The following is a 56,160-nucleotide window of genomic DNA, read 5'->3' as shown; positions in this document are numbered from 1 at the left end:
CTGTTGAGCCAATGCCATTGCTGCATCAAGACGCCCGCCGGCGCCGATCGGCCCGATCGGACTCCCGACTTTCGGTACGACCGGCTCTTTTGCCTCCGCCGGCACGAACATATGGTTCGTCTGGCCGCTGCGCCTCGGCGCGCTACGGCTACGCGTCTTTAGCGGTATATTTGCTTGAAGCTCCCGGCAAATATTGAGGGCTTCACTCAACCGCTTGTTCTCGACGATCGGCCCTTGATCAATCCTCGCAACACGATCAAACGTCGTATAGGGCAGGGACTTGCCGTTGTGGCGAACCTCAACACGCCCATCCGGGAAGTCATAGATCCAGACACGCTTGCGCGCGAGCCCTCGCGTAACCTCGTTTGGCTCCAGAAGAAACATCACACGATCATATTGAACCGTCAGATTGAAAGTGACCGTTCGTTCCTCACGCCAGGCAAAGCTGCCGTCCAGGTCATCCGCGGGACCCAACGGCCGATGAAGGTTTTTGTCGTTGCGTGGCAGCTTGCCAAAGCGGGCATTATAGTCAGCTGTAAACCAGTCCAGGAAGGCGTTGGCAGCGTCAATATCGCTGATGCGGGCCAATCGAAGCTCTTTCACCAGGCGGTCCTGCAGCGTCTGATGAGCCCGCTCGACTCGGCCCTTTGCCTGCGACGAGTTCGCGCAAAGAATATCGATGTTCAACTCGTGCAAAGCCCGGCCGAACTGCGTCATGCCATCGCCGCCGGCGGCGTGCGTCTTCGACACCCGAAACACGGAATGCTTATCGCTGTAGAACGCGGTCGGCTTCCCATGGCGCTCAAGATACTCACGAGTCGCCTGGAAATAGGCAAACGCGCTCTCGCTCGCCACAAACTTCAGTTGCATGATCCGGCTCGTGGCATCGTCCACAAAGACGAGCAGGGTGCATTGCGGCCCGCGTTCTTCGAACCACCAATGCTCGCACCCATCGATCTGAACCAGCTCGCCGAGGCAATCACGCCGGTGCCGCGGCTGGTGAACAATCTTCCGCCGATCCTTGCGGCGAAGCCACAGACCGTCTTCGATCATCCATTTACGCAGGGTCTCACGAGACACCCTGTAGCCGTGCTGCTCTGAGAGCTTCTCGGCCGCCAAAGTCGGCCCAAAGTCGGCATAGCGCTCCGTGACGACCGCCATGACGAGATCACGGACCTCTGTAGGCAAGCGATTATTGCTCGGCTTCCCGCGGCGCTTCGAGACCAGACTCCTTGCGCCATCCTTCCGAAACCCCGCCAGAATGCGGAAAACCTGGCGCCGCCGCAGCCCCATCATGGCGCCGGCATCCTCAGCCGAGATCCGGCCCGCTCTCAAATCCAGCAAAACATCGAGACGAGAAAACTCTCGACCGGTCATCGACACCACCGCCATCCGGCACAACCTCCGCCAACCCTGATGGACGGCCTAGTGCCATTTGAACCTTGCACAGGGGTGTCATCTCTATATTGCGCCTACAGCTGTGATTCGCATAATCAATATTATGGAACTAGAAATTGTGGCCGCCACGAGTGCGGTGCGGTCAAAATTAGACATCACAAGAGCTCTATCCGCATCCCGTCGAAGGCTGGCTCGACATGCGGCGGCAGTTTGGCCTGCAATTGCTCGAAGTCGAGATCGGTATGCAGGTTCGTGAGGATTGCGCGCTGCGGCTTTAGCTTCTCGATCCAACCAAGTGCCTCGGCCACCGAGAAATGGCTCGGATGCGGCTTGTAACGCAAGGCATCGACGAGCCAGATCTTCAGGCCATGTAGGTGGTCTTCGCTTTCGGCCGGTATGGCGTTCAAATCCGGCGAATAGGCAAAATCGCCGATTCGAAAGCCGAGCGCATCGATCTCGCCATGATGTAGCCGGAACGGCAAAAACGTGATGTCGCCGCCCGGACCGGCGATCGTCACACTTTCACCGGGCGTCAGCCGCAGGTCATTTAGCAGCGGCGGATAATAACTGCCGGTCGGCGTCTCGAAAATATAGCCAAAATGGCGGCGCACGACGGCGGACGTCTCGGCATCCATGTGAAGATCGATGCGTTGCTTGTGCATGATGACAAGCGGGCGGATTTCATCGATCCCGTGCGTATGGTCGGCGTGCGAATGAGTGAGCAGAATGGCGTCCAATCGATCAACGCCGAGGTCGAGCAATTGGGCGCGCAAATCCGGTCCCATGTCGATCAGGACCTGCGTTTTGGCGCCTTCGGCGTTTGTCTGCTCGACAAAAAGTGCGCAGCGGCGCCGGCGATTTTTCGGATTGTTCGGATCGCAGGCGCCCCAGCCTTGCCCAACGCGCGGAACGCCGGCGGACGAGCCGCAGCCGAGGATCGTCACCGTCAGGCTCATGCGGCAGATGCGGCGGCGAGCGCCGGCATTTTTGAAAACAGCCGCAGAACATTGGCGCTGGTCAGAGCACCGAGCTCCGCCGGCGTAACGCCTCTAACCCCGGCTATGACTTTCGCGGTTTCCGCGACATACGCCGGCTCGTTACGCTTGCCGCGATAAGGGACGGGCGCAAGGAATGGTGCGTCGGTTTCGACGAGCAGACGATCGTCCGGCACGTCACCGGCGATGGCGCGCAATTCGTCCGAATTCTTGAACGTCACGATGCCGGAAAAGGACACGTAGAGCCCAAGCGCGAGACCGGTTTCGGCGAGTGTGCGGGTCGACGTGAAGCAGTGCAGGACCGCCTTGAACGGCCCCTTCCCCATTTCGTCTTCTAGGATCGCGGCCATGTCCGCGTCGGCATCGCGCGCGTGGATGATGAGCGGCAGTCCGGTCTCGCGCGCGGCGGTGATATGCGTGCGAAAAACTTGCGCGGCGAGGTCGCGCGGCGTGTCGTCGTAATGATAATCGAGCCCGGCTTCGCCGATGCCAACGCATTTTTCATATTGCGCCAGCGCGACGAGGTCTTCGACCGAAACCTGTTCGGCATTGGCATTCATCGGATGCGTGCCGACCGTGCAATAGACGTCGTCATAGGTTTCGGCCAGCGCACGGATTTCGGCGAACTTCGAAACCAGCGTCGAAATGGTGATCATGCGCTTGACGCCCGCGGCCCGCGCGCGTGCGACGACATTGTCGCGCTCGGCGGCAAAGTCAGGAAAATCGAGATGACAATGCGAGTCGATCAACATCATGGCTGGGCTGGTTCTTCGACATAACGCGGGAAGACCGGCGAAGGTTCAGGCAGCGTGCGGCCAGGCGGATCCTTGTCGGCTTGTTGCGCAAAGACGAAACCGCGGTGCTCCGGCGCCACGGCGAGCAGATCGAGCAGCCGCTCGGCTCCCTGCGGCGTGAAAGGCTGCGCGAGGATGGCAACGATCCTCAGCACCTGTGCTGTGACGTAAAGGATCGTGCCCATCCGTTCGGGATCGGTCTTCTTTTTCGTCCAGGGCTCTTCCGAGGCAAAATAGCGATTGGCATCGCCGACGACGCGCCAGATATCGGCAAGAATCGTATGCAGCGCAAAGCCTTTCATCGCCTCGCGGGCCTTCCCCAAAAGCGCGTCGGCCGAATCGAGGATCGCTTTGTCTGCCTCAGTGAAAGCGCCCAGCACCGGCAGCTTGCCACCGAAATTCTTGCCGATCATCGACAGTGAGCGCTGCGCCAGATTGCCGAGATCGTTTGCGAGGTCGGCGTTGATGCGGTTGACGATCGATTCATGCGAATAATTGCCGTCCTGGCCGAACGGCACTTCGCGCAGGAAGAAATAGCGCAACGGATCGACGCCATAGGTCGCGATAAGATCGGCCGGGCTGATGACATTGCCGACAGACTTCGACATTTTCTCGCCGCGGTTGAACAGAAAGCCGTGCACGACGATCTGCTTCGGCACGTCGATCCCGGCCGACATCAGGAAAGCCGGCCAATAAATCGCGTGAAAGCGGGTGATGTCCTTGCCGATGACATGTGCGTCAGCCGGCCAGAACTTTTTCCGCGACGTGTCCTGTTGCCAGGGATAGCCGGTGCCCGTGATGTAATTTGTCAACGCATCGACCCAGACATACATCACATGCTTCGGATCGCCGGGCACGGGAATGCCCCAGTTGAAGGTCGAACGGCTGATCGAGAGATCGGTCAGGCCGCGTTCGACAAAGGCGACGATTTCGTTGCGATAGGTCTCCGGCACGATGAAGTTCGGATTGTCGCGATAATGCGCGAGCAGCCGCTTCTGGTAGGCGGAAAGCTTGAAGTAATAGCTCTCTTCCTCAACCCATTCGACCGGCGCGCCGCTCGGCGCCAAATATTTGCCGCCCTCCCCTTTGGTGAGTTCGGATTCGTCGAAAAAGGCTTCGTCGCGGACCGAATACCAGCCGGGATATTTTGAGATGTAGATATCGCCATTGGCGGCCATGCGGCGCCAGATGTCCTGCGCAGCCTCACGATGCGCCGCGCTGGTCGTCCGCACGATGACATCGGCCTCGGCATTGAGCGCTGCGCCCATTGCCGCGAATTGCGCCGCCGTGCGGTCGGCAAGCTGAAGCGGTGTGATGCCTTCGCGCGCCGCCGTCTGCTGCATCTTCTGCCCGTGTTCGTCCATGCCGGTGCAGAACAGGACGTCCTCACCATCGAGACGCTTGAAGCGCTGGATGGCGTCGGTCGCGATACGCTCGTAGGCGTGGCCGATGTGCGGCGCGCCATTGGCGTAAGGGATCGCAGTCGTGATGTAGAAGGTTGGGCGCTCAGCCATGCTCACTCATTAGATCACGATGATTTCGGATCGACGCGATCCGAAATAATAAACGTGATCGATTTTAATAATTTGGAGTGGGATTCTCGCGAAAAACCGGTATCCACTTTCTCGCATCCCACTCTCGCCATGCTTCGACGGGGCCTAGGCGGAAAGCGCCCTGGCCGCCGCGAGTTCGGCAAAAATCGACAGGATGACGGGCCGCTTGTCGAGATTGAGAGCCTCGGCTTCCCGCGCCGCGTCGGCGGCTTTTTCCCACACCTCTGCCAAGGGTGCAAGGCGAGCCGCCCCGGACGACGCCTCAGCACGCAGCCTCTCGTCGATCCAATCGACGACGGCGGTCATGACCCGGTCGCAATCAGCCGTCTGATCGCGGCCTGTGATCCGGTCGGCCAGCGCGTGAACCGCGCGCCAATCGAGCGCCGGCAACGCGCCGAGTAATGCCCGAACTTGATTATCGAGCGCGATCCCTTCATCGGCGAGAAGGCTCAGCGCCGTCCCGACGGAGCCATGCGCGCGTTCGGCCGCAGTCCGGCGTTCGGTGTCGTCGGCGTCCGTCCAGGGTTCACCGAGCGATTCGATGACGCGCAAAATCTCTTCGGTTTCGAGCGGCCGCAGCATCAGCATCTGCGAGCGCGAGCGTAAGGTCGGCAGCAGCAGCGCTGGACGATGCGACACGATGAGAAAGAGCGAGCGCGGCGGCGGTTCCTCGACGAGCTTCAGAAGCGCATTGGCGGCCGAATTATTCAGATCGTCGGCAGAATCGACAATGCAGATGCGATAGCCCCCCGCCGCAGAGGCGGAGCGAAACAGATGCGACGCCTGGCGGACATCATCGACGCGGATCTCGGTGTAATGGCGTTTCGATTTTTCGTTCCACTCTCGCCGCAGCAGGACGACATCGCCGTGCGAAAGCGCGGCGATCTTATGCATAACCGGATCATCCGCGTTGATGCTCAGATCATCGGCCTGCTGAACCTCTCGGGCCGTTGGGTCCGGATGGGCAAGCAGGAAGCGGGCAAGGCGCCAGGCGAGCGTCGCCTTGCCGATGCCCGGCTGGCCGCCAATGGCATAGGCCTGCGCCAGACGGCCGGCGCGGTAGGCGTTAAGCAGGCCCTGCTCCGCGTCGTGGTGGCCGAAAAAATCCAGAGTTTCGCGCGGGTGTGGTGTCGCCTCGATGCGGTCGGCTTCAGGCGCAGCTTCGAGCAGCGGCTTACGCGCCATTCAGAGCCTCGGATTCGGGCTCGGGCTGGGATTCGAACAGCCTGTAGCTGACCGTATCCCAGATCGCCTGCGCAACTTCCTCTTCACTGTGGTCCGCATCCACGAGGACGCATCGCTCGGGTTCCGCGGCGGCGATTGCGAGATAGGCCTTGCGCAAAGCTTCGTGGAAGGCGAGCCCTTCGCCTTCAAACCGGTCGGACGCCTGCCCCGTGCCACGCCGCGCGGCGGCCCGTGCCAATCCGATCTCGGGCGGCAGATCGAAGATCAGCGTCAGATCGGGGCGCGTGTCGCCGACGGTCACGCGCTCGAGCGCGCGCAGAAAGCCCAGATCGAGGCCACCGAGCGCGCCTTGATAGGCGCGCGTCGAATCGGCGAAGCGGTCGCAGACGACCCATTTGTTGGCCGCAAGCGCCGGCGCGATCGTATGGTCGATATGGTCGATCCGCGCGGCCGCGAAGATGATCGCCTCGGCCTTCGGACCAAGGTCCTTGATCATGCCTGATAGCAAAAGATCGCGCAGAATCTCGGCGCCCGGTGAACCGCCTGGCTCACGCGTCGAAATTGCCTCAATGCCGCGCGACTGCAGCCGCGCGATCAGGTGGCGCATTTGCGTCGACTTGCCGACGCCCTCGCCGCCTTCCAACGTGATGAACGTGCCGCGTTTGCGCACGGCCGGGTGCAGAATGTCCAGGGTCATTTTTTCAAAACGTATTTGCGGAATATCTCTTCGGTATATTCAATTCCCGCATCCATCGCGCGCCGCTGCAACGAGCCAACGCCGACATTTGCCGCCGTCTTCAAAGGCGTATCCAAAATCTCGCTGGCACCGCGGAAAACCCGCAATTGCGCGATTTCGCGGCCGCTCGCAACGGGCGCAACAAGCGGCCCTGTATATACGATCTGGCCGCGCAGCTTTTCGTCCGACTCGCGCGGGATGAGGAGCCGCACCGGCTTCTCGGAAACGAGTGGCACATAACCGGTGCTGCCGCCATAGACATCGGCATAGCCGATGACCTCTCCTGCCTTGAACAGCGTCTTCGCTGCAAAAGACCGAAAGCCCCATTGGAAAATCCGTGCGGCTTCGGTCTCGCGCTCCTTCGCGGTCTTGGCGCCGTAGATCGCGAGGATAAGCCGCTGTCCATTCTGGACCGCCGAGGCAATGATGCCATAGCCGCTATCGCCGATATTTCCGGTCTTCAAGCCGTCCGCGCCAAGGTCCATTTCCAGCAGCGGATTGCGATTTGGTTGCTTGATCTTGTTCCAGGTGAAATCCTTCTCCGCGAAGTAATGATAATATTGCGGGTAGGTGCCGATCATGTAAGCCGCGAGCGTCGCCATATCTCGCGCCGTTGTCCGTTGATCAGGATCGTCCTGTCCCCAGGGATTTGTGAAGGTCGAGTGCGCCAAGCCGAGCTCATGCGCGCGCTCGGTCATCCGCGTTGCGAACGCGCCTTCCGAGCCAGCGGTGCCTTCAGCAAGCACGATCGACGCATCGTTGGCGGACACGACGGCAATGCCGCGGATCAGATCTTCGATGCTGACATTGCTGTGGAGAGCCGCGAACATGGTCGAGCCTCGCGCCATCGCGCCGCCCGTCCGCCAGGCATTTTCGCTGACATTCAATGTATCCGTCAGCTTCAGATGGCCGTTGCCCAGAGCCTCGAATATCAGCTCCAACGTCATGATTTTGGCGGTCGAGGCCGGGATCTGTGGGCTGTCAGCGTTCTTCTCGAACAGGACGGCCCCAGAATCAGCATCGATCAGGATTGCGGAGGGGACACTTGTGCTGAACGGCTGCTCTGTTCGCCCCGGCGTGACAGCCAGCAGAGTCAGCGCGAACGCGGCAAGGACCAGTGCCGGCAATCTCGCGAGCCGGATGCGCAAAGCTCCGTCGCCACCCATGCTAATCTCTGAGGAATTCCGCGCCGCAGCATGCATGGATGCAAGATGCGTCCGCCGTCGCCAGAAATCAACGCGACGGCCGCCTGCTTTAGACGATTACTGTGAGGCGATCGGAACGTCCGCACCCGGGATCGTATCGAGATCGTAGGGGCGCGAGGGCGGCAGTGGCGCCGTGCCGATGAAAACGTGGCTGGGCGATGCGTCTGCCGTTTCAGAACCGCCGTCGGGCGCTGCCGCGGAGGTCTGCGGCACGTCGTTGGGATCGGCGGAAGCGGTCTGGACGGGGGCGTCGGCATCTGCGTCAGCAAGCATGCTGGGCGGCGCGGCGGGCGCCGACTGGTCATCGATGCGCAACGTCGAGGCAAGCTTCTCGTCGTTCGAACCCTCAAGGCTTGCGCGGCCGACATATTCCACCTTCACCATCGTCGTACCGGTGCGGCGGAAATCGAGCAGATCAGCGACGCGGCGCGAAACGTCCATAATGCGGCCCGGCGCAAAGGGACCACGGTCGTTGACGCGGACGATCATCGAATGATGATTGCGCAGATTGGTGACGCGCGCATAGCTCGGTAGCGGCATCGTCGGATGGGCAGCCGAAATCGAATTGCGATCGAAGATTTCGCCGTTCGCCGTACGGCGGCCGTGGAACGCGTCGCCGTACCAAGAGGCGTAACCGACAGCGGTATAGTGCTTGCGCTCGCTCGGATAATACATCCGACCCGCGACCATATAGGGATGGCCGACGAGATATTTGCCGCCGCCGCGCGGGACGTCTTGGCCGTCAGCCACGACGCGCGGGCTCGCTTCGCCATAAACGGACTGCGGAAAATATTCCGAGGAATGAGCAACCTGCTGCTGCTGCGCGCAGCCACCGAGGCCAAGAGCGGCAAATCCGGCCGCGGCCAGAGGCGCCAGCAACACCGGTTTGCAACCTGCCCGGCCTTGAACGTCGGACCGCACTTCGTCACAGACGAAGCGCGACCAGAACGATAAGCTTTTCAACCGCAAATCCCCCGTACTCCGCTGCCGATTTAGACCTCGCCGCCCAGAGACGAAGTTGCACCGCTCGCCTTGCTAAAACTTTAAATGTTTTGCCGGCGAAGCGTCCGAACGCGGTAAACAGTCTGACAAATGGGCCTAGAGATTCAGACAAAATTGCGGCAACGCCGACAATGTTGATCGCGCGTCGGACTTAAAATCATGGAAGTTCAGCGGGTTGCCACATTTCAAAGCGGCCGCAACCGCGCGGGATATCTTGGAAAATTCACATCCACGAATCTTCGTTAACGACAATCCGAATTTATTGCGCACCCATGCGGGCGGTCGTATGCGGGGCGAAATCCCCCGATCGTGTCTTGGGGGTGACAGGTTGGAGGACGCGGTTGCGGTAGGGTGGTTTCACGTTCAGTCGAATCGGTTGGTGTGGCGCTGCGGTGCGTCAAAGGGGGCAAAATGAGTAAGTCGGTATTTCCAATGGGCTTCGTTATCGCCCTGCTGACTTCGGCGTCCGCCTTTGCGGCCGATCTGCCCTCCTATAAGTCAGCGCCTGCTTTTGTGCCCCCGCCGCCGGCCTTTTCATGGACGGGCCTTTATCTCGATGCGCAGGGCGGCTACGGCGGATGGAACGCCAATACGTCGAGCCCCAGCGCCAGCGTCAATCAAGTCAACGGCGGCAGCGGCTTCCTTGGCCGGGTTGGCGGCGGCTTTGATTATCAGTTCAGCGATCGCTTCGTCGCTGGCGTGCTCGCGGATTACAGCATTGGCCGTCAGACCGGCATTGTTCAGACGACTCCCGGCGGCCTCGCCCTGTCAGGCAACACAGACCAGAGCTGGTCCTGGGCGGCCGGCGGCCGCCTCGGCTATCTCTTCACGCCGGATCTTCTCGCCTATGGCGAGGCGGGCTTCACGCAGGCGCATTTCACCGGCGCAACGCTGCTTGATTCGACAAGTGCCGCCTTCAGCGGTAACGGCACGCCGGGCTTGACCGCCAGCGGCTGGTTCGTCGGCGCTGGCTTTGAGACGATGTTTGCGCCGGGCTGGTTCTTCCGTACCGAATATCGCTACGCGGATTATGGCGCCCATACTCTTGCTGACACCGGCGCCCTCGGCGCGTTAGATTCGATCCGCTTCCATCCGGTGGAACAATCGATCACGTCGGGTATCGTCTACAAGTTTGGCTGGCCAACGTTCAGCGCGCCCGGCATTCCGTCGTTCGCTCTGTTGACGGACGGCTTCAGCCCGGCGCCGGCACAAACGAACTGGACCGGCTTCTACGCTAACGCCGGCATCGGTTATGGCCTGTGGAGCGCGAATGGCGCGACGGAAAACCCGGCGACCGGCAATTGCATTATCTGCAATACGCAACGCTTCGGCGGCCGCGGCGTCTTCGGGACCGTCGGCGCGGGCTACGATTATCAGCTTACCAACAAGTTCGTTGGCGGTGTCTTTGGCGATTACGATCCGTCCAATCTGCGCGGCACGATCCAAGATCAGGGCTTTGGCCTCGTCGGCTCGATCTCGCAACAATGGGCTTGGGGCGCCGGCGCCCGGCTTGGCTATCTCGTCTCTCCGGCGGTGTTGACCTACACCAAGGCCGGCTTCACCCAGGCGCGCTTCGGCGGCAGCAACCTCGATACTTTCGGCGGCGCCGGTACGGGCATCTTCACGCCCGGCTTTACGGCGAACGGCTGGTTCGTCGGCGGCGGTGTCGAATCGGAATTCGCGCCGGGCTGGTTCTGGCGGGCGGATTACCGCTACGCGCAATATGGTTCGCATGAAATTAGCGAGTTGGGAGCCGGCGCTCCTGCGAGCGAGATCCACTTCCGTCCGCAGGAACAGGCGGCGACGGTGGGCCTCGTCTATAAGTTCAACTGGGCGCCGTCGGTGCCCGCCCCGGTCGTGGCGAAATACTGAGCCAGAGGCTCTGCAGACCAAACTCGATCTTTGACGGCGCGGCGCTTGAGTGATCTCAGGCGCCGCGTTCGTATGAATTCTATGTCGTTTCGTCTGTCGTCAATCGACTTCAAGAATGGCGTCGGTCATCGCGTCCGCACCATCATCGAACGCGACGTCACGCGACATAGCTGGCAACGCCTGGGTATAGCCAAGGATATTGCCAACCCGCGCGATCGGATGCGAAAACTCTGGCGCTTCGAGCAGCGCGACGAGAGCCTTATGTTGCGGGTGCGCCGGATCGCCGATGAATTCCGCCTCGAATTCGGCTTTACCGAACGTTCCCCAGTTGCGGATCATTTGAAAAGATACGCGGTCTGCCGCGAATTCCTCGCCCAGCCGGACGAAGTCGGGCATCTCGGTGAAATTGCACGCTTGCACGACCATTGAAAAAGTCAGCGTACGGATTTCGCCGCTGCGCCGAAGGCCCGCAATGAAGGCAAGGTTTTTGCGCAATTGCGCGAAAGTGCCACCCCTGCGGACGATCGCGTAGGTCTTCGGATCGGCAGCATCGATCGAAATTTCGACGTCGCGAACACGGCCGGAGAGATCGAGGTCTTTCCAGGCGCGTGCATCGAACAATTGGCCGTTGCTGTGCAGATCGAAGCGAAGATGGCCAAAGTCTCGGCGGTTGAGACGCTTGATCACGCGCCGGAAATGATTGCTGCCGAACGGATCGCCGGAGCCGGTGATGTAAACAATCTTCGCGCTGCGCAGGAGTGGAAGCGCGCTTTGCTCAAAAACCCTGTCGAGCTTGTCCTGTTCGGCCTTGCCCGCCACGATCCGCCCTGTGCGGCATGACGGACAGGACAGGTTGCAGGAGCGATCGTGCGACAGCGCCACTCGCTTAGGCGCAGGAACGGCTTCGCCGGCAAAAGCCGCGAGGACTTTGCGGACCTCGGGATGATCCCGGTGCAGAAGCCGCCGATCGGTGATGTGCTCGCAATAGCGGCGGCTGCAGAGTTCGTACGTTCCATCAACGATCGACTTGCGAATGCGCTGCGCCATCGGGCCAGCCCATTGGCTTAAGAGATCGCCGTCCATATTGGCGATCGGTGTCGGCAGCCAATCCGGGCAACAGACGTGCGCGAGGCCGCGATTTGTCGTTTCGAGATTCTCGAACGGCTTAAGACAGACATGAGATTTGAGATAATGCTCGAGGCTCGTGTCGGTCGCGTTGCCAGCCAGCACTTTGCGCTGGCGCGCGCGGATTCCAAAGTGCCGATAAACGAATTCCCGGACAGCAATGGGAAAGGCATTTTTGCGCCGCATGATATTTTTAACCCGACCCGGCGTTATCGCAAGATGGGGATACTGCCATATCGCGGTAACGATCAGCGAGGTGAAAGCCGATCAATTCGGCGAAAAGCTTGAACATGCCAACGGCGCCCGGCGTGTTCACGCGCGCAGGCTTTGTATCGACGGCGCATAGGGTGCCGAAGAAGCTGCCGTCCGGCAGCAGCAACGGCACTGAAATATAACTCTGGAAGCCATAAAGTTTCGGCGTCGGGTGCTGCGAATAAATGCGATCGGTCGCAACCTCGTCGATCGCAACTGGCCGCCCACTCTGTCTTATATCGCGGCAAATGGTGGTCTCGATCACGAGTTCGTCGCCCGGCTCTATGCCGAAATTTATCCTGTCGCGGACTTGGCAGGCGACCCAACGGTCTTCGGTCACACGCGCGACGACAGCAAATCCCATTCCCGTGGTATCGCAAATAACGTCGAGTGCCGTAAGCACAACGGGAATATTTTGAACAACGCTGACGTCAAATCCGAGCGAATTGGGGATCTGCATCGCGAACTCCCCCCGAGCTCAAACCCATGCGACTTCCGGACCATATCAATCAGCGGCATCTTCGAAAAGGCTATTTTGTCTCGATCGGCTTGGCTAAAGCCAGACAAAAAGCCGCTATTTTGATCATCCGCTGCAAGTTAGTGGCGACGATTGTTTTGAAAATGGTAATTGAATGGTGAATAGTTTGCGGTGTGTGGCGACCCCGGCAGGGCTCGAACCTGCGACCTGCCGCTTAGAAGGCGGCTGCTCTATCCAGCTGAGCTACGGGGTCCTGCCCGGCGCCATTCGCTCGGCCGCGCCGGTTTAGTGCGTCCACTGGCCTAAGCGCGTCGGCTTAAAATTATCGGAATAGGATTGGATCTTCCGCGTCGCCGGCTTCGGCTCCTCAAGCAGGAAGACAATGCCGTTCTTCTCGGCGTAGGCGACCGCCTCCTCCTGCGTGCCGAACCAGAGCCGGACTTGCCGGCGCATATCCTGCGTTCCCGTCCAGCCCATGAGAGAATCGATCTGTGGCGCGAATTCCGGCGGAAATTCCAGAACCCAGCGTTTGCTTTTCGCCCGGCCCGATTGCGTCGCGGTTTTGCTGGGGCGGTAAATCCGTGCGGTCATCTCGAACATCCGATCTTCGAAATTAATGGTCGGGGCAGCAGGATTCGAACCTGCGACCTGAAGTACCCAAAACTTCCGCGCTACCAGGCTGCGCTATACCCCGAAGAGCGATAAGCCCGCCCCGTCCGCTCCGCGTTCAGCTACCATGCGGCTGGAGGGCCGACAAGGCGGGAGCTTGGACCCTTTCGGTTTCAAGGTTCCAGGTTTTTGTTTTAAGGCGTTTTCTCCGCGCGAACCGGTTTCCACTTCGCTCGAAAACGCTTTACGGCGCGAAAATCGGATCGCGCACCTGGTCGCCCACCTTGAGATCGATGCGTGCCGCCGTCCCGCCCCGGAGTTCGAGCACGGCGTCGGTCGGCTTGCCAACCGTCAAAATCTTTTCCGACATCGGCTCCGCATTGGCGACGATGCCGACGACCTTCCCGGTCTTGTCCATGAACAGCATATCGAGCGGGATGAAGGTGTTTTTCATCCACATCATCACAGTCTGCTCATGCTTGAAGTCGAACAGCATGCCGTAATCGGCCGGGATCGACTTGCGAAACATCAGGCCTTTTTCGAGGTCTGCTTCGGATTGCATCACGTCGACGTTGAAATTGTGCGTCCCGCTCGCGGTGGCAATTGAGAGCACGTTGCGGCCGGATTGCGCGAACGCCGCGAACCCGGTCATCAACGCGAACGAAAACGTGAGAAATCGGCAAAAAGAGGAAAACGTCATATCGCGATCCGGTTGCGCAGCTTGCGGCCGCGCTTCTCATGCCGGATCAGTGCGACGAAGGCAAGGCGGCTTCCAGCGGCCGCACCTCGGCCGCCATCAGGCCCTTCGGGCCGTCGCCGAAACGGACGAGAAGGCTATCCCCCGGCTTCAGCTCGGCGATTCCGTAGCGCCGCAATGTCTCCATATGGACGAAGATGTCCTCGGTCCCGTCGCCGCGCGAGACGAAGCCAAAGCCCCGCACGCGGTTGAACCATTTGACCACGCATATCTCGTAACCGCTTGTGGGTACGACTTGCACATGCGTGCGCGCTTGCAATTGCGCCGGATGAACCGCCGTCGATTCATCCATCGAAACGATACGCAAAACCTGCAGGCCCTTCGAGCGGGTCGCCGCTTCGCAGACGATGCGAGTTCCTTCGTGCGCTGTTTGAAAACCGTCACGCCGCAGCGTCGTCACATGCAACAGCACATCAGCCATGCCGTTATCAGGAACGATGAAGCCGTAACCTTTAGAAGCGTCGAACCATTTTATCCGGCCTGCAATTTCGACCAGACCAAGATCTTGCGCCGTGGCGTCGTCGATCTCGTGTTCAAGTTGGCTGCCTATGCCCGCATGCGCCGACAGTAAATCGCTGCTGCTCAAAGGACCAGCTCCCCACCCGCGCCTGAAGCACTGCTAACAGGTGCAATTACTACGAATCAATTCCATCTTATGAACGAGGATAGCATCCGGCGGTTGCCGCAAAAGCGGGAAATTAGGTGAACCTGTGGATGACTTCACTTCTCCTGTGCGTTGGCGCACGAGAGGTCACGACAGGGCCAATTTGGCAACATTTCGCAACGCCTGGTGCAGCGACGTAACCTAAACGATGCCCGGCGGCGTGGAGTGGCGTGACGGAAGCGTGGCTCCCTGAGCAGGACTCGAACCTGCGACCGATCGATTAACAGTCGATTGCTCTACCAGCTGAGCTATCAGGGATCACGGAAGCGCGCATATAGCAAGCTGCGCGGCGCTTGCAAAGCTCGAATGAGCCTGACAGACGGTTTTCCGCGACGCCGAGTTGCCGCCAGCGGCTCGCCTTGCTATAGCGACGCACCGTGGACGGGGGAACCTGTCGCGACGGCCTCGTGGCGGAGTGGTTACGCAGAGGACTGCAAATCCTTCTATCCCGGTTCGATTCCGGGCGAGGCCTCCAATTCGGCGGCGCCGGTTCGACGGCAACGCGCGTCCACTCAAATCTGCTTTTCAACCCTGCTTGGCGCGCTTCATTCCGTAATCGATAAAATTGAATTTGGCGGCGTAGGGTAAAGCCCGCACAAGCTTTTGCAGGATCGCCAATTGCCAAGGGAAGGCGATCTCGAAGCCACCGCGCTCAAATCCGTCACAGATGAGCTTCGCCGCCTCCTCCGGCTCAATCTTGAATGGCTGACTGAAATCCTTTTCCTGATCCGTCATCGCGGTGCGAACGAATCCATGATTGACAACCTGGATGGTGAGGCCGGCGGCGCGGTACCTCAGGTTTAGCGCCTCCCCCATGTAAATCAGCGCCGCCTTGGAGGAGCCATAAGCCGCTGACGTCGGGAGGCCATTATAGCCCGCGAGCGAAGCGTTCAGCGCGATCTGGCCGCGGTGCCTTTGCGACATCGCGATGAGCAGCGGATCGAGGCAGTTCGCGACTCCGTTGATATTGACCGCGTAAGTCTTTGCGACAACCGCCGCGTCAAAGCCTTCGCGCTCAACATGCAGCGAGACGCCGGCGTTGAGAAATGCAAGCGCGATCGGGCCGTGATCGCTCTCGATCTGCGCCAGCAGAGTTTTCATGCCGGCGGCATCGGTTACATCGCCAGGATAGGGAAAAATTTGCTCCGGCAATGTCGCGGCAAGTTGATGTAATTCTTCGGCGCGCCGAGCGGTCGCCGCGACGACGTAGCCACGACGTGCCAATTCCAGGACGCACGCGCGGCCGACGCCGGAGCTGGCACCGCTGACAAAGGCAATTCCGTCACCAGGCTTCGCGCGATACGGGCTGGCGCTCATATTCTTCTCCGACCTAAGGGGGATGGCGACACGTCGGCGCGGCGGCTCGACAGCCCGCGTCGCGAGCCTTTATATAGCCCACGAATTTACTCAGGAATGGAAATATGCCGCTCCGGAAAAACATTATCGAGACTATCGGCCACACGCCGCTGATCAAATTGCAGCACGCCTCGAAGGCCACCGGCTGCGAGATTTACGGCAAAGCCGAGTTTATGAATCCTGGCGGTTCCATCAAGGACCGCGCCGCGCTGGCGATCGTCCGTGACGCCGAGGCGCGCGGCGCATTGAAGCCAGGTGGCATGATTGTCGAGGGAACAGCCGGCAACACCGGCATTGGCCTCGCCCTCGTCGCCAATGCGCTCGGCTATCGCACCGTGATCGTGATTCCGGACACGCAGAGCCAGGAAAAGAAGGACATGCTGCGTTTGCAGGGCGCGGAACTTATTGAAGTCCCGGCCGTCGCTTATTCTGATCCCAACAATTACGTGAAACTTTCCGGCCGCCTTGCTGAAAAGCTTGCGCACGATCATATCCAGGGCGCGATTTGGGCCAATCAATTCGATAATGTGGCAAACCGGCAAGGCCATATCGAAACAACCGGCCCGGAAATCTGGGCAGATACAGATGGCAAAATCGATGGCTTTGTCTGCTCCGTCGGAACGGGCGGCACGCTTGCCGGCGTCGCAATCGCACTGAAGGCTAAAAATCCGAAGATCAAGATTGCACTGGCAGATCCGCTCGGCGCCGCGCTTTACGAATATTACACCAACGGCGTTCTGAAATCAGAAGGCTCGTCGATCACCGAAGGCATCGGCCAGGGACGCATCACCGCCAATCTCGAAGACGCGCCGGTCGACATCGCGTATCAGATCACTGACACGGAGGCCCTGCCCGTTCTGTTCGACCTTGCTGCGCATGAAGGTCTGCTGCTCGGCGGTTCGTCTGCGATCAACGTCGTCGGTGCATTGCGACTCGCGAAAGAACTCGGGCCGGGCCATACGATCGTCACGATCCTCGCCGATTCCGGTGCGCGCTATCTCTCGAAGCTCTACAATCCAGAGTTTCTCCGCGAGAAGCATCTTCCCGTGCCGCCATGGCTCGAACGCCACGTCGAGATCAAACCGCCGTACCTCTAAAGAAAGTCCGACGATGAGCGATAATCTGTTTGTCTCGACGGAATGGCTTGCCGCGCATCTTGGCGAACCAGATCTCGTGATCATCGACGGTACGTTCTTGCTGCCGAGCGAAGGCCGCAATGCGCGCGAAGAATATCGCGCCGGGCATATTCCCGGCACTGTGTTCTTCGATATCGACGAGATTGCCGACCACAGCACAGACCTGCCGCATATGCTGCCGACTCCCGAAGCCTTCGCAAAGGCGGCCAGCGCGTTGGGCATCAACGACATGTCGCGGATCGTTGTCTATGACACCAGCAATTTTCAGGGCGGAGCACGCGTCTGGTGGACCTTGCGCCTTTATGGCGCGAAGGACGTGAAGCACCTTGCGGGCGGTCTGGCGCGATGGAAGGCCGAAGGCCGACCGCTCGAACAGGGCGAGGCTAGGCCCTCGCCGCAAACTTTCAACGTCACCTTCGACGCGGCGGGCGTTGCGGGATTCGAAGACGTACGCAAGATCATGCAGGATCATTCGCGCGAGATCGTCGATGCCCGCCCGGCCGCGCGTTTTCGCGGCGAAACGCCGGAGCCGCGTCCGGGCCTGAGCTCGGGCCATATCCCCGGCAGCTTCAGCGTGCCTTCGCGCGACCTCGTCGAAGACGGCGAGATGAAATCGCCGCAAGAGGTCGCAGCCGCATTCACCAAGGCCGGCGTCGATCTCTCGCGGCCGGTGCTCACGACATGCGGTTCGGGCGTGACGGCGGCGATCCTGTTGCTTGGTCTTGCGACCCTCGGCAAGCACGACGTGCGCCTCTACGACGGCTCATGGAGCGAATGGGGCGCCCGGCCCGATGCACCCGTCGAAAAGGGCTAGGTCAGCCCCGCCGCGAGCTTTGCGGTGCACCGATTTATTATGAGTCGGCCTATCGATTGTCACGGCCAGGGAACGCTTTGTAACGCTTCCGGTTAGCGTCATAGCGCAATCTCGTGAAGTCATTCGCAAAGAACTTGACGTACTTCGCAGTCGCGCTACCATGCATCAGCTACGGCGAGTCATTTGAAACCATTGATGGTTTTTGATGCTTGCCCATGGGATCGCCCGATGGTCGTCGGGCGTTGTTTGGTTCCTTCACGCGGCGCAAGGCCGCAACTCTCCTGAGGAATCGAACCGGGTTTTAGTCCGTCCCCGATCTCCCCCGCATGGGGAATCCTGATCGCACAATCCAACGAATTTCTCGCCGTGAGACGCGGCCGGCTTCGCTTGGAAAGATCAACCTTCGAGAGCTCAGGAGTGACTGCTATGTGTGACTATTCGCTTGAAATGTATGCTTCTCGGCCCGCCCGCGAAAGCGAGAGATATGTTACGACGCGTTTCCCATCAGGCAGCGTAGGTCTTTCGGCGCCGGGCGATTGCACGACGGCCGTCTGCGTCCAATACGACACACATTTAAGGCTTGAGAACATATCGGGCGATCTGCAAACGCGCCTGGGTGTGAAGGCTGAGGAGGATGTCGTTTTCGCCCGTCTTGAACATGGTGCCTATCGCGACGGCGTACGCTTTACAAACGGCAAGGAAGTCTCGCTTCAATTGCTCGGGTCGGGCGTCGGCGCGACGTTGACGGCAGTAGCCAAGCCTGCCGCCGCGGCAGTGGAAACAGAAGTCCGCTCCGATATCCTGGAGCACGTCGACTGAACGACGCGTCGCATTAATCGACAGATCGGAAACCGGCAGTGGCTCGCCCCTGCCGGTTTTCTTTTAGCATTTCGGTCAACCAACCGCGCAAATCTGCGCGTTTTTTGCATGGCGGCTGGGCGATTGGGATGCTAATGAGGCCGGACGTGCCGCTGGCGCGCGGTTTAAGCTCTTTGCACACGCAAGGCCTCAATGAAGAAGATCGAAGCGATCATCAAACCATTCAAACTGGATGACGTGAAGGAGGCGCTTCACGACGCCGGCGTCTCCGGTATCACCGTTACCGAAGCCAAGGGCTTCGGCCGGCAGAAAGGCCACACCGAGCTTTATCGCGGCGCCGAATATTTTGTCGATTTTCTGCCAAAGGTAAAAATCGAAGTGGTGCTTCCCGATACTATCGTCGACCTCGCGGTCGAGGCGATCCGCAAAGCGGCGCTGACCGGCCGCATCGGCGACGGCAAGATTTTCGTCTCCAACATCGAGAGTGCGGTTCGCATCCGCACCGGCGAAAAAGGGCTTGATGCGATTTGATCGCATCGTGTCGTAATCTCGATAGCTGACTTTCCAACTCTGAGCTGAGCACCTGTGAGGGCGTAACATGACGACAGCCAATGAAGTGCTGAAGTTGATCAAAGACCGGGATATTAAATATGTGGATTTCCGTTTCACGGATCCGCGCGGCAAGTGGCAGCATGTGACGTTCGACATTTCGCTGATCGGCGCTGACACTTTCACCGAAGGTCAGATGTTCGACGGTTCGTCGATCGCCGGCTGGAAGGCGATCAATGAATCGGACATGTGCCTCCTGCCCGATCCAAACTCCGCGGCGGTCGATCCCTTCTTCGCCGCTCCGACTCTGTCGATCGTCTGCGATGTTCTCGAGCCGACGACAGGCCAGCCCTATAACCGCGATCCACGCGGCATCGCCAAGAAGGCCGAGGCCTATCTCGCCACGACCGGCGTTGGCGATACGGTCTACTTCGGACCGGAAGCGGAATTTTTCGTGTTCGACGACGTGCGTTTCGCCGCCGAGCCCTACAACACTGGCTTTGAGCTCGATTCGATCGAATTTCCGTCGAACTCGGACACGCCATACGAAGGCGGCAACCTCGGCCACCGCGTGCGGACGAAGGGCGGTTATTTCCCGGTGCCGCCGCAGGATTCGGCGCAGGACATGCGCGGCGAAATGCTGGCCGCAATGGCAGCAATGGGCGCCAAGGTCGAAAAGCACCATCACGAAGTCGCCTCGGCGCAGCACGAACTCGGCCTCAAGTTCGGCCCGCTGACGCAAATGGCCGACCATCTGCAAATCTATAAATATTGTATTCATCAGGTCGCGCAGAGCTATGGCAAGACAGCGACTTTCATGCCGAAGCCCGTCTACGGCGACAACGGCTCGGGCATGCATGTGCATCAGTCGATCTGGAAGGGCGGCAAGCCGCTGTTCGCCGGCAATAAATACGCCGACCTCTCGGACGAATGTCTGTATTACATCGGCGGCATCATCCGCCATGCGCGGACGCTGAACGCCTTCACCAATCCGTCGACGAACAGCTACAAGCGTCTCGTTCCGGGCTTTGAGGCGCCGGTTCTGCTCGCCTATTCGGCGCGCAACCGTTCCGCCTCCTGCCGCATCCCCTATACGTCGAACCCGAAGGCCAAGCGCGTCGAGACACGCTTCCCCGATCCGATGGCCAATCCCTATCTCGCCTTCGCCTCGCTGCTGCTCGCTGGCCTCGACGGCATCGCCAACAAGATCGATCCCGGTCCGGCGATGGATAAGGATCTCTACGATCTGCCGCCGAAGGAACTGAAGAAAATCCCGACGGTCTGCGGCAGCCTGCGCGAGGCCTTGCAGAACCTCGACAAGGACCGTGCCTTCCTCAAGGCCGGCGGCGTCTTCGACGACGACTTCATCGATTCCTATATCGAACTGAAGATGGCCGAGGTGCAGCGTTACGAAATGACGCCGCATCCGGTCGAATTCGAAATGTATTACTCGCTGTAAGCAGCAAGTCGGACAAACGAAAGGCGCCCTTTGGGGCGCCTTTTTTATTCGCACCCGCCGTATTAAGACTTTTCCTGCAGTTACCTCAAAAACTTCTCAAGATTAACCGCTTAAGTTAGGCGTCCTGAGCTTTTCCGCGCGACCAGGGACCGGGTTTGCATATCCTCATTAACGATTTCATCGGGGGCGTGCTGGATCGCGGCATGCCGCTTTACGTCCGCAATCTCATTGATGGCCTGAAGGCGGAAGGGTTTCGCGTCAGCATCGTGCGCGCGCCGCGCATTTGCCGCCGTTTGCCGCGCAATGTGTTCTATATGCTTGCGGTCTTTGTGGAACAGGTGATTGTTCCGACAATCGGATTTCTCCAACGCGCGGAACTGACCCTATACCCGTATAATTCGATCGCAGTGATCGATATATTTACCCGGCGCGGACGGATCGTCGTGCATGATCTGGAACAACTTAACCGGCCGGCATCGCTTTCAAAATCCTACTATCTCGCTTGCTATCGCGCGCTCAAATGGCGCAATTCGCCTGTCTTCACGATCTCGAAACTGAGCCAGCAAAGATTGCGAGCAAGCGGCCGTTTCGGCGATGGCCCAATTACGATTCTGCCGAATACATTCTATGCGTTCGAACGGCTTCTTAGGAGCGAGACGCAGGCACCCGGCGACAAAGCCTCGATATTGCTGTGCACCGGCTCGACCGCAAACAAGGATCTCGAATCCGTTGTGCGCGATTATCTGCCGAAAGTGTTGGCGAGCGGCTTTCCCGTGTCGATTCTCGGGCTGCATAAAACGACAGATGCGCCGCGACTTTCAGCTCTCGACAATTTCATAAACTCGGGCCAATTGCGGCTCTGCGGCCAGCTTTCCGACGGAGACGTCGTCGCCGAATATGAGAATCACAATATCGTCTGGGTCCATTCGCTGCGCGAGGGATTTGGCCGTTGTGTGGTGGAGGGCCGTCTGGCACACCGCCGCGTGATCTGCAGCGATATTCCGGAATTTGCCGAACTGCGCGATGAAGATGTCTATCTTTATAAAGCCCCGACAGAATTTATGGCGACGCTCGACCGGCTCCGATACTCCGATTTGCCAATTGCTCCTTACGATCGCTATCCCTATCGCGAGCTGCTTCGCAGCACGATCAGGAGTGGTCTCTGACGAGGAAGCGGTGCAGCCGGCCGCTTTGTGAAGACGCCCATGGCCAAAACAAAACTCAAGAAATTCCGCGTCGCGATCCTGCGCGACTTCCCCAGCCTTTTCGCGGCAAAATTCAAACTGATCGGCGATGGCTGGGATTCGGCCGCCGTCGATGTCGATCGAAAGCTGATCTTCAAATTTCCGCGCAAGAAGGCGGCGCGCGAATCTCTCCGGCGTGAGGCGGGCATTCTCGCAATCGTGCGGCCAGCTCTCTCGGTTACCGTCCCCGATTTGCGGCTACACGAAGGGCCGCCGCTTTTCTCCAGCCATCTCAAGCTGAAAGGGCAGCAGCTCGAGACGGAGGATTATGACGACCTGCCCGAGGCCGCGCGAGAGAGACTCGGGAAAGATCTCGCGCGCTTTTATGCCGAATTGCACAGCCTCGATCCGGAGCTGATGCGATCCGCCGGCGCCGGCCCGATTGCGCCATGGCATAGACCGAACGCGGTGCGCGCGCGCGCCCTGCCGCTTCTGCCGGGCAAGCTTGTCCCTTTGGCCAAGACCGTCATCGAGGCCTATAAGGCCCTCCCGCCAGACCCATACGGAATGATCTTCGGTTTTTTTGACGGCCATGGCTGGAACATGGCCTTCGACGGAAAGAAGCAGCGCCTGAGAGGCATCTACGATTTCGCCGATTCCGGCTTCGGCCCGCTACATCAGGATTTCATCTACGCGGGTATGATCTCGCCCGATCTCACCGGGAGGATCGTCGCGGTATACGAAAGCCTGACCGATCGCACGCTCGACCGGCGGCGGATCGACATCCTGACCGGCTATCACCATCTATCTGAACTGGCAGATTTTTCCGAAAACACTGATCTGCAAAAGGAATTCATCCGGGATTTCAAAGTCTGGGCGCGACACCACGCGGATTTTATGGCGCGACGCCCCGGCGAGGCTCTATAAAGCGCCTCCGCCGACGCCGAACCTGGCCTTTCGCCGGAAGCCCGAAACCCGCCCTGCCCGGCTTTGCGCTAAACTGATGCGCGAATCACTCATTCACGAATGGAAGGCTACGAGACACCCCGATGGCCCATAATGGCGATTTGTTTGGCGCGGCTCCCCGCAAGCAGCCTCCGAGTAAGGCGGTGGCGCCTCGCGCGAGCGGCACGCCCGGCGAGGCCGGCTACACCGCCGCGTCGATCGAGGTGCTAGAGGGGCTGGAGCCAGTGCGCCGTCGCCCCGGCATGTATATCGGCGGCACGGACGAAGCCGCGTTGCATCACCTCTTCGCCGAAGTGCTCGACAATTCGATGGATGAGGCGGTCGCAGGCCATGCCACCTTCATCGACGTGACGGTCGAGGCCGACGGCTATCTCAGCGTCTCGGATAACGGCCGCGGCATCCCGGTCGATCCGCATCCGAAATTCCCCAAGAAATCGGCGCTCGAAGTCATCATGACGACGCTGCATGCCGGCGGTAAGTTCGATTCCGGTGCTTATCAGACATCCGGCGGCCTGCATGGCGTCGGTGTCTCGGTCGTCAACGCGCTCTCGGAACGGTTGGAGGTCGAGGTCGCCCGTGGCCAGATGCTCTATCGTCAGGTCTTCGAGCGTGGTGAGCCCAAAAGCAAGCTTGAGCAAGTCGGGAAGATCGCCAACCGCCGCGGCACCAAAGTGCGCTTCAAGGTGGACGAGCAGATTTTCGGCAAGGGGGCCAAGTTCAAGCCCAGCCGCCTTTTCCGCATGGCGCGGGCGAAAGCCTATCTCTTCGGCGGCGTCGAAATCCGCTGGCACTGCGCACCGCAATTGCTCGAAGCGGGCGGCGACATTCCGGCAGAGGCGGTGTTCCACTTCCCCGGCGGTCTCAAGGACTATCTCGCCCAGGACATCAAGGACAAGGAAACAGTCGCCGACCAGAGCTTCACTGGCAAGGTCGAAAAGCCCGGCGGCCACGGCTCGCTCGAATGGGCGGTGACGTGGCTTTCGGAAGACGACGGCTTTGTTCATTCTTATTGCAACACAATCCCGACACCCGATGGCGGCACGCATGAGGCTGGCCTGCGCGGCGCGCTGCTGCGTGGCTTAAAGGACCATGCTGAGCGCATCGGTCAGGCAAAACGCGCCGCCGTGCTCACCAGCGACGACGTGATGGCCTCCTGCGCCGCGCTGATCTCCGTCTTTCTGCGCGAACCCGAATTCCAGGGGCAGAACAAGGGCCGGCTGATGACGGCCGAGGCGACCCGCATCGTCGAAACGACACTGCGCGACGCCTTTGACCACTGGCTCGCGGCGTCACCCTCGGCGGCGACCAAACTGCTCGATTTCACCATCGAGCGCGCCGAGGAACGACTACGACGGAAGGCGGAAAAGGATGTCGCGCGCAAGACCGCGACACGCAAACTGCGGCTGCCGGGCAAACTCGCAGATTGCTCGAACAACGCGGCACAAGGCTCTGAATTATTTATCGTTGAGGGCGATTCAGCCGGTGGTTCTGCGAAGCAGGCGCGCGACCGCATCAATCAGGCGGTGCTGCCGCTGCGGGGCAAGATTCTCAACGTCGCGAATGCCACCAAGGACAAGGTCACCGCCAACCAGCAATTGGCCGACCTGATCCAGGCGCTCGGCTGTGGCACCGGTGCCCACTATAAGGACGACGATCTTCGCTACGAAAAGATCATCATCATGACGGACGCCGATGTTGATGGCGCCCATATCGCTTCGCTGCTCATCACGTTTTTCTTCCGCCAGATGCCGAAGCTCATCGAGCACGGACACCTCCTTCTCAGCGTGCCGCCGCTTTACCGGCTGACGCAGGGTTCGAACCACGTCTACGCGCGTGACGATGCCCATCGCGAAGAACTGATGAAAACGGTGCTGACAGGCAAAGCCAAGGTCGAAGTCAGCCGCTTCAAAGGCCTCGGCGAAATGCCAGCGGCGCAATTGAAAGAAACAACGATGGATCCGAGGAGCCGCACGTTGCTGCGAGTTGTCGTCGTCCCTGCCGATCAGGAAGAGACAGCGGATTCCGTTGAACGCCTGATGGGCAACAAGCCGGAAGCGCGTTTTGCCTTCATTCAGGAGCGAGCCGCTTTCGCCAACGATCTCGTGGTCGTTTAGAGCATCGGACCGAAAAGCGTGAAGCGGTTTTCGGGCGGTTCCGATGCGATTGGAAAGTGCATTGGAACGTTAATTTAAAACCACGCTTTTAACGCAATTCGTCAACGCTCTCTTAACCCTGCCCCCGCATCTTGGACTTGCGGCGGTTAGAGGTTCAGAGGCTATGAATTTGCGTTCTTTCTTGCGCGACGAGCGCGCGAGCAGCTTTGAAAGCCTGGCTTTGGCGTTATCGGTCATCGCCGTGCTTTGCGTCGCCGCGGCCAACTTTCTGCACTATGCCGCGCGCAAGGACGGCGAACTCGCCCAGATTATCCGTGCTGGACATCAGGAGATGGCGCGCGTCTTTGGCAACGATACGCCTCTGCGCGGCGACATCGACTATACGTCCACCGGCAGCGTTGGCGTCGTGCACAATCCGCCGGCGCTCAATCCCTGCACCGAGCAGAAGTAACCCATTTCCTAAGCCGTAAGATCGGGACGTCGCTATCAGGCGACTCGTTCGCCTGATATGACAACGGAATGCTGAAGCTCTCCTGTCTCTGCGGCAAAGTCTGTATCGAAATCCCAAAGCGGCCAGACTTCATCAACGAGTGTAATTGCACGCTCTGCAGTAAGTCAGGCGCTCGCTGGGCCTATTTCCATCCCTCGAAAGTTAGCATTGAGGGAACGACGAAGGGATATAGCCGGGAAGACAAGGACGAGCCGGCTGCCGAAATCCACTTTTGTCAAAATTGCGGTTCGACCACGCATTTTACTCTGACCGCCAGCGCCATATCAAAGTTCGGAAACGTCCAGATGGGCGTCAATATGCGTCTGGCGGATGAGAGGGATCTCGCCGGAATAGAATTGCGCTATCCTGACGGCCGAGCCTGGCCCGGCAAGGGCAGCTTCGGCTACGTGCAAGAGGCGCGCCTCATCGGCCGATGAGGCGCCGGCCTGATCCCCCTATTCGGCCGGCACCGAGACGGTCGCCTTGCGGTCGAGTTTGCCCCAGCCCACCAGCGGCCCAAGCGCCGCGGCGATCACCGATTTCACCACGACGTAATAGAGAATCTGACGATAACCGACGCGCTGGAATCCAAGCCAGAGCATCAGCCGCCAGTTCTCATCGCCCTCGATTACGAATGCGATCGCGACCGCAAGGAAGTCCGTCAGCATGAAAATCAGGAAATAGACGAACGTGATCCCGAGATTATCGGGATTGAACTGATCCCTGTGCTGCAGATAGTCGAGCCCTGTGTGCAAGATCTGCCAGAGCAGCATGAAATCGACGAGCGGCGCCATGACGGTCAGCAGCACTTGGAATAGCCAGACCTGCGGCATCGCGATGAGGCCGAGAGTGCCAAATCGCGGCCGGAACGTCACGTCGCGGTGTTTCCACAAGCATTGCAGCGTTCCGTATGCCCAGCGGAAACGCTGACGCATGAGGCCTTTGAACGTATCTGGTGCCTCCGTCCACGCAACCGCCTCGCTGTCGAAGACGACGCGATAGCCGGCCTTTTGGACGGAGATCGTGAGATCCTGATCTTCGGCAAGCGTGTTGGTCGGGAAGCGTCCGAGCTTCTCCAAAGCTTCGCGCCGCCAGGCGCCGACGGCTCCCGGAACAACGGTCATGCAGCCAAGGGTCACAAGGGCGCGGCGCTCAAGATTCTGCGCGCTGATATATTCAAGCGCCTGCCATTTGGTGATCGTGTTGATCCGATTGCCAACTTTGGCATTGCCAGCCACGGCGCCGACGGACGGATCGACGAACCATCGCGTCAAATTCGTGATCGTATCTTTCTCGAACAACGTGTCGGCGTCGAGTGCCACGACGATACTGCCTCTGGCACTGGCGAGGCCGACGTTGATCGCATTCGCCTTGCCGCCGTTCGGGATGGAGATGATCCTGACGGAAGGATGATCACCATACGCGTGATCGAGCACGGCGGCTGTTCCGTCAGTCGAGCCGTCATCGACGACGATGACCTGCAGGTCGGGATAAGAGCTTCCCAGAATGCGCTCAACCGATTGGACGATCACCGCGGCCTCGTTATGCGCAGGGATGATCACGCTGACTTCAGGCGGCGTTCCGGCGATGACAGGCTTCGTCAGACGTTTCTCACGGATGCGGTGGACGAGGCCAAGGACGCAAAGAAACAGGACGCGGGCGAAACCAAGCCAGATCGCGCCCATGAACATCGCCTGCAGCAAGTGCTGCGACCAGCCGAGCGTGTAGAAGACCGAGCGGTTGATGAAGGGCTCGAACATACCGGGTGGCAGCGTCGGCATTGCCTGTTCGCGCGTGAGGCCGGCGAGTTGCGAGGCGGTGATGAATTCGTAGCCGCGCGCCCGCAGGGCGTCGATCAATTGCGGCAGAGCCTTGATCGTCTCGGCGCGATCGCCGCCGGCATCATGCAGCAGGATGACGTTACCGGCGTTGTCGGGGTCCTGGTCAGCGACCTGTTTCAGGATGCGATCGACGATCGCCTGCGCCGGTGGGCGCAGCCAATCATCAGGATCGATACGCAGGCCGACTGTCACGAACCCCATGCTTTGGGCGAGTGCGACCGGCTCCAGCTCATCCCACGTCGTCGGGTCGGAATCGCCAAGGAATGGCGCCCGGAACAGCCGCATCGAATGGCCGGTGATGGCCTCGAACAGCCGACGCGTGGAATTGATTTCGAGTTTCGCCATGCCTTGCGGCAGTTCGACGATGTTCGGATGCGTGAACGTATGATCACCGACATCCTGTCCTTCCTCATATTCGCGCTCGACGAGGTCGGGGTGCGCGCCCGCGTTCTCACCGATGATGAAGAAGGTGGCGTGGACGTGCTTTTCCTTCAGAATGTTGAGGATTTGCGGCGTCCAGGTCGGATCTGGACCGTCGTCGAAGGTGAGCACCAACTTTTTTGGCGCGGTACCGAAACGCTGGATGATGAACGAGGTCGGCAGGACTTCGTAATTCTCATCGACGATATCACCTGTCTCCGGGTCGAGCTCGAAGACGCGCTGGCCGGTCGACGGCTGCGCTGCGACATGCAGGATTTCGCCCTGATTCTGGAAATAGACTTCCTGCGTAGCGGGAATGGTCTTGAGGCCGTCCGGCGCGGCGGAATCATAGGGGCGCCCAAGCACCGACCAGACGGAGGGGTCCTCAGCGCCGAGGCGCCACACCGCATAGCCGGCGGGCCGATAAACGTCCGAGGCATGGACCTCGTTGAAGGTCGAGGCGCCATCGAGGAACCATATGTCGTGCGCGTGGCCGGCATCGTCCTTGTACGCGAGATGCGGATTCTCGGCGTCGGCATCGAAATCGATGTCGCTCGCGCGCATGTGGGCGATTCGCGCCACGTCCTGGAAGGTCACATCTTCCGCAGGCTTGCCCGTATTCGGCCAATCGTAGCCGTAGCTTCCGAGCGCAATGATCGTATGATCCGGATCGAGTTGTTTCATCCGGTCGTCGAGCAATTTTTCAAACCAGCTCTGGCTGGCGATCGGGCCCGCCGCACCGGTTTCCCAATGCTCGTCGTAAGCCATCAGGATCGTGTAATCGACGATCTTGGAATAGGCGACGTAGTCCCAGGAATCGTCGTCAAACGGGACTGAGAGCAGAATTTTCCAGCCGTGCGGTTTGAACGCGGCCGACATCTCACTGAGAAAAGTCCGTAGATTCGCCTGGGCGCCGTCCGGCACCTCTTCAAAGTCGACCGTCAGTCCCCGGCACTGATTGAAATCGAGAAAATCGATGATTTCTTTCAGGCGTGCGGCCCGCTTCGCCGGATCGGCGAGCCATTTGGCAAGCCCGATGCTGTCCCATTTGCCTTCGACGGAATTCTGCAAGAGCGGAAAGATCGGCTTCGTCGGATCCTGATCTCGAATCGCCTCCAGCGCGCGGTGATCGAGATCGTTGCGGATGCCAACTTCATCGCCCTGAACGCTCAGCCACGTCGGAATCACCCAGTCGAGATGCGGCAAATCCTTCTTCAGAGCCGAAAAGCTGGTCTGGTCCCAGTTGGCATAGAAGCCGATTGCCAGGCTACGGCCCGAGACTGGTCCGGAAGCATCCGCGGGCCGAGCCTTGAGATAAGCCATGCGCGCGAGATCGCGCTCCTTGCCGCGCAATTCGATGGCGACGCGCCGGGTGGATTTCTGCAGCGAATGCCGGGTGACCGTCGCTGGAACCGGAGGCCGGAAGAGCGTTTCAGCCGAGCCTTCGAGATTTGTGCTCAAAGGCGCATTGTTGCCGAGCAGCATAACGACGAAGACAACGCCGATGATCACGACCGCCGCGGCCGCGATTCGCACAGTCCACGAGAGGCGCACCGCGCGCTTGCCGGTGGGATCAAAAAAGACAGGCTTGGACCGCATTTCGAGGGATTCCGAGAACTAGATTTCAGTTTAGGCGTGGGTCAAAGCGAATGAACACGGCCTGAATACCTGCGCTGCGGGCGCGGAGACCGGCTTTTATGGATCAAACTGTTGCCTGGAAAGCACATTTTTGCCACGGTGGATCACCATTTGCTTCGCGAAACTCTGAATTGAAAGCGCGAGCCGCCTGAGCGATAACCTGTGGAAATTATGCCCCGTGCGGCTTCGCAGCCGCTTCGGCGAGCGTCCTTCGAGATTTCTTACCAAGGAGATATAGGAATGGCCGGTTTTCTTGCTCGAGGCGCGCGTCTCGCGGCCATCGCGGTGGCCTTCGCCCTGTTCGGCGCCCCCATCAAGGCCGGCGAGTTATCCGACCCGCAGACAAGCCAGATTGAAGCGGTCGTGAAGGCCTATATCCTGAAAAACCCGGAGGTCGTCCAACAGGCGATCGAGGAATTGACTGATCGCGAAAAGGCTAAAGAGGCCGCCGCGCGCAGCAAGAGCCTCAGCGACGTAAAGGGTGCGCTCTACAGCTCGCCAAATGAATCGATCGTCGGCAATCCGCAAGGCAAGATCACGCTGGTCGAGTTCTTCGACTACAATTGCGGCTATTGCAAAAAAATGCTGCCCGATCTCGCCCGGCTGATCAAAGCCAATCCGGACCTCAAGGTCGTCCTGCGCGATTTCCCGATCCTTTCGGATGCCTCCGTCGATGCGGCGACCATTGCGGCTGGCGTACGGGGTCAATTCAAGGGCGACAAATTCTGGGAATATCACCAGCGGCTTCTGGGTATGCATGGCTTGGTTGGCAAGCAGCAGGCAGTTGATCTGGCCGAAGAGATGGGCGCCGACATGCCGCAGCTTGTGCGCGATGCGCAGGCGCCGGCGGCCAAGGCGGGCCTTGAGGAAGGGTTCAAGCTCGGCCATGTGCTGCAGATTGAGGGCACGCCGTCCTATATCGTCGGCGATACCGTCGTCGACGGCGCCGTCGGCTATGCCGAGCTGCAAACCAAAGTCGACAACATCAGGAAGTGCGGCAAGGCCATTTGTTCCTAACCTGTTCGCCAGACAGCTTCTTTGAAGGCTGTCCGCGTGCATCTCGGGCTTTCTTTGCTGCGGGAAGCCGGTTAAGGAAGCTTCGCGCTGGCCCCCTCAATAAAGCTCAATGATCAAGGCGATTCACGTCCTCAACGGACCCAACCTCAATTTGCTCGGAACCCGAGAGCCGGATGTTTACGGCCACGAAACGCTCGCCGATATCGAGGCACGTCTTTCGGCGGTGGCGGCTCTACAAAATGTCACGCTGCACTTCCGCCAGTCCAATCACGAGGGCGATCTCGTCACCTGGATCCAGGATGCGGGGCGCGCCGGCGAGCCGGTGATCCTCAACGCGGGCGCCTACAGCCACACGTCGATCGCTATTTTCGATGCGATCAAAGGCTCAAACGCCCATGTCATCGAGGTACATCTGTCGAATATCCACGCGCGCGAACATTTTCGCCATCATTCCCGCCTATCCGCGGCCGCCCGCGGCGTGATCGTGGGATTTGGCTCGCGGTCTTATGACCTTGCCCTGCAAGCCCTCCTGTTCGCCCCAACGACCGGCGAGAGTTAAAAACATGACAGAGAAGAAACCGGTCATACCGGCCCCGCCCTCCCCAATCGATCCGCAACTCGTCGAGACTCTCGGCGAAATCGCCAATCGGCTCGACCTCAGTGAAATCGAGGTCGCCCAAGGCGAATTGAAGATCAAGGTCAAACGCCAAAGCGCAAACGCCGCGGCCGCACCCATCGCGGTTGCCGTACCGGCGTTGTCGACCATTCAGGCCCACGCTCTTGCACCGGCCGCGAATGAGGCCGCCCTGGCGATCGCTGCCAACGCGGTCAAATCCCCGATGGTCGGCACCGCCTATCTGCGGCCGTCGCCGGAATCGGCGCCCTTCATCACCATCGGCATGCAGGTCAAGGCCGGCGAGAAGCTGCTGTTGATCGAAGCGATGAAGACTTTTAACGAGATCGTCGCGCCCCAGGGCGGAACTGTGACGTCGATCCTTGTGGAAGACGGTCAACCCGTCGAGTTTGGCCAGCCTCTCGTCGTTGTTGAATGAGAGGCGCCCCGTGAGCGCGCATGTTTGACAAGATACTGATTGCCAATCGCGGCGAGATCGCACTGCGTATTCTTCGCGCGGCGAAAGAGCTCGGCATTGCGACCGTCGCCGTGCATTCAACCGCCGATGCGGAAGCGATGCACGTCAAGCTCGCGGATGAATCGGTCTGTATCGGGCCGCCGCCGGCGCGCGAATCCTATCTCAATATCCCCGCGCTGCTTTCGGCGTGCGAAATCACCGGCGCCGAGGCGGTGCATCCGGGCTACGGCTTCCTCGCCGAAAACGCCCGCTTTGCTGAAATTCTCGAGGAACATCAGATTGATTTCATCGGCCCGAGTGCCGAACACATCAAACTAATGGGCGACAAGATCGAGGCCAAACGCACGGCGAAAAAGCTCGGCATCCCCTGCGTGCCCGGCTCCGATGGCGCGGTAGAACCCGACGAAGCTATGCGAATCGCCAAGGAGATCGGCTATCCGGTCATCGTCAAGGCGTCCGCTGGCGGTGGCGGGCGCGGCATGAAGGTCGCGCGTTCGGCGAAAGAACTTTCGAATGCGCTCGCGACTGCGCGCAGCGAAGCCAAGGCGGCTTTCGGCGACGACGCCGTCTATCTCGAAAAATTCCTCGACAATCCGCGCCATATCGAAGTTCAGATTTTGGGCGACGGCCAAGGCCATGCGATCCATCTCGGTGAACGCGATTGTTCGCTGCAACGGCGCCATCAGAAGGTCTTCGAGGAAAGCCCCTCACCCGCGCTCAATCTCGCTCAGCGGCTTGAGATCGGCGAGATCTGCGCCAACGCCATGCGCGAGATGAATTACAAAAGCGCTGGGACGATCGAATTCCTCTACGATGAGGGTAAGTTCTACTTCATCGAAATGAACACCCGCATCCAGGTCGAGCATCCAGTAACCGAGATGGTCACCGGCCTTGATCTCGTGAACGAGCAGATCAAGATCGCCGCCGGCTCACCGCTGAGCATCTCGCAAAGCGATGTGACGATGCTGGGCCACGCGATCGAATGCCGGATCAACGCGGAAGATCCGAAAACCTTCCGGCCATCGCCTGGCAAGATCGCCTATTATCACCCGCCAGGTGGCCTCGGCGTGCGTGTCGATAGCGCCGCCTACGCCGGTTATACGATCCCGCCCTATTACGATTCTCTCATCGGCAAACTGATCGTACATGGCCGCACGCGTGACGAGGCGATGTTGCGGCTGAAGCGAGCGCTCGATGAATTTATCGTCGATGGAATTGAGACGACAATTCCGCTGTTCCGCGCGCTGGTGCGCAATGCGGATGTACAAAATGGCGAATACAACATCCACTGGCTCGAGCATTTTTCTCGAAAAAGGCGGGATGGATAAGGCCTGAAGCGACTTAGAGCACTGTGACGGCGTCCTTGGCTTGCGGCGCGTCGGCCAGTTCGTCCTCGGGCGTGCCGACGAACCGGCCGAAACGCAGCGATAGCGGCGGCAAGATAAACAGATTGAGCGCCGTCGAGGTGAACAGGCCACCGAGAATGACGAGCGCCATCGGGCCTTCGATTTCGCGGCCCGGCGTATTCATGCCGATCGCCAATGGCAGAAGACCAAGCCCGGTTACGAGCGATGTCATCAAGACAGCCGCCAGCCGATCGCCGGCGCCGTGAACCGCCGTGTCTCTATCCCACGCCCTCGCGTCGACCGAGACCAGCATGCTCGTAATGCGAGATCATCATCATCGAATTGCGCAGGGTGATGCCGAACAAGGTGACGAATCCGACCAGCGAGCCGAGCGAAAGCACCGCGCCAGAAAAATAGACGGCCACAACGCCGCCCACGAGCGCAAAAGGCAGGTTCGCGAGCGTCACGAGTAGATTGCGCCAATTGCGCGTGACGATCGACAATAAAAGAACAATCCCGACGCCGGCGAAGATCGATTTCAGCATGAGATCTTGCTGCGCTTGCGCCTGACCTTCCGCGGCGCCGGTGAAGACGATGTAAGTATCTGGCGGCAATTTGAGCTTGGCGAGTGCGGCGCGTGCGTCCTTCACGAAGGAAGCCGGATCCCTGCCCTGGACGTCGAGCGTAATGGATTGCAATCGCCGGCCGCCTTGATGCTCGATAAGGTAAAGGCCTGACGTCGGCTCTATGTCGGCGACTTGCGCCAGCCGCACATAGGTGCCGTCGGGCGCGCGAAGCGTGAGGTCGCCAATCCCCATCACATTGCCACCAGCGACGCTCCGCGAGCCGAACGATGACATTGAACACGCGGTCGGCCTCATAAGTCTGGCCGACAACATCGCCTTGATATGCGGTGCGCACGACATCGAGGACGTTAGTGGGCGCGATGCCAAAGCGGCGCAGATCGGTCGACCGAAGCCTGATCGAGACCTGTGGCAGGCCGAGCGGAGATTCCAGCTCCACCGAGGCCGCCCCCTGGACTCTGCGAAGGATCGTCACGACGCGCTTGGCCGTGTCATTGATCGCGCCAAGATCGCTGCCATAGACGTTGACCGCAACTGGTGTCGAATAGCCGGAAAACGTTTCGTTGACGCGCTCGGTCAGGAACGTATTGGCGGAAATGTTGACGCCGGGAAAATCCAACAGGTGATTGAGCAACGCCTGTTTGGCATTCATCGCGGCACTGCCGGAGATCGGGTTAAGCTCGACCTCGAATTCGCTCTGATGCGTGCCGTGCGTATCGCCCGCCGCCGCCTGCTCGACGCGCCCCACGCGCTGCGCGACGGTTTTCACCATCGGCAATTTCAGCATGGCGTCGGCGATCCGCGCGCCCATCCGCAAGCCCTCGGCAGTCGACGTGCCGGGCATCGACGTCATGTGGACGATGAAATGGCCTTCCTGCAAATCAGGTAAAAATGTTTCGCCGAAAAGCGGCAGCAATGCGAGGCCGGCCGATGGTCAGGACGGCGGCAAAGAAAATCGCGACGCGCGGCGCGCCGACGATGATGCGCAGAAGCCGTTCGTAACCGCCGCGGGTCCATCTGACGACGGGCGGCACATGCGCCTTGGCGTGGTGGGGAAGCAGCAGCAAGGAGAGCGCGGGCGTAACGGTCAGCGCCACGATCAGCGAAGCAACGACCGCGTAAATATAAGTAAGCCCAAGCGGCGCGAAGAGCCGCCCGGCAACACCTGACAGGGTCACGACCGCAGAAAGACGAGCAGCACCGCGAAGGTCGCATAGACGACGGCACTGCGCACTTCAAAGGTAGCTTCCAGGACCACGCGCGCGGCAGGACGCGGCTGTGGCAAGAGTTCGTTCTCGCGCAATCTGCGGGTGATGTTTTCGATGCCGATCACCGCATCGTCTACTACCTCGCCGAGCGCGATCGCCAGACCGCCGAGCGTCATTGTGTTCAACGTAATGCCAGATCGCTGCAAGATAACGACAGCCGCAAGCAGAGAAATCGGGATGGCCGTGCAGCAGATGGCTGCGGCGCGGAGATCGAAAGAAAGAGAATGAGAACGGCGATCACCAGCACGCCGCCGATCAACAATGACGAGCGCAAATTGTTGGTCGCCGCGACGATGAAGTTCGCCGGCCGGAATAGACCCGTATGAAGCGTGACGCCTTCGGCCTTCAGACTGGGGTTGAGATCGGCAAGTGCGGCCTCAATGGCGTTTGTGACCTCAAGTGTGTTTGCACCATATTGCTCGTCGATATTCATCACGACGCCGGGCTGGCCATGATCGCAGCCGGCACCATCGAAGGTTCCGGCGCCTCGATCACATCGGCGACGTCGCCGAGCGTGACGCGGCCGCCATTGGGCAATGGTACGATCGGGTACGATCGTGCGGGCGATATCTTGGGAATCTAGACCCGACGTGTCCGTCTGCAGAGTGATGCGCTGGTTTGGGGTGCTGATAAAGCCCGCACCACCGACGCCGGTCGCGCTGCGCGCCGCTGCAAGCACTTCCTCCATACCGAGGCCATAACGGATCAGCCGATCCGGATGGACGAGGATTTGTGTCGACTTTTCCTCGCCGCCAAAGACTTCCGCGCCAGCGACGCCTGGCACGGACAAAAGGCTCGGCCGGATCGTCCATTTGGCAATCGTCCGCAGCTTCATCAGCGATTGCCGGTCGGATGTGATACCGAGGACCATGATCGTGGCGCCAGACGACGTCATCGGTGTCATTCCGGGTGCCTGGACGCCAGGCGGAAGCTGATTGGCAAGTGTCGCGAGCCGCTCGGCCACCTGCTGGCGAGCCAGATAACGGTCCGTCGTCACATCGAAATAGACCTTGATGTCGGAAAGGCCTTGAATCGAGCTCGACTCGATGCGTTGCAGATTGCCGATTCCGTTGACGGCTTCCTCGATAGGCCGCGTGACGAGAGTCTCGACCTGCTCTGCTGAAAAGCCCGGCGCTTCAGTCTGGATATCGACTTGCGGCGGTGCAAATTCAGGAAATGCATCGTAGCTCGCGTGGTCGAGCACATAAATGCCGTAAGCCACCAGCAGACAAGCAAGCACGACGACGATGACGCGAAAGCGCAGCGCAAAGCGGATGATCGAGGCCTGCAAACCGGCGATGCGCATCATCAATCCTCGACCGGGACCGAGGCGCGGAATTCTTCCGAAAGCAACATCTGCGCGCCCTGGATAACGATCCGGGCGTCAGCCGGAAGGCCGGAGACGACAAATCCGTCGCGCGGGGCCGAGCTCGCCGGATTGATGCCCTGGCGAATGAAAGTCGTCGGCTGCGTGCGGATGTAAATCCAGGCTTTGCCTTCGAGCCAAACCACCGCCGAATCCGGCACGATAAGTCCAGGCTGCCCGCTCGCAACAGCCAGCGTGACTTCGAGCGCGAGACCCGGCAGCAGATTTTGCGCCGGCGCCTCATAAAGGTAGCTTATCCCCTGCAATTTCGGGTCAGCCGTGCTCGCCAGCGACACGAAACGAAGCCGCACATCGGTCGTGCCGTAGAGCGCGCTCGCAATTGCCGGCGGCGTCGAGATGGCCACATCGGGCGGCAACGTCACGCGCACCAGATAATGATTGCGCGCAAGCAGATCGTTGATCTCCGGGCCGCCGCTTGCCAAAGCGTTGGCGATCGCCTCACCCCAGGCCTGCCGTGTGTTGGCGATAATGGCGGCGGTACGCGCCCGCGCCGCTGCAAGCGCATTGGCATCGACATCGAATCCGCTGCGCGCGGTCTGCAATTGCGCGGTCGAAACATTCTGTTGATCTTTGTTCAGAACCTGCGCGCGCTGATAGGCAGCCTGCGAGCTCCCGAGACGCGATTTTGCCGCTGCGACCTGGGTTTCGGCCTCGAGATATTGATTTTCGAAATCGGCAAGTCCGGCGGGATCGAGCACAGTGCCGAAGCCGCGCATGTAATTCCGCGGCGGCGCGGTATCGAGTTTCGCGGCAACGATGCCGGCATTCTGCTGTTCTTGCGCCGTCAGCGTCAGAGTCGGCACGCCATCCTTGATCGTGAGCCTCACTGGATTGGGATTGTCATTGTCGCTGTCTTCATCCGCGTGCGAGGGGATGAGATAAAACGAGCCAAGCACGCCGCCGATCGCAAATGCGAGCAACAGCAACGCCGCGAGGCGAAATCTTCTGACAGCATTCATGACGAAGACCTCGGCGGCAATTGCGTCTCCGGCAATATCAGCAGGATATCCGGACCGTAGAGCGGTCGCTCCAACGCATCTTCCAGCGACCCCAAAGCCTCGCGTTGCTGCAGCATGGCGTCGAAATCGGTGAGCGCTGTAATCGCGGCCTCCATTTGTGTCGAAACGAGTGTCGGGCGATCCGCCTGCCCCGCGCCAAAGGATTTTTCGACTGACGCGCACGGTGCGCCTCATCCGCCTGCATCGCCTCGGCACTCGTCAGGGATTGCGTTGATTTACGATAGGCGACAGTCGCGTAATCAAGCTCGCCGATAATCTGCGCCTGCAAGGCGATAAAACGCGCTGCCGCCTCGCGCCGCTTGGCAATAGCCTCGGCGATCGCGCCCTGATTCTGATTGAAGATCGGTAGCGTCGAGACGACGTTGAGCTGATATTGATTGATCCCGTATTCGTAACTGTAGCCAGGGCTCAGCGTGATATCGGGATATTGCCCGACGATCGCCAATTTAAGCGCCGACTGGCTCGCCGAATATGTCGCGAGGCTCGCCTGAATATCGGCACGCCGTGTGAGGGCCTCGCGCCGCCACGCGTCGGAAGTCGCGGCCGCGGTCAAAGCCGGCGGCCTGTTGAAGTCGCCGGTTTCGAGTGCGATACCGTCCAGCGCCTGATCGGGAACGCCAATGGCCGTTGCGACCTGAACGCGGGCCTCGGCCACAGCCAGATCGAGGTCGTGCATCGCCAACGTGACCTCGGCACGATTGACGCGCTCGCGTGAGACGTCGAGCGCAGACGCTTCGCCGGCTGTCTGACGATGCTCCAGCAATTCCACGAGCTGATTTTGCAGCGCAAGCCGGCGCTGGGTCAGAGCCAGCCGGCGCTGAGCCGCCCAAAGCGCCAGGAGCGCGGTGCGGACGCGGCTGCGCACCTGCCAGGCCGCCGCCGCAATATCCCAGCGGGCTGCCTGCTCCAGCCGTTGCGCCTCCGCCGTGCGCGCCTCCCGCCGGCCGAAGGCGTCGATCATGAAGTCGATCGCCGGCCCGATGGTCAAGGGCGCGGCGCCGATCGGAATCGCCTCCGGCACAAGCCCCTGCCCGACGATGTTGGTGAAGTTCAGGACCGGATTGGGATGTTCGTTGGCCGTAATGACCGCCGCCTTTGCGCCGGCCAGTTTGGCCTCGGCGAGCGCAATATCCGGATGGTAATAGAGCGCCGCCGCCGTGAGACTGGCCAGATCCCAGCGAATTCGTGCATCGGGCCCAGAGTCCGGCCGTGTCGTCGCCAGAACGAATTGGCGCAGGCGAGGATCGCCGAGACTACGGCTTTCCAGCGAGGCAGCCGTCACGGCTGGGGAAAGCGGAACGGGCTGATCGCGCACGCAGCTAGAGGCAAGAATGCCGGCCAAAGCTGCCATCGAAAGCCTGCGCACACATGTCATCCCGGTTCCCTGCCGCGTGTGGCGCCTCTGCTGGCGACTGAACGTGGCTATTAGATTGTTATAGTCTCAAGGAATTTCGGGAAATGATCCGAGCCGTCTCTCCCCACGTTTCTAGCCGAATGTGCCAAATATGAAACTTTATACGGGAATTTTTGGCAATGCTCGGAGCGGCTATGAAAGGCTGCGCGATTTTGGTGAACCCGGCCGTCCGGCGCTTGACGCGGCCGCTGGCCTGAACACATCTTTTAGGCATGAGCCGGCCACGCCAGGAATTTGAGATTACCCCTGACATCTTGATGCGCGCCTATTCGATCGGCCTTTTTCCGATGGCCGAGAGCGCGGAAGATCAGAACCTCTTCTGGATCGATCCAGAGGCGCGCGGCGTCTTCCCGCTCGATAAGATGATCATCTCCAGGAAGCTGGCGCGTCTGGTGCGCTCAGACCGCTTCGAGGTTCGGATCGATTATGATTTCGAGGCCGTGATCGATGCCTGCGCGGGCGTCGGCGAAGGGCGCGAGAAGACCTGGATCAATCAACGGATCAAGAAGCTTTACCGCCAGCTCTTCGATCTTGGCCGCGTCCACACGGTCGAGGCGTGGCGCGACGGGGTCCTGGCAGGCGGACTTTACGGCGTTGCGCTCGGCGCAGCCTTTTTCGGCGAGAGCATGTTCCATCGGCAGACTGATGCGTCGAAAGTCGCATTGATCCATTTGGCCGGACGGTTGGCCGCCGGCGGCTTCCGCCTGCTCGACACGCAATTCGTGACGCCGCATCTGCAATCGCTTGGTGCAATCGAGGTTTCCAAGGAGACGTACCGTCTCGCCCTGGCAGACGCGGTCGCGCACGAAGGCGATTTCCTGGTTTGGCCTAAAAACCAGCCGGTCATGGGTCGCGAGGTCCTTGCAGCCCTTGAGGGCGCCGGCAATCCGGCGTCCGAAATCTAGTTATTGTTATTATTGTCGGGCGGCAGCATGCCGGGCACTTGCGGCGGCGGGGCCTGGTCGTCATCACCGCCATTGTCAGGCGATGGTCTGGGTGTGCCGGGACCAAGCCTGTCCTGATTATCGCCGCCATTGTCCGGGGGCGCCTGAAACCCGGGCGGCGGGCTGACATCGACCGGCCCGTTTTGCATGTCCTGCGGCGTTTGCTGCGCGCTATGCCGGACGTGCCGCGGCGGCTTGGCCGGTACGGGTGCTGGCGCGGGCTCAGCGTCGGAATTTTGCGGCGTTTGCTGTGGCGCCGGCGCGGCCTCCGGCTCCGGCGTCGCAGCCGTCGTCGGCGGTGATGCAATGACCTGAGCTGTGCCTTTGCAATCCGTCAGCCAGATATCATAGATCGGATGGTCGAGTGCGTTGAGACCCGGGCTCGCCGCAAACATCCAGCCGGAAAAGATGCGGTTGGTGTTTTTGTTGGCATCGACCTCATCGACTTGAACGAACGTATCCGTCTGTGGCGCTTCGGTCGGCGGCCGGGTGTAGCAGACGCGATCGGTGACAAGCAGCGAGCCGAACTGCACCGTTTCGTTGGCACTGACCTCAAACGAGATGATGCGGCCGGTGATTTTATCGAGGCCGGAAAAGACCGCGATCGAATGCTTGATTTTGTCCGCCGCGGCAGGCCCCGAGATCGCGAGCGCGAGCCCAAGGCTCAGAAATGACGCCGAGACGCCGCGCGCTCTTCTTTGCATAGGGATCTCGGTCCGCCGCGCGATTGTCGTTTTGGTGGGCGGCGACAGGAGCATCAAACTCCGGCCGGAATAGGGCCGGTCAGCCGACGATCTCGTTGCCGGCAAAGAACTGCGCGATCTCAATCGCGGCAGTCTCGGTCGCGTCCGATCCATGCGCCGAATTTTCGCCGACCGAGAGCGCGAACTGCTTGCGCACTGTGCCATCCGCAGCCTTCGAGGGATCGGTCGCACCAAGCACTTCGCGATATTTCTTGATCGCGTCCTCGCCTTCGAGAACCTGCACGACGACCGGACCGGCGGTCATGGTTTCGACCAGTTCGCCGAAAAACGGCCGCGCCTTGTGAACCGCATAAAAGGCCTCGGCCTGCGCCTGTGTCATCAACACGCGCTTCTGGGCGACGATCCGCAATCCCGCCGCTTCAATGAGCGCATTGATCGCGCCGGTGAGGTTGCGGCGCGTTGCATCGGGTTTGATAATGGAAAAGGTGCGTTCGATCGCCATGTTTTTGAATGTCTCTCAGGTGGGCCGCGCGCTTATAGCGGCGCGTTTGGCGCACGGCAAGGTGGCGGCGAAGCTGCAATGTCTAAGCGCGCGTTACAAATGACCGGAACGAAGCGCCGCCTGCCCCGCCGCGCACCTTGAGTTGAAGACACCAAGCCGCTAGACAAGCCCAACATCGCTTCCTATAAAGCGCCCCTCCGGCGTCGGCCGGAACCTGCCCAGGTAGCTCAGTTGGTAGAGCATGCGACTGAAAATCGCAGTGTCGGTGGTTCGATTCCGCCCCTGGGCACCATTTAAATCAATGACTTAAGTCATTTGAAACGAACAGCGTTAGACACTTTTTCGGCCGCGTTAGACACTTTTGTTCGCGATTTGCTCTGAATCATGCACACGCGAAGCGAGCACGAATCTCACCCTCTTAGACACACCGAGACAAGACGAATTAGTTACGCTTTGCCCTTCGTGCCGAGCGGATTGAAGCGCGCGATGACGTCGGCCATACGGTCTGCCGTGTCCGCCGTTTCCGTATAATGAATGGCCATGGCGAGCGTCTTTTGGCCGAGCCAACGCCGCACAGTATCGATATCGAATCCGGCTCCACCAAAAGCGTGCCGACTGTATGGCGCAGCCCATGAAACGTCAGGCCGGCCTCAACCTTCCCTGCCCGCTCGAGCGATCGCATTGTCTTTATAAACGTCGCGTTGAATCCGCTTTCTGTCCACGGCGTGCCCTTCGTCGTCACGGCAAGCGTGACCGCGTCGTGCTTTGCGGCAGGCTCAAGAAACCGCAATAAATCGCGGTGAATCGGGATCGACAATTCGTAGCCCGTTTTCGCGGTCCGTCGCCAAATTCGCCCGTCTCGCACCGCCGACTTGAGCAAGCGCAGAACGTCGCCCTTCCGCAAACCCGTGAACATGGCCAAAGCAATCGGAATTTTGAGTTGTTCTGGAACATTCTCGAGCACCGCCTGACGCTCTGCGGCCGACCACGGTCGATTTGCGCGCTCCAATTGCCGGTCGCGACGCAGTCGTTTGATCCCCTTCACGGGATTGTCGCGCAGAAATCCATGTTCACGGCCGTGCTCGCACGCGACCGACAGCACCGCTAAGACATAATTCGCTTGGCGGCGCCCGTGCTTGCCCCCGACCTTATCGCGCAGTCCGGCTAAGAACGCCGGCGTCATCTCAACGACCGGCATTTCGTGCAACGGTTTCAGAAGATCCATGATCCTCGCGTAGCCGCCGCGCGTGGCAGCCGCGAGATCGCAATAATTCGGCGACTGCCTATAAGAGGCCAGCAGCAAACCGAGTGTTCCTGGCGCCGCTTTCGTGCGATGCACTTTGCGTTCGAGCGAAGCGAGCTCCGCGAAGAATTCGCCCGTTCCGAACTCGGACTTTAGCCGAGTGTTCGTCGCGCGATGATAGCAATACCACTTGCCACGTCGGCGATAGCGCTTGATGCCCTTAACGCGAACGACCGTCATTGTGGCCATCCATCTCAGCCAGCCAGTCTCGAGATTCTACGTCATCGCCGCCGGCCAGTCGATCAATCCATTCGTTAAGCGCCGTACGATCAAAGCGTTCAAGCCGCTTGCTCGGACCAAGGGCAACCGGGCGAACGGGACAATGAGCGGTGAACGTCGCCGCGCCGACGCCGCAGTAGGCCGCGGCTTCCGTTTTGGAAAGAAGCCTCGGCAAAGACTCGCGGCGCAACATCATAAGTCTCTCCAGCAGATTACGTTATGCATCTCTCACGGTCGCGCCGGCACGTTGGCGGCGCCGGCCATGCACTGATATCGGCGATTGCGCATAGTGCACTTTTCGCAATCCATTGGTCGGCCCGCAAACCATCGGCGCCTCCTCCGGTGCTGCGCTCGGGGGCGTGACGGCCATAATTTTTTCGGTTTCGGTCGCCCGTCCAGTTAGGCGCCTTTCTGGGCGCTGGCGCCGCTTGGCGGCAGTTATGGTTCTCCAGCGGGGCGACGGCCCATCGTCGCTCCTCTCGCTCGTTCTTGCGGGCGTGGTCGTAAGCGCGTTTTGTTCCGCGATTGTCGGACTGGCAACTTTCGTCGCCGATCCGGACACCGAATTGCCCGGCATAATCTTCTGGCTGCTTGGCAGCTTTGCCGCAGCGGATTGGCATCGTGTGCTTCTGGTTTCGATCTTCTGCCTTGGCGGCGGCACGGTGCTCATCGGCATGCGCTGGCGCGTGAACGTTTTGTCCCTGGGGGACCAAGAGGCGCGATTGCTTGGACTTAATCCAAAAAAGGATCGTCTGATCCTGCTTGCCGCGGTTTGTCTCATCGTCTCTGCGCAGGTTGCAGTCTGTGGAACGATTGGGTGGATCGGCCTCGTCGTCCCGAACTTGGCGCTCTTCATCATGGGCGCGGATCACCGAAAATTACTGCCTTTTCGCCGCGGTGATGGGCGCGGCATTCATGATTTTGGCCGATACGCTGGCACGTAGCCTAACGCGCGCCGAAATACCCGTTGGCATCATCACAGCGATCGTCGGCACGCCGATGTTTGCGTATCTGCTGCGCAACGCCATAGCGGGCGGAAGATGATTGAAGCCCACGAAATCGGCCATTGGTATCAGCCTGGACGCTGGCTCTTTCGGCACGTCTCGTTCGATTTCCGTCCGGGTACGATCACCGCACTTCTCGGCGTGAACGGGAGCGGCAAGACCACCTTTCTGCGATGTGTCTGCGGTGTGCTTCGGCCGCGCGAAGGGTATGTCTCAACTCGCGGCGTCATCGGCTACGTCTCTCAGGCGGTGCAAGCAGATCACGCATATCGCGCGATAGACATGGTTCTGCTGGGTCGGAGCCGCAATATCGGTCGCTTTGGTGTACCGAGAGAGACTGATTTAGAGCGCGCCCTCGAATGCCTCAACGACGTCGGTTTGGCGACACACGCCTATACGCGCTACGATCAGATGAGTGGTGGCCAACGACAATTGGTCCTTCTCGCGCGGGCGCTGGCGACGAATTGCCGGACGCTTGTGCTCGATGAACCCGCTTCGGCGCTCGATCTGGCCAATGCCGGCGTCGTTCTCAGACTTTTGCGGCGTTTGGCGACCGAACAAAACATTGCCGTCCTGTTCACGACGCACTAGCCCGACCACGCCCTGGGCATCGCCGACAACGCGCTGCTCTTTCTCAACGACGCAGCGCACATTTATGGAACCGTCAAAGAGACAATGAATGAGGCTAATTTGGCGAAGCTCTATGGCATTCCAATCAAGCGTCTTTCTCTGCGGACGAAGACGAGACGTTTGAGACTGCGATCCCGCTGCACCGGTTTAACGCCCAATAAAAGCTGGCTTCGACCGAGAGGCCGCAGGACGCAGACTTCGGATCCGGCTGCGGTTTGCGCGACATCCAAGAAGGGTTCCCTATCGGAGAAACGGTGTTGGCTTTGGAATGTCGTCAATGGGCGCAAAGCGGCCGACGAGATATCAGACTATCCGACTGCATTCAGAGTGATGAAGTATATAGAACGGCGGCTCTGACCTTCGAGATGGTCCGCATCGCCGACTTGCTACCGCCAGTCAGCACAACACCACTTCGTGATCATTGAAGAGATTTTGAGGTGGAACTGAATTCCCTGCCGCCACCTCTGCCCTATGCTCACTTCGGCTGAATGGCTGTGGCTGAGCCAAGAAAGAGGAAGGAATCGATGTCAAAATACCGAATTGTAAGATCTTTCATTTGGGTCGCCGCAGTTATCTCTTTCATTTGGGTCGCCGCAGTTATCATTGTAGCTTCCGGCGCTACCGCCGAGTGCAGCCCGCGTCACCGCCATGTCGGCCAAGACAATAGTTCCACTAGGCATCACCGCGTCCATCACACACTGGGACTGCCGCGCAGTGACTCCGAATCTCAATAGCGCTTCAGGAAGCCGGAACCGACAACAGGGCTTCGAAACAGTGATAGTCGAATTGGATCACTCAGAAGGTAACCTGATTTGTATGTCGTCGCCGACAATTCGCGTCTCGTAGGTCTTAAGGTCGTGGATAATCGGTGCGCCGAGCCCTTCTCCATTGCGGATATCGAAACATCCACCGTGGAGAGGGCATTCGATTACATGGCCATCCAGATAGCCTTCGTGCAAAAGAGCGAATGCGTGTGTGCAGACGTTATTCGTCGCGAAATATTCGCCATCGACATTATAAATCGCGATGTGCCGATCGCCGATCCGAAGTCCCAAAATTTGCCCCGGTGCTAACTTGGATTGCGTCGCTACGGTTATCCACAACTCAACGTGCCCAGTTCTCGACATAAGGTCTTTTCCCATTGGGTCCTTATTCCCCTTCGGCGGCCAGCTAATTCCGAAAAGATTGATCTCTAGTCTTGACTTTTATTAATTCGAACCTGTGAGATTTCACTGTTGCATCTTTACTTGCCAGTGTAGTACTCACGATGATTGATTAATAGCCTCCGCGACGATTCCGGGAGCGACAGTCGATGCGATCAAAAGCCGACGCGGGATTTCCTTGTGACTAAGATGCCTCAGAAGCGAAGTCGAAGCGGACAGCGTCGCATTACGAGCGCCGCCGACTCGACCACTGAAACCATGCGCGACACCGCATATGAAGACATCAAGCATCGCATCATTACGTGCGAGTTCAAGCCGGGTTCCTACATAAACGAAGCTGCTGTTGCGGCGCTCATCGGGGTTGGCCGTACGCCGGTTCATCAAGCGCTGGATCGCCTTCGCATCGAGGGAATGATCGAAATCATTCCTCGCAGAGGCGCGATCGTACGCCCCTTGATCCTGCGAGAAGTCCTGAATCTCGTTGAGGTGCGCGCAGTCAATGAGAGCTATTGCGCACGCTTGGCCGCTGAACGCGCCAGTGACGCCGATATCAGGTTTCTGAGCGAGATTATAGCGCGGGCGCGGGACGCCATAGCCGCACGCGATGTTCACTTGATGATGACGCTGGACCGCGACTTTCATTTAGGCCTCGCACATGCCGCCGGCAATGATGAACTTATCGATTTGCTGAAGCGGCTCAACGAACGATCGCTGCGTTTTTGGTTCGTCTCTTTCACCTCCGAACATCACACCGACTTTCAGAAGCAACATGAGATGATTCTTGATGCTGTCCGCAATCGAGACGCTGAAATGGCAAAACAGGTGATGCAACTGCACATCGATTCCTTCCGCCAAAGTGTCACCCGGCATCTTTCTTTCCTGGATCAACCGGCGATATCTCGCGACGCCAGCTAGGTGGGCCGCGCCCGCTTCCGCACCCTTCACACACAACACTGAACATCTTTGCTTTGGCGGTGCTGGGGTTGGTAGGCGCCTCTTGCCAGTCCTTCCTCTATCGGTTAGCGTCGTGACAATACAGTAATATTTCACTGGTGTGGCGATGGATTTATGCGGTGGCGGATCAAAGATAGCGTGGGTTGACGAAAACGCCGGTACCGTAAGTCGCGAGGTTTTTGTTGCGGACGACGTCTTCCGTCTTGAGATGGATCGAATTTTCTACCGATCCTGGGTATTTCTCTGTCACGAAACCGAGATCCCAAATACGGGTGATTTTGTTGTCCGCGCGCTTGGCAGCGCGCAGGTCGTTGTCACGCGCGATGAAGACGGGCAAATTCACGCGCTTTTGAATAGCTGTCGGCATCGCGGCGCGCAGCTCTGCCGCAGCGATTCGGGAAACGCTCGCCGCTTTGTTTGCCCCTATCACGGTTGGACATACGCTCGCTCCGGCGAGTTGGTCACAACCACTTTCGACCAGCATTTCCCGCCAGACTTCAAGTTCTCCGATTTGAGCTTGCCCAAAGTTCCACGATTGGAGCGCTACAAAGGCCTCGTCTTTGGCTCCTGGAATTCAGATGTCACAAGCTTGACGGATTACCTGGGCGATTTCGCGTGGTATCTTGATCCATTTCTGGCGCGCTCTCCCTTGGGGATGGAGGTTCTTTCACCACCGCATCGGTGGCGTACACGGTGTAATTGGAAGGTCGGCGCACTTAATTTTGTCGGCGATTCGCAGCATGTTTTGACCACGCACACTGGTCCTCTCACGCTGGACCCGGTACGCGCGGCACGCGCAGGCTTTGCGACCGCCGCCGAAAACAGCTTCCAGGTTTCGACGGACCAAGGGCACGGCTGCACCTTGACCTATCTCGCGCCGGGCTTGCCCGCTGAGGCTTATCAAACGCATCCGCCGGCGCTTGAGGCGCTTTACACGAGTATCACGTCAAGTCAGCGAGAAATGCTGCGAAATCTGCGGGTCATCGTCGGCACGATTTTTCCGAACCTTTCGTTTATCGAAACGCAGGTCGGGCCGGCGCAGAAGGCTGTCATCATGCGGCAATGGAACCCCATCAGCGGGACAGAGATGGAGGTATTAAGCTGGGTACTCGCCGAGCGGGAGGCTTCCGCTGAATACAAAGCGGACGTGCTGCGTAAGGGCATTCATAATTTCGGCGCGGCGGGCGTCTTTGAGCAGGATGACGTGGAGCTTTGGGCCTCTGCGACCTTGGCCAGCAATAATCCAATTGCTGCCCGTTATCCTTACAGCTTCCACACCGCCCTGCCCTATCTCCACAACGCAGAGGCGGACTCCAAATGGCCTGGGCGTGTTTACCGACCTGCGGACACCGAAGTGGCGCAGTTCGAATTCATGCGCCAGTGGAGCCGCCTTATGAACGTCGCGGTGTAACTGGAACGGAGACTATTTAATGACGACCAAGCCGGACTCGCAACCCGTCGAAATGGCTTTGTACGTCGCGTTACAGCGCCTTCTTTATCGCGAGGCGAAACTGTTGGATCGGCGCGACTACAAGGGCTGGCTAACGCTCTTCTCCGACGACCTGCAATATCGCGTTCGCATAAGGTCAATGCGCGATAGCGGAGCGCCCGATGCAGATTCGACGATCATCGACGAAGGCCCAGTCGAACTTCGTAAGCGGGTAGAACAAATCAGCACGGCGAGATTATCCCGCGCCGAGAATCCACCCTCCCTAACGCGCCGATTTGTGACCAATGTCGAAGCTTTCCATCAAGATGATCCGAGCGAAATCTCGCTGGAATCCTCTATTCTTACCTTCCGGGCGCGCAACGGCAACGAGGAAGGATCCTTTTACGTGGGCAAGCGGCACGATTTGATACGCCGTCTAGGCGACGATTTCAGGATTGCCCGTCGCGACGTTCGTCTCGACCAGGCTGTCCTGTTCGAGGGCACGCTGAGCACTTTGCTCTGATCGATATACGGATGTGGACTTCTGTATGAATCTCAAAGAACGCTGCGGTGCCCCGATCAAGTTGGGCATAGCCGGATTAGGGCTCGCTGGCGCCTTTATGATAAGGGCAGCGCGAAATCATCCGCACTTTATCCTGGCGGCCGGCATGGATCCGTTGCCGCGACCGCGTGCGGCCTTTGTCGATGCCTTCAATGCATCCGGCTACGAGGACTTCGATAGTCTCTGCAAGGATAAGGAAATCGAGGCCGTCTACATCGCCTCTCCTCATCGCTTCCATGCCGAGCAGACAATAACCGCACTCGATCACGGCAAACACGTATTGGTCGAGAAGCCTTTGGCATTGAACGTGCGCGATTGCGAGGCTGTTGTTCGAGCAACTGAAAAGACCGGATACAAGGTGGTCGTCGGTCATTCGCACGCGTTCGACCCGAACGTTCGCGCCATGCGCAAAATCATCGAAAGCGGAGACCTCGGCCGGCTGGTTATGATCTTGTCGCTCAACTACACGGATTATTTATATAGGCCGCACGCGGACGACGAATTCAAAGCTGGCACCGGTGGCGGGATCACTTTCAATCAAGTTACGCATCAGGTCGAGATTGCGCGGCTCCTCGCGGGGACCCCAATTCGCAGCATAAGTGCTCGCGTGAATGCGCTAGATATGACGCGGCCCGCGGAAGGATGCTGCATGGCCTTCCTACAATTCCAGGATGGCGTAACCGCCTCGCTCACTTACAGCGGCTATGATTTTTTCGACAGCGATGAATTCCATTATTGGGTCGCCGAGGGCGGAGCCTCCAAGAAGACAAAACATGGCGCCACGCGACAGGCCGCGATAATCCGCCAGTCCGAAACGTCATTGCACGAAAGCCTTGGATTCGGCGGCCGCTCGCTGCCGATCGAACAGCCGTTTTTGCCGCATTTTGGCGTGTGGATCGTGACATGCGAGCGCGGCGACCTCCGCCTTTCGACCGATGGCCTCTTAATTTACGGCGAACATGGCATGAAGAGCGTCCCGGTCGATCATGGTGAAGGCCGGCCCGGACAAGGCGACGCACTCGATGCTTTGTGGAATTCCGTTCGACGTGCTGCTCCCGTGCAATTCAACGCAAACTGGGGAAAGGCGACGGTCGAGGCCTTGGTCGCTCTCAAGCAATCGTCGCAAGACGGGCGAGAGATTTTCCTTCCGCCGTGAAATTCGCTGTTGATCGTGGGGAACAACGTGCTGCCATGCGGGCGCGCCACCCGACTCGGTTCACAAGTCGCCTCATCCGCTTGACCGGCTGCTCAAAGGCATTTTATGATTGTGAAATATCTACGTAGTTTCAGGTGAAGATATGTCGAAGTTGTTGCCGATTACTATCGCCTGCGGCCATTACGATCGTACACGCGCTATCAAAGATGGCCGTGTGCCCGTCGATGGCTGCGAGGTTACATATCTCGCCCTGGAACCTGAAGAGCTGTTCTTCCGCGCTTTCCGGTATGCGGATTTCGATATCGCGGAGATCTCTTTTAACAGTTATCTGATGCAAACTTCTCGCGATCGCTGCCCCTATGTCGCCATCCCCGCCTTTGTCTCCCGCCATTTCCGTCATTCGAGCATTTTTATTCGGACCGATCGCGGCATCCGCGGCCCTGCGGATCTTAAGGGCAAGCTCGTCGGGCTTCCCGAATATCAGCAAACGGCCAATGTCTGGATGCGCGGGATATTCAAGGAAGAATATTCGGTCGACCCCGCGGACATTCATTGGCGTACAGGCGGCCAGGAAGAACCCGGGCGCGATGAGAGAACGCCTCTGACACTGCCGCCTGGGGTGGACCTGCAACCGATCTCATCCGATAAGACACTCAACAAAATGCTGGCGGATGGCGAGCTCGACGCCGTGTTCAGCGCCCGCGAATTGTCGTGCTATGTCAAGGGCGCGCCTAACGTCGGTTTGATTTTTCCGAACTTTCGCGCCGTTGAAAGCGACTATTATAGCCGGACGAAAATCTTTCCGATCATGCATGTTGTGGGCATCAAGAAATCGTTGGTCGAGCAATTCCCTTGGCTTCCGGCGACCGTGTACAAGGCCTTCTGTCAGGCAAAAGACGTCGCGATTCAAGAAATGGCCGAACAGGCCGTAGCGCGCCTAACCCTGCCTTGGCCAGAAGTAAACCTGCAGGACGCCAAAGACCTGATGGGACAAAATTTCTGGCGCTACGGCATTGCCGAATCCGCGCATGAGATCAAGACGCTCGTGCGCTATTCCTACGAGCAGGGTCTCGCCGCACGCGAGCTCGATATCAAAGAAATATTCCATCCTTCGGTCTTCGAAATCTCCAGGACATAACTTCACGTGCCCGACCAGACGTTTCGACCTGAACTGCGATCGTACGTTGCGGAGACGCAAGCTTTTGTGAACGGCACCTCTACGCCGCGCCGCTTCCTGGAGCGTTCCCTTGAGATCGCTGCCACGGCGGAGCCGGATATTCGCGCGTTCGAAGTTCTCGACATTGAGGGCGCCCGCCGGCAGACCGATGCCTCGTCCGACAGATGGCGCGCCGGACGCCCTCATTCATCCATCGACGGCATGCCGCTCGGGATCAAGGACGTCATCGAAACCATCGGCCTGCCGACCGGCATGGGCTCGCCTTTGTTCTCTGGTTGGCAATCCGGCCGGGATGCCGCGAGTGTTTTCGCACTTCGCGAAGCGGGCGGCGTGATCCTGGGCAAAACCGTAACCACCGAATTCGCCGCGACCGAACCCGGCGCGACGCGCAATCCATGGGACTTCAATCGAACGCCCGGCGGCTCAAGCAGCGGGTCTGCGGCAGCAACAGGCGCCGGCATCATAGGCGCTGGCCTTGGAACCCAGGTCATTGGATCGATCATCCGGCCAGCGAGCTATTGCGGCTGCGTGGGATACAAGCCAACTGTCGGGGCCTTAAATCGCGGCGGAAGCCACGATTACATGAGCCAAAGCTGCCTTGGTGTACTGGGCGCAAGTCTCCCGGATACCTGGCAAGTGGCGCTTGAACTTGTTCGACGCTCGGGAGGTGATCCCGGCTTCGCGCCCTTAAGCGGAACCTTTCAGGCGTTAAGCCCTACCAGGCCCAAGGCACTTGCCATGCTCGAAACGGCGGGTTGGACACGGGCATCGGACGCTTCGAAGGTCCAGCTCAATGAATTCTTGAGGACGCTCGAACGTACGGGCGTTCGGATTTTACACCGTTCATCCCTGCCCTTATTGCAGGAAATTGAAGACGCAATCTCCGACTCCCTTCGTCTTTCGCAGATTATCAACGCGTGGGAATCTCGCTGGCCCCTGAACACATATGCCGAGCGCGACAAGGAAAAGCTCAGCGCCGCAATGCAAAAGCGGCTTGTTGAGGCAGAGTCCATGTCCCTTGCAGATTATGTGGCGGCGCTCGAAAAGCGCCACAGGGTTCGTTCGCTTTATGCGCGCTTGGCCGCGGATTGCGGCGCTTGCCTCACACTCTCGGCTCCGGGGGCAGCGCTACTTGGACTTGCGTCAACGGGAGATCCAATCTTCGCTGTCGTTGCGTCCTTGCTTGGTGTCCCGGCGCTGTCCCTTCCATTGCTTGAAGAGGCGCGCTTACCTCTCGGCTTGCAGTTAATTGGATATGCTCGCCGAGATGCCGATCTGATATCCATTGCGTCGTGGGTGCGGGACGCCGCTGCGCAAGCTGCGTAATGGCCCCGATTGCCAAGTTAGACGGCTATTTGCATCGACATATGACGCACCAAGCTGTCGCGCGCGGATTCAATATGTCGGCGCATTGCACCGCTCGCAGCCTGTTTTTCCCGTGCAACAATAGCGTCCACTATCGCCGTGTGTTCACGTACGATGCCGTCGTATCGCATTGGCGCGCGAACCGACGTGAGCCAAAAACGCAGACTACGATCGTGTATGCCCCGCAAAATCTCCGCCAGAACCGGGTTCCCCGAGGCATGCGCAATGATGAGATGGAATTCTCGGTCTAAATACATCATCCGCACAAAGTCAGACTTCTGCGCGGCCTGGGAGAACAGGTCGATGAGGCGCCTCAATGCCTCGATATCAGCGAACCCCGCGTTGTCTCCCGCTTTCTCGGCCGCAGCCGTCTCATTAAGAATTCGCACGTCTAGCGTCTGGAATATTTCGTCGAGGCTCAAAGGCTTGATCACGATTCCCTTACGCGGGATGACCTCAACGAGCGAATCGCCCACCAGCCTGTCGATGGCTTGGTGCACGGGCGTGCGCCCAACATCTAGCCGGGTCGAAAGCGTCGCCTCGTTAATATAGTCACCGGGCTTAAGCACCCCGGTCACGATCAAATGCTTGATGCATTGATATGCAACGTCTCGCAACGATTGTGCTGTCGGGATAAGTGCACGCCCCACCGCCGTCTCGGGTAAGCGAAGAAAAGCCTTATGTGCCTTTGCGACCGTGTTGCCCATAACGCAGCTTAACCTCTCGTCACGTTGCCGTTTTTGTCAAACATTTGCCGAAAATTTAACGCGGCCGCCAGCGCCGCGCTTCTGCCAGCCGATTCAATTTAGCAGATGAGCTTCCAAGAAATTTGATTTTTGGCAAGTCGCACGAGTCGGGCCTAATGCGACCCATCGCTGCAGATATTGTGAAATATTACAATAATTTATGTGCTTTAACACGAGTTAGAAAAAATGCGCACTGATCGAATTACGCGTTCCCGCCGCACTGAAAATCGCCTAATCGTAAGACAAAATTACAATATGGCACATTTGCTGCTTTGAAATTTCACTAGCGCTTAAGCGCGCCCGCGACACATTATGCGAGGTTAAAGTTATGCTTGTAAAAAATCTTTGGCGAGAGCTGGCGTTGGGGACGCTGGTATGCTTCTCGACCGGGGTGGAGGCCCAGGTTCTGCGCGATACAGGCGCGCCCCTGGCCAACACAAAATCAGCACCTACCCCGATCCAATATCCAGACGATTACTTCTTCAATTTGCAGCCACTAGGAGCTGGCCTGGGGCGATCGCTCGCCAATTATGGTGTCTACATAAACGGGCGGACCTTCAACAACGCCGTCGAGCAACCTTCGGGCGGGGTAAGGAAGGGAACATTTTACGAGGGCTATACGCTTCTCGGCGTGGATCTCGATATGAATAGGATCGCCGGCATTCACGGCGGGGCGCTACATTTCTACGTCAACGATATGAACGGAATAAACTATTTCAAATATTCTGGCGCACTATATCCCTTCAACCGAGTTTGGTCTTACAACGCGGCAAGCCGCCTCAACGAATTCTCCTACGAACAACGGCTCTTTGACGATCGCGTGGACGTCCGCGTCGGTCGTCTTCCGCCAGGCCCGGAATTCGATTTCTCGAGTACATACTGTCGGATTGTAACCGGCTTCTGCGCGGTGCCCGCGCCCTACGCCTACGCAAAGGGCTACCCGGCTTATAATACCGCGTCTTGGGCCGGCGTCCTGCAGGTGAAACTTACAAACGCCTATTATGTAAACGCTGGCGTTTATGAGAATGAGCCCGCGCTCGCCACAGTCAATCATTACGGCTGGCCAGGCGAAGATTGGAGCTCGGACAAGGCACGCGGCGCCGTCTTCCCCGTGCAATTTGGCTATCGAACATCGTACACGAACGATCTGTATCCGAAGTCCTACGACATCGGCTTTTTTTACAACACAGGCGATTACACGGACTCGCTCTACAATACTCAGGGCAAGATCCTGGCGTTCTCTGGTGGCACCCCGCAATTGGATCACGGCAACAGCGGCCTTTGGGCACAAGGCGAACAGGTGCTTTGGCGTCCAGATCCCACGAATGATCGTGGCCTGTCGGCATTCGGCGGCGTGAACATTGCGACCAGCGGCCAAAACAATATCCGAGATACATTTTCTGGCGGCTTGTCAGTGAAGGGCCTGTTTGAGGCACGCCCACACGACACCATAAACTTCGCCGCGATGTATATGGCGTTGAATGACGAATTCGTCGACGCTCAGAACGACAAGCTTTTGGCGCACAAGATCAATGGGTCTATGGCGAGTTCGGAAGCCTTCGCGGAGGTCAATTATCAACTTGCGCTCGCGCCTGGCACGTATTTCCAACCGTTTTTCGACTATATCTGGCATCCGGACGAGGTGGGACTTGCAACTCCTAATCCGACCGTCACGCATGCCGTGTTTGTCGGCGCCGCAATATCGGTCGCCTTTCCAGAAGCCCTCGGACTGCCTCGCCTGGCTCGATTCGGATCTTAGAACCGTCTCCAAACAAAGAAGGGCCGCCGATTTGGCGGCCTTTTTTTTATCTACAAACTGCATCACGCTTTCAATCTGCGCTGGCTAGACGGCATACATCAGCAGCTCCCCCGCTCTGTCTGGTCAGCGAACAAGGTGACAGTGCAGGCCTGGTTCAACCTTCTTCACCGGCCGCCCTTGGATTTTAACAGGCCTTATCCAAGGGCGCGTCAATCGCTGATGCGCTCCGGCTCCTGACCTCCTTATAATTTAGCACGCACCAAGGGGATCAACGAAAAGCCGCCGAGTATGCTTGCAAATACGATTACCAGCAGTCCGGTTTGAAAATTGCCCGTCCGTGCGATGATCCAGCCGATCAGTGTCGGTGCGAGGGCACCCAGGAGATTTCCGACACCATTTATAATGCCAATTCCGGTCGAGGTCAGTGCAGGCGGAAGCACTCGCATCGCCAGCGCGTAATGTGTTGGCGAGCCGAATCCGAGAGCGGCCGTACTCAGGGCAATCAATATTGCCGAAAGGTGGCCGTCGCTGACCAGCGTCGCCAAAAAGAGCAATACTCCGGCGCTACACAGCCCGTACAGACTATTCCGCGCACGTTTATTGGTCTTGTCGGCGATATAGCCGGATGCCACCTCTGCGATGAACATCAAGGCAAATGGAAGCGAGGAGTAAAACCCCATTTGATGAATGTTAAAATGACGGACCCGCTGCAGATAGGTCGGCAACCAACCGTTCAATCCCCACAGAAACGTGAGCATCCCCGTGCCATAGCCACAGAGCATCCAGATCCGCGGCGTCTTGATGATATCCCAGACCGTCTCCATCGGGCCTACGCCCTCGTGCGACGCCGCTGACGCCCGCTCATCTGGTGCAGCAGGCTGCGGCGGCCCTCGCATAACGACGAAGATCAGGGGCATCACGAGGATCAAAGTCAGAAAGCCTAGGACATAAAAAGACGAGCGCCAGCCAAAGGTGGCAACGAGCCAAATCGTCAATGGAAATCCGATCGCCGAGCCGAGAGGGCTACCGATCATCCAAATCGAATTCGCGCGCGCTTGCTCTCTCGTTGGGAACCATCGGCGTATCGCGCCGGAAATCAGTGAAAACTGCGGTCCCTCAGCAATCCCTAGAGCGATTCTGTATGCAATCATTGCCGTGTAGGAGCGACAGCCTCCCATCAATATCATCAAGACGCCCCAGGCACCGGCGGCATAGCCGAGCGTGCGACGGGCGCCATATAAATCCCCCACGAAGCTCAGCAGAAGCGCCGAGATTGCATAGGAAAAAAGAAAGGCGGTCATCAAAAGGCCCAAAGCGAGCGGCTGGAAGTTTGTGCCGAGCGCCGAATTAAATGCCTTGTCTGTGAACAGGACAGCGATGCTGATGCGATCGAAAAAACCCGTGACAACAGCTGCCAGAAGCACGAAAGCGACGAGCCAGCGCCACCAAGCGCGTGACGTTACAACCGCTCCATCAAGCTCTCGCTCGGATACGGAGGTCGTACCCGGCAACGCCGCTGTTTCACCGCTGGAGGGAATATCAGACATAGAAGTAAAACCTTCTCGTTGGGTCGGCCTGCACTGAACCTATTGCGATATTTCAGACTAACTACACAATTGACGCATCGAAACCCTAACTTTATGTTTGTCGGACAGTCTGACGATCGTTGTCTCCCTTGTGCCTAGTTTGGCGGCCTACCACTAATGGCCGAACGCCGGCGCCCCGGGGGGAGATTCAATCGATGCATGATCGGACTGTAGGTTGATATCCGGATCTCCAGCTAGCAAACGGCTACCCCTCAATGTAGCTGCCAGCTCTAGGAACGCGCGAAGGTAATTGACGTATGATCGTGAGGAAACAACAGGACGGATCACTGATCCTCGTGAATCAGACGGATCACGCGAAACTCTCCGCACAGTTCGCTGCCCATTGGGGAAACGAAGTCTTTGCAACACTTCGGCCGCGGGAGTCGATGATCCGGGCAGCCATGTTCCACGACTTTGGTT

General features: G+C 59.1%; 54 protein-coding genes, 5 tRNA genes and 3 pseudogenes (1 of these 62 only partly in view). 29 read left to right on the top strand and 33 right to left on the bottom strand.

Annotated features, from left to right (window positions below):
- Positions 1-105 precede the first annotated feature (105 nt).
- The 8 genes and pseudogenes from WDN02_RS15125 to WDN02_RS15090 form a co-directional block, all read right to left on the bottom strand.
- Positions 106-1,392: pseudogene (locus WDN02_RS15125) on the bottom strand (ISNCY family transposase); the annotation flags it as partial.
- Positions 1,393-1,553: 161 nt separating this feature from the next.
- Positions 1,554-2,354, bottom strand: a complete 801-nt coding sequence (locus WDN02_RS15120) for an MBL fold metallo-hydrolase (RefSeq protein ID WP_337294273.1) — start codon at positions 2,352-2,354, stop codon at positions 1,554-1,556.
- Entirely contained in the window at positions 2,351-3,145 is a 795-nt protein-coding gene (locus tag WDN02_RS15115; protein ID WP_337294958.1) for a TatD family hydrolase, read from the bottom strand. Before WDN02_RS15115 ends, WDN02_RS15120 begins: the two co-directional genes overlap by 4 nt.
- Positions 3,145-4,701, bottom strand: coding sequence for a methionine--tRNA ligase (gene metG / locus WDN02_RS15110; protein WP_337294272.1), 1,557 nt, complete (start codon positions 4,699-4,701; stop codon positions 3,145-3,147). The genes WDN02_RS15115 and metG overlap by 1 nt, the downstream gene beginning before the upstream one ends.
- Positions 4,702-4,845: 144 nt before the next feature.
- Positions 4,846-5,925, bottom strand: a complete 1,080-nt coding sequence (locus WDN02_RS15105; protein WP_337294271.1) for a DNA polymerase III subunit delta' — start codon at positions 5,923-5,925, stop codon at positions 4,846-4,848.
- On the bottom strand, positions 5,915-6,622 hold the full coding sequence (gene tmk, locus WDN02_RS15100; protein ID WP_337294270.1) for a dTMP kinase: 708 nt from the start codon (positions 6,620-6,622) through the stop codon (positions 5,915-5,917). Before tmk ends, WDN02_RS15105 begins: the two co-directional genes overlap by 11 nt.
- The gene (locus WDN02_RS15095; RefSeq protein ID WP_337294269.1) at positions 6,619-7,827 is read right to left on the bottom strand and encodes a D-alanyl-D-alanine carboxypeptidase family protein; all 1,209 of its coding nucleotides are present in this window, start codon (positions 7,825-7,827) and stop codon (positions 6,619-6,621) included. The genes tmk and WDN02_RS15095 overlap by 4 nt, the downstream gene beginning before the upstream one ends.
- 96 nt (positions 7,828-7,923) lie before the next feature.
- Positions 7,924-8,829: a septal ring lytic transglycosylase RlpA family protein gene (locus WDN02_RS15090; RefSeq protein ID WP_337294268.1), complete on the bottom strand. Its 906-nt coding sequence runs from the start codon at positions 8,827-8,829 to the stop codon at positions 7,924-7,926.
- Between the two features lie 450 nt (positions 8,830-9,279).
- On the opposite strand from WDN02_RS15090, the gene WDN02_RS15085 reads away from it, so the two are divergent.
- Positions 9,280-10,740 carry an outer membrane beta-barrel protein gene (locus WDN02_RS15085; RefSeq protein WP_337294267.1) on the top strand — a complete coding sequence of 487 codons (1,461 nt, stop codon included), beginning with the start codon at positions 9,280-9,282 and terminating at the stop codon, positions 10,738-10,740.
- 99 nt (positions 10,741-10,839) lie between these two features.
- On the opposite strand, the gene WDN02_RS15080 is transcribed toward WDN02_RS15085, so the two are convergent.
- From WDN02_RS15080 to WDN02_RS15045, 8 genes are all read right to left on the bottom strand, one after another.
- Entirely contained in the window at positions 10,840-12,051 is a 1,212-nt protein-coding gene (locus WDN02_RS15080; RefSeq protein WP_337294266.1) for a radical SAM/SPASM domain-containing protein, read from the bottom strand.
- Positions 12,052-12,058: 7 nt separating this feature from the next.
- Positions 12,059-12,577, bottom strand: coding sequence for a GAF domain-containing protein (locus tag WDN02_RS15075; RefSeq protein WP_337294265.1), 519 nt, complete (start codon positions 12,575-12,577; stop codon positions 12,059-12,061).
- A 194-nt stretch (positions 12,578-12,771) separates the two neighbouring features.
- Positions 12,772-12,848 (bottom strand) — tRNA-Arg (locus tag WDN02_RS15070).
- A 32-nt stretch (positions 12,849-12,880) separates the two neighbouring features.
- Positions 12,881-13,186: an ETC complex I subunit gene (locus tag WDN02_RS15065; protein WP_337294264.1), complete on the bottom strand. Its 306-nt coding sequence runs from the start codon at positions 13,184-13,186 to the stop codon at positions 12,881-12,883.
- A gap of 26 nt (positions 13,187-13,212) precedes the next feature.
- Positions 13,213-13,289 (bottom strand) — tRNA-Pro (locus tag WDN02_RS15060).
- A 159-nt stretch (positions 13,290-13,448) separates the two neighbouring features.
- Positions 13,449-13,904, bottom strand: a complete 456-nt coding sequence (locus WDN02_RS15055; RefSeq protein ID WP_337294263.1) for a DUF192 domain-containing protein — start codon at positions 13,902-13,904, stop codon at positions 13,449-13,451.
- Positions 13,905-13,950: 46 nt separating this feature from the next.
- Complete coding sequence (locus WDN02_RS15050) at positions 13,951-14,511, bottom strand: cold-shock protein (protein WP_337294957.1); 561 nt, start codon at positions 14,509-14,511, stop codon at positions 13,951-13,953.
- 296 nt (positions 14,512-14,807) lie between these two features.
- Positions 14,808-14,883: transfer RNA gene (locus WDN02_RS15045), tRNA-Asn, on the bottom strand.
- Between the two features lie 143 nt (positions 14,884-15,026).
- On the opposite strand from WDN02_RS15045, the gene WDN02_RS15040 reads away from it, so the two are divergent.
- A tRNA-Cys gene (locus tag WDN02_RS15040) sits at positions 15,027-15,100 on the top strand.
- A 50-nt stretch (positions 15,101-15,150) separates the two neighbouring features.
- Here WDN02_RS15040 and WDN02_RS15035 read toward each other — a convergent pair.
- Positions 15,151-15,942 (bottom strand): SDR family NAD(P)-dependent oxidoreductase, encoded by a 792-nt coding sequence (locus tag WDN02_RS15035; protein WP_337294262.1) that lies wholly within the window; start codon positions 15,940-15,942, stop codon positions 15,151-15,153.
- 104 nt (positions 15,943-16,046) lie between these two features.
- Between WDN02_RS15035 and WDN02_RS15030 the strand changes: the two genes are divergently transcribed.
- From WDN02_RS15030 to WDN02_RS14985, 10 genes are all read left to right on the top strand, one after another.
- On the top strand, positions 16,047-17,078 hold the full coding sequence (locus WDN02_RS15030; RefSeq protein WP_337294261.1) for a cysteine synthase A: 1,032 nt from the start codon (positions 16,047-16,049) through the stop codon (positions 17,076-17,078).
- A 13-nt stretch (positions 17,079-17,091) separates the two neighbouring features.
- Entirely contained in the window at positions 17,092-17,931 is an 840-nt protein-coding gene (sseA, locus tag WDN02_RS15025) for a 3-mercaptopyruvate sulfurtransferase (protein WP_337294260.1), read from the top strand.
- 426 nt (positions 17,932-18,357) lie between these two features.
- Positions 18,358-18,750 carry a hypothetical protein gene (locus tag WDN02_RS15020; RefSeq protein WP_337294259.1) on the top strand — a complete coding sequence of 131 codons (393 nt, stop codon included), beginning with the start codon at positions 18,358-18,360 and terminating at the stop codon, positions 18,748-18,750.
- A gap of 192 nt (positions 18,751-18,942) precedes the next feature.
- Positions 18,943-19,281: a P-II family nitrogen regulator gene (locus WDN02_RS15015; protein ID WP_337294258.1), complete on the top strand. Its 339-nt coding sequence runs from the start codon at positions 18,943-18,945 to the stop codon at positions 19,279-19,281.
- Between the two features lie 67 nt (positions 19,282-19,348).
- Entirely contained in the window at positions 19,349-20,758 is a 1,410-nt protein-coding gene (gene glnA, locus WDN02_RS15010) for a type I glutamate--ammonia ligase (RefSeq protein WP_337294257.1), read from the top strand.
- Positions 20,759-20,913: 155 nt separating this feature from the next.
- On the top strand, positions 20,914-21,924 hold the full coding sequence (locus WDN02_RS15005; RefSeq protein ID WP_337294256.1) for a hypothetical protein: 1,011 nt from the start codon (positions 20,914-20,916) through the stop codon (positions 21,922-21,924).
- 39 nt (positions 21,925-21,963) lie between these two features.
- Positions 21,964-22,869, top strand: coding sequence for an aminoglycoside phosphotransferase family protein (locus WDN02_RS15000; protein WP_337294255.1), 906 nt, complete (start codon positions 21,964-21,966; stop codon positions 22,867-22,869).
- A 122-nt stretch (positions 22,870-22,991) separates the two neighbouring features.
- Complete coding sequence (gene parE, locus WDN02_RS14995) at positions 22,992-25,022, top strand: DNA topoisomerase IV subunit B (RefSeq protein WP_337294254.1); 2,031 nt, start codon at positions 22,992-22,994, stop codon at positions 25,020-25,022.
- A gap of 163 nt (positions 25,023-25,185) precedes the next feature.
- Positions 25,186-25,473 (top strand): hypothetical protein, encoded by a 288-nt coding sequence (locus tag WDN02_RS14990; protein WP_337294253.1) that lies wholly within the window; start codon positions 25,186-25,188, stop codon positions 25,471-25,473.
- Positions 25,474-25,541: 68 nt separating this feature from the next.
- Positions 25,542-25,949 (top strand): aldehyde-activating protein, encoded by a 408-nt coding sequence (locus tag WDN02_RS14985; RefSeq protein WP_337294252.1) that lies wholly within the window; start codon positions 25,542-25,544, stop codon positions 25,947-25,949.
- Between the two features lie 18 nt (positions 25,950-25,967).
- On the opposite strand, the gene WDN02_RS14980 is transcribed toward WDN02_RS14985, so the two are convergent.
- Positions 25,968-29,372: a glycosyltransferase gene (locus WDN02_RS14980; protein WP_337294251.1), complete on the bottom strand. Its 3,405-nt coding sequence runs from the start codon at positions 29,370-29,372 to the stop codon at positions 25,968-25,970.
- A gap of 279 nt (positions 29,373-29,651) precedes the next feature.
- Here WDN02_RS14980 and WDN02_RS14975 point away from each other — a divergent pair, with 279 nt between their 5' ends.
- The 4 genes from WDN02_RS14975 to accC all read left to right on the top strand — a co-directional run bounded on the left by WDN02_RS14975 (position 29,652) and on the right by accC (position 32,847).
- Positions 29,652-30,428: a DsbA family protein gene (locus WDN02_RS14975; RefSeq protein WP_337294250.1), complete on the top strand. Its 777-nt coding sequence runs from the start codon at positions 29,652-29,654 to the stop codon at positions 30,426-30,428.
- 112 nt (positions 30,429-30,540) lie between these two features.
- A complete protein-coding gene (gene aroQ, locus WDN02_RS14970) occupies positions 30,541-30,987 on the top strand; it encodes a type II 3-dehydroquinate dehydratase (RefSeq protein ID WP_337294956.1) in 447 nt (148 codons plus the stop codon).
- A gap of 4 nt (positions 30,988-30,991) precedes the next feature.
- On the top strand, positions 30,992-31,480 hold the full coding sequence (gene accB / locus WDN02_RS14965; RefSeq protein WP_337294249.1) for an acetyl-CoA carboxylase biotin carboxyl carrier protein: 489 nt from the start codon (positions 30,992-30,994) through the stop codon (positions 31,478-31,480).
- A 20-nt stretch (positions 31,481-31,500) separates the two neighbouring features.
- Positions 31,501-32,847 (top strand): acetyl-CoA carboxylase biotin carboxylase subunit, encoded by a 1,347-nt coding sequence (accC, locus tag WDN02_RS14960; protein ID WP_337294248.1) that lies wholly within the window; start codon positions 31,501-31,503, stop codon positions 32,845-32,847.
- A 13-nt stretch (positions 32,848-32,860) separates the two neighbouring features.
- On the opposite strand, the gene WDN02_RS14955 is transcribed toward accC, so the two are convergent.
- The 7 genes and pseudogenes from WDN02_RS14955 to WDN02_RS14925 form a co-directional block, all read right to left on the bottom strand.
- Positions 32,861-33,097: an efflux RND transporter permease subunit gene (locus WDN02_RS14955; protein WP_337294247.1), complete on the bottom strand. Its 237-nt coding sequence runs from the start codon at positions 33,095-33,097 to the stop codon at positions 32,861-32,863.
- Between the two features lie 46 nt (positions 33,098-33,143).
- Positions 33,144-33,683 (bottom strand): efflux RND transporter permease subunit, encoded by a 540-nt coding sequence (locus WDN02_RS14950; RefSeq protein ID WP_337294246.1) that lies wholly within the window; start codon positions 33,681-33,683, stop codon positions 33,144-33,146.
- 76 nt (positions 33,684-33,759) lie between these two features.
- Positions 33,760-34,329 (bottom strand): annotated as a pseudogene (locus WDN02_RS14945) (efflux RND transporter permease subunit); the annotation flags it as partial.
- Between the two features lies 1 nt (position 34,330).
- Positions 34,331-34,627: an efflux RND transporter permease subunit gene (locus tag WDN02_RS14940; RefSeq protein ID WP_337294245.1), complete on the bottom strand. Its 297-nt coding sequence runs from the start codon at positions 34,625-34,627 to the stop codon at positions 34,331-34,333.
- A pseudogene (locus tag WDN02_RS14935) lies at positions 34,624-36,023 on the bottom strand (efflux RND transporter permease subunit). The gene WDN02_RS14940 and the pseudogene WDN02_RS14935 overlap by 4 nt, the downstream one beginning before the upstream one ends.
- 2 nt (positions 36,024-36,025) lie before the next feature.
- A complete protein-coding gene (locus tag WDN02_RS14930) occupies positions 36,026-37,063 on the bottom strand; it encodes a hypothetical protein (RefSeq protein WP_337294244.1) in 1,038 nt (345 codons plus the stop codon).
- A 37-nt stretch (positions 37,064-37,100) separates the two neighbouring features.
- Positions 37,101-38,474 (bottom strand): TolC family protein, encoded by a 1,374-nt coding sequence (locus WDN02_RS14925; RefSeq protein ID WP_337294243.1) that lies wholly within the window; start codon positions 38,472-38,474, stop codon positions 37,101-37,103.
- Between the two features lie 275 nt (positions 38,475-38,749).
- Here WDN02_RS14925 and aat point away from each other — a divergent pair, with 275 nt between their 5' ends.
- Positions 38,750-39,442 (top strand): leucyl/phenylalanyl-tRNA--protein transferase, encoded by a 693-nt coding sequence (aat, locus tag WDN02_RS14920; RefSeq protein WP_337294242.1) that lies wholly within the window; start codon positions 38,750-38,752, stop codon positions 39,440-39,442.
- On the opposite strand, the gene WDN02_RS14915 is transcribed toward aat, so the two are convergent.
- Positions 39,439-40,185 (bottom strand): DUF2155 domain-containing protein, encoded by a 747-nt coding sequence (locus WDN02_RS14915; RefSeq protein ID WP_337294241.1) that lies wholly within the window; start codon positions 40,183-40,185, stop codon positions 39,439-39,441. The two genes, aat and WDN02_RS14915, sit on opposite strands and share 4 nt — an antisense overlap.
- Positions 40,186-40,264: 79 nt before the next feature.
- Positions 40,265-40,687, bottom strand: coding sequence for a nucleoside-diphosphate kinase (ndk, locus tag WDN02_RS14910; RefSeq protein WP_337294240.1), 423 nt, complete (start codon positions 40,685-40,687; stop codon positions 40,265-40,267).
- A 216-nt stretch (positions 40,688-40,903) separates the two neighbouring features.
- Between ndk and WDN02_RS14905 the strand changes: the two genes are divergently transcribed.
- Positions 40,904-40,979: transfer RNA gene (locus WDN02_RS14905), tRNA-Phe, on the top strand.
- 150 nt (positions 40,980-41,129) lie between these two features.
- Here WDN02_RS14905 and WDN02_RS14900 read toward each other — a convergent pair.
- Both WDN02_RS14900 and WDN02_RS14895 read right to left on the bottom strand, forming a co-directional pair.
- Positions 41,130-42,170: a tyrosine-type recombinase/integrase gene (locus tag WDN02_RS14900; RefSeq protein WP_337294239.1), complete on the bottom strand. Its 1,041-nt coding sequence runs from the start codon at positions 42,168-42,170 to the stop codon at positions 41,130-41,132.
- The gene (locus tag WDN02_RS14895; protein WP_337294238.1) at positions 42,151-42,405 is read right to left on the bottom strand and encodes a hypothetical protein; all 255 of its coding nucleotides are present in this window, start codon (positions 42,403-42,405) and stop codon (positions 42,151-42,153) included. The genes WDN02_RS14900 and WDN02_RS14895 overlap by 20 nt, the downstream gene beginning before the upstream one ends.
- Positions 42,406-42,517: 112 nt before the next feature.
- Here WDN02_RS14895 and WDN02_RS14890 point away from each other — a divergent pair, with 112 nt between their 5' ends.
- The 3 genes from WDN02_RS14890 to WDN02_RS14880 are packed head-to-tail and all read left to right on the top strand — an operon-like array spanning position 42,518 to position 43,804.
- On the top strand, positions 42,518-43,153 hold the full coding sequence (locus WDN02_RS14890; protein WP_337294237.1) for an iron ABC transporter permease: 636 nt from the start codon (positions 42,518-42,520) through the stop codon (positions 43,151-43,153).
- The gene (locus tag WDN02_RS14885) at positions 43,110-43,253 is read left to right on the top strand and encodes an iron chelate uptake ABC transporter family permease subunit (RefSeq protein ID WP_337294236.1); all 144 of its coding nucleotides are present in this window, start codon (positions 43,110-43,112) and stop codon (positions 43,251-43,253) included. The genes WDN02_RS14890 and WDN02_RS14885 overlap by 44 nt, the downstream gene beginning before the upstream one ends.
- Positions 43,250-43,804, top strand: coding sequence for an ABC transporter ATP-binding protein (locus WDN02_RS14880; protein WP_337294235.1), 555 nt, complete (start codon positions 43,250-43,252; stop codon positions 43,802-43,804). Before WDN02_RS14885 ends, WDN02_RS14880 begins: the two co-directional genes overlap by 4 nt.
- An 830-nt stretch (positions 43,805-44,634) precedes the next feature.
- Here the strand turns inward: WDN02_RS14880 and WDN02_RS14875 are convergent.
- Positions 44,635-44,970 carry a non-heme iron oxygenase ferredoxin subunit gene (locus WDN02_RS14875; RefSeq protein WP_337294955.1) on the bottom strand — a complete coding sequence of 112 codons (336 nt, stop codon included), beginning with the start codon at positions 44,968-44,970 and terminating at the stop codon, positions 44,635-44,637.
- 225 nt (positions 44,971-45,195) lie between these two features.
- Between WDN02_RS14875 and WDN02_RS14870 the strand changes: the two genes are divergently transcribed.
- Positions 45,196-45,921, top strand: coding sequence for a GntR family transcriptional regulator (locus WDN02_RS14870; protein WP_337294234.1), 726 nt, complete (start codon positions 45,196-45,198; stop codon positions 45,919-45,921).
- 166 nt (positions 45,922-46,087) lie between these two features.
- On the opposite strand, the gene WDN02_RS14865 is transcribed toward WDN02_RS14870, so the two are convergent.
- Entirely contained in the window at positions 46,088-46,444 is a 357-nt protein-coding gene (locus WDN02_RS14865) for a hypothetical protein (protein WP_337294233.1), read from the bottom strand.
- A gap of 33 nt (positions 46,445-46,477) precedes the next feature.
- Here WDN02_RS14865 and WDN02_RS14860 point away from each other — a divergent pair, with 33 nt between their 5' ends.
- From WDN02_RS14860 to WDN02_RS14840, 5 genes are all read left to right on the top strand, one after another.
- Positions 46,478-47,371: an SRPBCC family protein gene (locus WDN02_RS14860; RefSeq protein ID WP_337294232.1), complete on the top strand. Its 894-nt coding sequence runs from the start codon at positions 46,478-46,480 to the stop codon at positions 47,369-47,371.
- A gap of 19 nt (positions 47,372-47,390) precedes the next feature.
- Entirely contained in the window at positions 47,391-47,912 is a 522-nt protein-coding gene (locus WDN02_RS14855; RefSeq protein WP_337294231.1) for an aromatic-ring-hydroxylating dioxygenase subunit beta, read from the top strand.
- 25 nt (positions 47,913-47,937) lie between these two features.
- On the top strand, positions 47,938-49,107 hold the full coding sequence (locus WDN02_RS14850) for a Gfo/Idh/MocA family oxidoreductase (protein WP_337294230.1): 1,170 nt from the start codon (positions 47,938-47,940) through the stop codon (positions 49,105-49,107).
- A gap of 142 nt (positions 49,108-49,249) precedes the next feature.
- On the top strand, positions 49,250-50,245 hold the full coding sequence (locus tag WDN02_RS14845; protein ID WP_337294229.1) for an ABC transporter substrate-binding protein: 996 nt from the start codon (positions 49,250-49,252) through the stop codon (positions 50,243-50,245).
- Between the two features lie 66 nt (positions 50,246-50,311).
- Positions 50,312-51,610, top strand: a complete 1,299-nt coding sequence (locus WDN02_RS14840) for an amidase (RefSeq protein ID WP_337294228.1) — start codon at positions 50,312-50,314, stop codon at positions 51,608-51,610.
- A 17-nt stretch (positions 51,611-51,627) separates the two neighbouring features.
- On the opposite strand, the gene WDN02_RS14835 is transcribed toward WDN02_RS14840, so the two are convergent.
- Complete coding sequence (locus WDN02_RS14835; RefSeq protein ID WP_337294227.1) at positions 51,628-52,356, bottom strand: GntR family transcriptional regulator; 729 nt, start codon at positions 52,354-52,356, stop codon at positions 51,628-51,630.
- 400 nt (positions 52,357-52,756) lie between these two features.
- On the opposite strand from WDN02_RS14835, the gene WDN02_RS14830 reads away from it, so the two are divergent.
- Positions 52,757-54,154, top strand: a complete 1,398-nt coding sequence (locus WDN02_RS14830) for a carbohydrate porin (protein WP_337294226.1) — start codon at positions 52,757-52,759, stop codon at positions 54,152-54,154.
- A gap of 242 nt (positions 54,155-54,396) precedes the next feature.
- Here the strand turns inward: WDN02_RS14830 and WDN02_RS14825 are convergent, their stop codons facing one another.
- A complete protein-coding gene (locus WDN02_RS14825) occupies positions 54,397-55,701 on the bottom strand; it encodes an MFS transporter (RefSeq protein ID WP_337294225.1) in 1,305 nt (434 codons plus the stop codon).
- Positions 55,702-55,997: 296 nt separating this feature from the next.
- Here WDN02_RS14825 and WDN02_RS14820 point away from each other — a divergent pair, with 296 nt between their 5' ends.
- Positions 55,998-56,160, top strand: partial view of a DUF3891 family protein gene (locus WDN02_RS14820; RefSeq protein WP_337294224.1) — the 5' portion only. It continues 632 nt past the right edge of the window; only the first 163 of its 795 coding nucleotides appear in the window; its start codon is at positions 55,998-56,000; its stop codon lies off the right edge, out of view.

The sequence above is a fragment of the Methylovirgula sp. genome, assembly GCF_037200945.1.
GTDB lineage: Bacteria > Pseudomonadota > Alphaproteobacteria > Rhizobiales > Beijerinckiaceae > Methylovirgula.
The sequence above is the reverse complement of the archived record's forward strand: the minus strand, read 5'-3'. Positions and strand labels throughout refer to the sequence as shown.

Coding starts and splice junctions, on each gene's coding strand:
- WDN02_RS15120 (WP_337294273.1), bottom strand. CDS start 2,354: ATGAGCCTGACGGTGACGATCCTCGGCTGCGGCTCGTCCGCCGGCGTT.
- ndk (WP_337294240.1), bottom strand. CDS start 40,687: ATGGCGATCGAACGCACCTTTTCCATTATCAAACCCGATGCAACGCGC.
- WDN02_RS14835 (WP_337294227.1), bottom strand. CDS start 52,356: ATGGGCAACACGGTCGCAAAGGCACATAAGGCTTTTCTTCGCTTACCC.
- WDN02_RS15035 (WP_337294262.1), bottom strand. CDS start 15,942: ATGAGCGCCAGCCCGTATCGCGCGAAGCCTGGTGACGGAATTGCCTTT.
- WDN02_RS14955 (WP_337294247.1), bottom strand. CDS start 33,097: ATGACATCGCTCGTAACCGGGCTTGGTCTTCTGCCATTGGCGATCGGC.
- WDN02_RS15105 (WP_337294271.1), bottom strand. CDS start 5,925: ATGGCGCGTAAGCCGCTGCTCGAAGCTGCGCCTGAAGCCGACCGCATC.
- WDN02_RS14980 (WP_337294251.1), bottom strand. CDS start 29,372: ATGCGGTCCAAGCCTGTCTTTTTTGATCCCACCGGCAAGCGCGCGGTG.
- aat (WP_337294242.1), top strand. CDS start 38,750: ATGAGCCGGCCACGCCAGGAATTTGAGATTACCCCTGACATCTTGATG.
- WDN02_RS15015 (WP_337294258.1), top strand. CDS start 18,943: ATGAAGAAGATCGAAGCGATCATCAAACCATTCAAACTGGATGACGTG.
- sseA (WP_337294260.1), top strand. CDS start 17,092: ATGAGCGATAATCTGTTTGTCTCGACGGAATGGCTTGCCGCGCATCTT.
- WDN02_RS14990 (WP_337294253.1), top strand. CDS start 25,186: ATGAATTTGCGTTCTTTCTTGCGCGACGAGCGCGCGAGCAGCTTTGAA.
- WDN02_RS14880 (WP_337294235.1), top strand. CDS start 43,250: ATGATTGAAGCCCACGAAATCGGCCATTGGTATCAGCCTGGACGCTGG.
- accB (WP_337294249.1), top strand. CDS start 30,992: ATGACAGAGAAGAAACCGGTCATACCGGCCCCGCCCTCCCCAATCGAT.
- WDN02_RS14850 (WP_337294230.1), top strand. CDS start 47,938: ATGAATCTCAAAGAACGCTGCGGTGCCCCGATCAAGTTGGGCATAGCC.
- WDN02_RS15075 (WP_337294265.1), bottom strand. CDS start 12,577: ATGCAGATCCCCAATTCGCTCGGATTTGACGTCAGCGTTGTTCAAAAT.
- WDN02_RS14895 (WP_337294238.1), bottom strand. CDS start 42,405: ATGATGTTGCGCCGCGAGTCTTTGCCGAGGCTTCTTTCCAAAACGGAA.
- WDN02_RS14825 (WP_337294225.1), bottom strand. CDS start 55,701: ATGTCTGATATTCCCTCCAGCGGTGAAACAGCGGCGTTGCCGGGTACG.
- parE (WP_337294254.1), top strand. CDS start 22,992: ATGGCCCATAATGGCGATTTGTTTGGCGCGGCTCCCCGCAAGCAGCCT.
- WDN02_RS14975 (WP_337294250.1), top strand. CDS start 29,652: ATGGCCGGTTTTCTTGCTCGAGGCGCGCGTCTCGCGGCCATCGCGGTG.
- WDN02_RS15080 (WP_337294266.1), bottom strand. CDS start 12,051: ATGCGGCGCAAAAATGCCTTTCCCATTGCTGTCCGGGAATTCGTTTAT.
- WDN02_RS14855 (WP_337294231.1), top strand. CDS start 47,391: ATGACGACCAAGCCGGACTCGCAACCCGTCGAAATGGCTTTGTACGTC.
- tmk (WP_337294270.1), bottom strand. CDS start 6,622: ATGACCCTGGACATTCTGCACCCGGCCGTGCGCAAACGCGGCACGTTC.
- WDN02_RS14875 (WP_337294955.1), bottom strand. CDS start 44,970: ATGTCGAGAACTGGGCACGTTGAGTTGTGGATAACCGTAGCGACGCAA.
- WDN02_RS14950 (WP_337294246.1), bottom strand. CDS start 33,683: ATGGGGATTGGCGACCTCACGCTTCGCGCGCCCGACGGCACCTATGTG.
- WDN02_RS14930 (WP_337294244.1), bottom strand. CDS start 37,063: ATGAATGCTGTCAGAAGATTTCGCCTCGCGGCGTTGCTGTTGCTCGCA.
- WDN02_RS14985 (WP_337294252.1), top strand. CDS start 25,542: ATGCTGAAGCTCTCCTGTCTCTGCGGCAAAGTCTGTATCGAAATCCCA.
- metG (WP_337294272.1), bottom strand. CDS start 4,701: ATGGCTGAGCGCCCAACCTTCTACATCACGACTGCGATCCCTTACGCC.
- WDN02_RS15030 (WP_337294261.1), top strand. CDS start 16,047: ATGCCGCTCCGGAAAAACATTATCGAGACTATCGGCCACACGCCGCTG.
- WDN02_RS14845 (WP_337294229.1), top strand. CDS start 49,250: ATGTCGAAGTTGTTGCCGATTACTATCGCCTGCGGCCATTACGATCGT.
- WDN02_RS15115 (WP_337294958.1), bottom strand. CDS start 3,145: ATGTTGATCGACTCGCATTGTCATCTCGATTTTCCTGACTTTGCCGCC.
- WDN02_RS14885 (WP_337294236.1), top strand. CDS start 43,110: ATGGGCGCGGCATTCATGATTTTGGCCGATACGCTGGCACGTAGCCTA.
- WDN02_RS14925 (WP_337294243.1), bottom strand. CDS start 38,474: ATGGCAGCTTTGGCCGGCATTCTTGCCTCTAGCTGCGTGCGCGATCAG.
- WDN02_RS15095 (WP_337294269.1), bottom strand. CDS start 7,827: ATGGGTGGCGACGGAGCTTTGCGCATCCGGCTCGCGAGATTGCCGGCA.
- WDN02_RS15020 (WP_337294259.1), top strand. CDS start 18,358: ATGTGTGACTATTCGCTTGAAATGTATGCTTCTCGGCCCGCCCGCGAA.
- WDN02_RS14865 (WP_337294233.1), bottom strand. CDS start 46,444: ATGCTGGTCGAAAGTGGTTGTGACCAACTCGCCGGAGCGAGCGTATGT.
- WDN02_RS14915 (WP_337294241.1), bottom strand. CDS start 40,185: ATGCAAAGAAGAGCGCGCGGCGTCTCGGCGTCATTTCTGAGCCTTGGG.
- accC (WP_337294248.1), top strand. CDS start 31,501: ATGTTTGACAAGATACTGATTGCCAATCGCGGCGAGATCGCACTGCGT.
- WDN02_RS15000 (WP_337294255.1), top strand. CDS start 21,964: ATGGCCAAAACAAAACTCAAGAAATTCCGCGTCGCGATCCTGCGCGAC.
- glnA (WP_337294257.1), top strand. CDS start 19,349: ATGACGACAGCCAATGAAGTGCTGAAGTTGATCAAAGACCGGGATATT.
- WDN02_RS14870 (WP_337294234.1), top strand. CDS start 45,196: ATGCCTCAGAAGCGAAGTCGAAGCGGACAGCGTCGCATTACGAGCGCC.
- WDN02_RS15065 (WP_337294264.1), bottom strand. CDS start 13,186: ATGACCGCACGGATTTACCGCCCCAGCAAAACCGCGACGCAATCGGGC.
- WDN02_RS15055 (WP_337294263.1), bottom strand. CDS start 13,904: ATGACGTTTTCCTCTTTTTGCCGATTTCTCACGTTTTCGTTCGCGTTG.
- WDN02_RS14900 (WP_337294239.1), bottom strand. CDS start 42,170: ATGACGGTCGTTCGCGTTAAGGGCATCAAGCGCTATCGCCGACGTGGC.
- WDN02_RS15085 (WP_337294267.1), top strand. CDS start 9,280: ATGAGTAAGTCGGTATTTCCAATGGGCTTCGTTATCGCCCTGCTGACT.